This is a genomic window from Mesorhizobium captivum (genome assembly GCF_033977165.1).
Taxonomy (GTDB): domain Bacteria; phylum Pseudomonadota; class Alphaproteobacteria; order Rhizobiales; family Rhizobiaceae; genus Mesorhizobium; species Mesorhizobium captivum.
Genome location: NZ_JAVIJB010000012.1, coordinates 111241 through 160491, shown reverse-complemented (window position 1 = coordinate 160491; position 49251 = coordinate 111241). Strand labels below are relative to the sequence as shown.

Annotated in this window: 67 protein-coding genes and 1 pseudogene (1 of these 68 only partly in view); 42 read left to right on the top strand and 26 right to left on the bottom strand. The window is 63.5% G+C overall.

Annotated elements, in window-relative coordinates; translation table 11 throughout:
• Positions 1–256: 256 nt before the first annotated feature.
• Positions 257–1159, top strand: coding sequence for a S1C family serine protease (locus RFM40_RS13320; RefSeq protein WP_320226207.1), 903 nt, complete (start codon positions 257–259; stop codon positions 1157–1159).
• 9 nt (positions 1160–1168) lie between these two features.
• Positions 1169–2167, top strand: coding sequence for a LysR family transcriptional regulator (locus tag RFM40_RS13315; protein ID WP_320277653.1), 999 nt, complete (start codon positions 1169–1171; stop codon positions 2165–2167).
• On the opposite strand, the gene RFM40_RS13310 is transcribed toward RFM40_RS13315, so the two are convergent.
• Positions 2118–2846, bottom strand: coding sequence for an SDR family oxidoreductase (locus RFM40_RS13310; RefSeq protein ID WP_320226209.1), 729 nt, complete (start codon positions 2844–2846; stop codon positions 2118–2120). The two genes, RFM40_RS13315 and RFM40_RS13310, sit on opposite strands and share 50 nt — an antisense overlap.
• A 320-nt stretch (positions 2847–3166) precedes the next feature.
• On the opposite strand from RFM40_RS13310, the gene RFM40_RS13305 reads away from it, so the two are divergent.
• From RFM40_RS13305 to RFM40_RS13260, 10 genes are all read left to right on the top strand, one after another.
• Complete coding sequence (locus RFM40_RS13305) at positions 3167–3763, top strand: YdeI/OmpD-associated family protein (protein ID WP_320277652.1); 597 nt, start codon at positions 3167–3169, stop codon at positions 3761–3763.
• Positions 3764–3856: 93 nt separating this feature from the next.
• The gene (locus RFM40_RS13300) at positions 3857–4564 is read left to right on the top strand and encodes an SDR family NAD(P)-dependent oxidoreductase (RefSeq protein ID WP_320277651.1); all 708 of its coding nucleotides are present in this window, start codon (positions 3857–3859) and stop codon (positions 4562–4564) included.
• A gap of 153 nt (positions 4565–4717) precedes the next feature.
• Entirely contained in the window at positions 4718–5014 is a 297-nt protein-coding gene (locus RFM40_RS13295) for a type II toxin-antitoxin system HigB family toxin (protein WP_320226212.1), read from the top strand.
• Complete coding sequence (locus RFM40_RS13290) at positions 5014–5409, top strand: helix-turn-helix domain-containing protein (protein ID WP_320226213.1); 396 nt, start codon at positions 5014–5016, stop codon at positions 5407–5409. Before RFM40_RS13295 ends, RFM40_RS13290 begins: the two co-directional genes overlap by 1 nt.
• A 329-nt stretch (positions 5410–5738) precedes the next feature.
• Entirely contained in the window at positions 5739–6947 is a 1209-nt protein-coding gene (locus tag RFM40_RS13285) for an ABC transporter substrate-binding protein (protein ID WP_320226214.1), read from the top strand.
• A gap of 44 nt (positions 6948–6991) precedes the next feature.
• Entirely contained in the window at positions 6992–7744 is a 753-nt protein-coding gene (locus RFM40_RS13280) for an ABC transporter ATP-binding protein (RefSeq protein WP_320226369.1), read from the top strand.
• On the top strand, positions 7737–8441 hold the full coding sequence (locus tag RFM40_RS13275; RefSeq protein WP_320223158.1) for an ABC transporter ATP-binding protein: 705 nt from the start codon (positions 7737–7739) through the stop codon (positions 8439–8441). Before RFM40_RS13280 ends, RFM40_RS13275 begins: the two co-directional genes overlap by 8 nt.
• Before the next feature lie 7 nt (positions 8442–8448).
• Entirely contained in the window at positions 8449–9336 is an 888-nt protein-coding gene (locus tag RFM40_RS13270; protein WP_320226215.1) for a branched-chain amino acid ABC transporter permease, read from the top strand.
• 1 nt (position 9337) lies between these two features.
• Positions 9338–10312 (top strand): branched-chain amino acid ABC transporter permease, encoded by a 975-nt coding sequence (locus RFM40_RS13265; protein WP_320226216.1) that lies wholly within the window; start codon positions 9338–9340, stop codon positions 10310–10312.
• A 154-nt stretch (positions 10313–10466) separates the two neighbouring features.
• Entirely contained in the window at positions 10467–10796 is a 330-nt protein-coding gene (locus tag RFM40_RS13260) for a hypothetical protein (protein WP_320226217.1), read from the top strand.
• 206 nt (positions 10797–11002) lie between these two features.
• On the opposite strand, the gene RFM40_RS13255 is transcribed toward RFM40_RS13260, so the two are convergent.
• Complete coding sequence (locus tag RFM40_RS13255) at positions 11003–11695, bottom strand: winged helix-turn-helix transcriptional regulator (RefSeq protein WP_320226218.1); 693 nt, start codon at positions 11693–11695, stop codon at positions 11003–11005.
• Positions 11696–11869: 174 nt separating this feature from the next.
• Between RFM40_RS13255 and RFM40_RS13250 the strand changes: the two genes are divergently transcribed.
• Positions 11870–12196, top strand: a complete 327-nt coding sequence (locus RFM40_RS13250; RefSeq protein WP_320226219.1) for a DUF1330 domain-containing protein — start codon at positions 11870–11872, stop codon at positions 12194–12196.
• A 109-nt stretch (positions 12197–12305) separates the two neighbouring features.
• A complete protein-coding gene (locus RFM40_RS13245; RefSeq protein ID WP_320276503.1) occupies positions 12306–12842 on the top strand; it encodes a hypothetical protein in 537 nt (178 codons plus the stop codon).
• A gap of 49 nt (positions 12843–12891) precedes the next feature.
• On the opposite strand, the gene RFM40_RS13240 is transcribed toward RFM40_RS13245, so the two are convergent.
• The gene (locus tag RFM40_RS13240; protein ID WP_320226221.1) at positions 12892–13365 is read right to left on the bottom strand and encodes an Lrp/AsnC family transcriptional regulator; all 474 of its coding nucleotides are present in this window, start codon (positions 13363–13365) and stop codon (positions 12892–12894) included.
• 102 nt (positions 13366–13467) lie between these two features.
• Between RFM40_RS13240 and RFM40_RS13235 the strand changes: the two genes are divergently transcribed.
• The 7 genes and pseudogenes from RFM40_RS13235 (at position 13468) to RFM40_RS13205 (ending at position 21012) form a co-directional block, all read left to right on the top strand.
• Positions 13468–14667 (top strand): diaminopropionate ammonia-lyase, encoded by a 1200-nt coding sequence (locus tag RFM40_RS13235; protein WP_320277650.1) that lies wholly within the window; start codon positions 13468–13470, stop codon positions 14665–14667.
• Positions 14664–15897, top strand: a pseudogene (locus RFM40_RS13230) (allantoate amidohydrolase). Before RFM40_RS13235 ends, RFM40_RS13230 begins: the two are co-directional and overlap by 4 nt.
• Positions 15898–15917: 20 nt before the next feature.
• Positions 15918–17072, top strand: a complete 1155-nt coding sequence (locus RFM40_RS13225; protein WP_320226224.1) for a M20 aminoacylase family protein — start codon at positions 15918–15920, stop codon at positions 17070–17072.
• 73 nt (positions 17073–17145) lie between these two features.
• Entirely contained in the window at positions 17146–19266 is a 2121-nt protein-coding gene (locus RFM40_RS13220; protein ID WP_320226225.1) for an EAL domain-containing protein, read from the top strand.
• An 88-nt stretch (positions 19267–19354) separates the two neighbouring features.
• Entirely contained in the window at positions 19355–19726 is a 372-nt protein-coding gene (locus tag RFM40_RS13215; protein ID WP_320226226.1) for a hypothetical protein, read from the top strand.
• A 218-nt stretch (positions 19727–19944) separates the two neighbouring features.
• Positions 19945–20490, top strand: a complete 546-nt coding sequence (locus tag RFM40_RS13210; RefSeq protein ID WP_320226227.1) for a hypothetical protein — start codon at positions 19945–19947, stop codon at positions 20488–20490.
• Positions 20491–20502: 12 nt separating this feature from the next.
• Positions 20503–21012, top strand: coding sequence for a hypothetical protein (locus tag RFM40_RS13205; protein ID WP_320226228.1), 510 nt, complete (start codon positions 20503–20505; stop codon positions 21010–21012).
• A gap of 183 nt (positions 21013–21195) precedes the next feature.
• Here RFM40_RS13205 and RFM40_RS13200 read toward each other — a convergent pair whose 3' ends face one another.
• Both RFM40_RS13200 and RFM40_RS13195 read right to left on the bottom strand, forming a co-directional pair.
• Positions 21196–21405: a hypothetical protein gene (locus RFM40_RS13200; RefSeq protein ID WP_320223144.1), complete on the bottom strand. Its 210-nt coding sequence runs from the start codon at positions 21403–21405 to the stop codon at positions 21196–21198.
• A 1-nt stretch (position 21406) separates the two neighbouring features.
• Entirely contained in the window at positions 21407–21916 is a 510-nt protein-coding gene (locus RFM40_RS13195) for a hypothetical protein (RefSeq protein ID WP_320276494.1), read from the bottom strand.
• Between the two features lie 444 nt (positions 21917–22360).
• On the opposite strand from RFM40_RS13195, the gene RFM40_RS13190 reads away from it, so the two are divergent.
• Complete coding sequence (locus RFM40_RS13190) at positions 22361–22594, top strand: hypothetical protein (protein WP_320226230.1); 234 nt, start codon at positions 22361–22363, stop codon at positions 22592–22594.
• A 28-nt stretch (positions 22595–22622) separates the two neighbouring features.
• On the opposite strand, the gene RFM40_RS13185 is transcribed toward RFM40_RS13190, so the two are convergent.
• Positions 22623–23516, bottom strand: a complete 894-nt coding sequence (locus RFM40_RS13185) for an alpha/beta fold hydrolase (RefSeq protein WP_320226231.1) — start codon at positions 23514–23516, stop codon at positions 22623–22625.
• 368 nt (positions 23517–23884) lie between these two features.
• Here RFM40_RS13185 and RFM40_RS13180 point away from each other — a divergent pair, with 368 nt between their 5' ends.
• The gene (locus RFM40_RS13180; RefSeq protein WP_126100744.1) at positions 23885–24604 is read left to right on the top strand and encodes a Crp/Fnr family transcriptional regulator; all 720 of its coding nucleotides are present in this window, start codon (positions 23885–23887) and stop codon (positions 24602–24604) included.
• Between the two features lie 91 nt (positions 24605–24695).
• On the opposite strand, the gene RFM40_RS13175 is transcribed toward RFM40_RS13180, so the two are convergent.
• Genes RFM40_RS13175 through RFM40_RS13165 form a run of 3 tightly spaced genes read right to left on the bottom strand, consistent with a single transcriptional unit; the run spans position 24696 to position 25368 of the window.
• Entirely contained in the window at positions 24696–24998 is a 303-nt protein-coding gene (locus RFM40_RS13175; protein WP_320226233.1) for a DUF982 domain-containing protein, read from the bottom strand.
• A gap of 6 nt (positions 24999–25004) precedes the next feature.
• Positions 25005–25172 carry a hypothetical protein gene (locus tag RFM40_RS13170; RefSeq protein WP_320277649.1) on the bottom strand — a complete coding sequence of 56 codons (168 nt, stop codon included), beginning with the start codon at positions 25170–25172 and terminating at the stop codon, positions 25005–25007.
• Between the two features lie 19 nt (positions 25173–25191).
• Positions 25192–25368 (bottom strand): hypothetical protein, encoded by a 177-nt coding sequence (locus tag RFM40_RS13165; RefSeq protein ID WP_320226235.1) that lies wholly within the window; start codon positions 25366–25368, stop codon positions 25192–25194.
• Between the two features lie 169 nt (positions 25369–25537).
• Between RFM40_RS13165 and RFM40_RS13160 the strand changes: the two genes are divergently transcribed.
• From RFM40_RS13160 to RFM40_RS13145, 4 genes are all read left to right on the top strand, one after another.
• Positions 25538–26521, top strand: coding sequence for an SDR family oxidoreductase (locus RFM40_RS13160; RefSeq protein WP_320226236.1), 984 nt, complete (start codon positions 25538–25540; stop codon positions 26519–26521).
• 17 nt (positions 26522–26538) lie between these two features.
• Positions 26539–26859 carry a hypothetical protein gene (locus tag RFM40_RS13155; RefSeq protein WP_320226237.1) on the top strand — a complete coding sequence of 107 codons (321 nt, stop codon included), beginning with the start codon at positions 26539–26541 and terminating at the stop codon, positions 26857–26859.
• A 406-nt stretch (positions 26860–27265) separates the two neighbouring features.
• Entirely contained in the window at positions 27266–28267 is a 1002-nt protein-coding gene (locus tag RFM40_RS13150) for a YihY/virulence factor BrkB family protein (RefSeq protein WP_320226238.1), read from the top strand.
• Positions 28268–28520: 253 nt separating this feature from the next.
• Positions 28521–28772, top strand: a complete 252-nt coding sequence (locus RFM40_RS13145) for a hypothetical protein (protein WP_320226239.1) — start codon at positions 28521–28523, stop codon at positions 28770–28772.
• Here RFM40_RS13145 and RFM40_RS13140 read toward each other — a convergent pair.
• From RFM40_RS13140 to RFM40_RS13130, 3 genes are all read right to left on the bottom strand, one after another.
• Positions 28729–29151 carry a low affinity iron permease family protein gene (locus tag RFM40_RS13140; RefSeq protein ID WP_320226240.1) on the bottom strand — a complete coding sequence of 141 codons (423 nt, stop codon included), beginning with the start codon at positions 29149–29151 and terminating at the stop codon, positions 28729–28731. The genes RFM40_RS13145 and RFM40_RS13140 overlap by 44 nt on opposite strands.
• A gap of 101 nt (positions 29152–29252) precedes the next feature.
• A complete protein-coding gene (locus tag RFM40_RS13135) occupies positions 29253–29765 on the bottom strand; it encodes a YciE/YciF ferroxidase family protein (RefSeq protein WP_320226241.1) in 513 nt (170 codons plus the stop codon).
• Positions 29766–30035: 270 nt separating this feature from the next.
• On the bottom strand, positions 30036–30257 hold the full coding sequence (locus RFM40_RS13130) for a hypothetical protein (protein ID WP_320226242.1): 222 nt from the start codon (positions 30255–30257) through the stop codon (positions 30036–30038).
• Between the two features lie 539 nt (positions 30258–30796).
• On the opposite strand from RFM40_RS13130, the gene RFM40_RS13125 reads away from it, so the two are divergent.
• Positions 30797–30994 carry a hypothetical protein gene (locus RFM40_RS13125; RefSeq protein ID WP_320275332.1) on the top strand — a complete coding sequence of 66 codons (198 nt, stop codon included), beginning with the start codon at positions 30797–30799 and terminating at the stop codon, positions 30992–30994.
• 457 nt (positions 30995–31451) lie between these two features.
• On the opposite strand, the gene RFM40_RS13120 is transcribed toward RFM40_RS13125, so the two are convergent.
• On the bottom strand, positions 31452–31655 hold the full coding sequence (locus tag RFM40_RS13120) for a CsbD family protein (RefSeq protein WP_292356153.1): 204 nt from the start codon (positions 31653–31655) through the stop codon (positions 31452–31454).
• A gap of 146 nt (positions 31656–31801) precedes the next feature.
• Between RFM40_RS13120 and RFM40_RS13115 the strand changes: the two genes are divergently transcribed.
• Together RFM40_RS13115 and RFM40_RS13110 are read left to right on the top strand one after the other, a co-directional pair.
• Positions 31802–32854 (top strand): sensor histidine kinase, encoded by a 1053-nt coding sequence (locus RFM40_RS13115; RefSeq protein ID WP_320226243.1) that lies wholly within the window; start codon positions 31802–31804, stop codon positions 32852–32854.
• Positions 32855–33007: 153 nt separating this feature from the next.
• Positions 33008–33367 carry an SPW repeat protein gene (locus RFM40_RS13110; RefSeq protein WP_320223133.1) on the top strand — a complete coding sequence of 120 codons (360 nt, stop codon included), beginning with the start codon at positions 33008–33010 and terminating at the stop codon, positions 33365–33367.
• 329 nt (positions 33368–33696) lie between these two features.
• Here the strand turns inward: RFM40_RS13110 and RFM40_RS13105 are convergent, their stop codons facing one another.
• Both RFM40_RS13105 and RFM40_RS13100 read right to left on the bottom strand, forming a co-directional pair.
• Positions 33697–34050, bottom strand: coding sequence for a BrnA antitoxin family protein (locus tag RFM40_RS13105; protein ID WP_320226244.1), 354 nt, complete (start codon positions 34048–34050; stop codon positions 33697–33699).
• Positions 33960–34295: a BrnT family toxin gene (locus RFM40_RS13100; RefSeq protein ID WP_320277648.1), complete on the bottom strand. Its 336-nt coding sequence runs from the start codon at positions 34293–34295 to the stop codon at positions 33960–33962. The genes RFM40_RS13105 and RFM40_RS13100 overlap by 91 nt, the downstream gene beginning before the upstream one ends.
• A gap of 322 nt (positions 34296–34617) precedes the next feature.
• On the opposite strand from RFM40_RS13100, the gene RFM40_RS13095 reads away from it, so the two are divergent.
• The 3 genes from RFM40_RS13095 to RFM40_RS13085 are packed head-to-tail and all read left to right on the top strand — an operon-like array spanning position 34618 to position 37101.
• Positions 34618–35058: a hypothetical protein gene (locus RFM40_RS13095; RefSeq protein ID WP_320277647.1), complete on the top strand. Its 441-nt coding sequence runs from the start codon at positions 34618–34620 to the stop codon at positions 35056–35058.
• Positions 35042–35932 carry an HTTM domain-containing protein gene (locus RFM40_RS13090; RefSeq protein ID WP_320277646.1) on the top strand — a complete coding sequence of 297 codons (891 nt, stop codon included), beginning with the start codon at positions 35042–35044 and terminating at the stop codon, positions 35930–35932. Before RFM40_RS13095 ends, RFM40_RS13090 begins: the two co-directional genes overlap by 17 nt.
• Positions 35929–37101: an SdrD B-like domain-containing protein gene (locus RFM40_RS13085; RefSeq protein ID WP_320277645.1), complete on the top strand. Its 1173-nt coding sequence runs from the start codon at positions 35929–35931 to the stop codon at positions 37099–37101. Before RFM40_RS13090 ends, RFM40_RS13085 begins: the two co-directional genes overlap by 4 nt.
• A gap of 11 nt (positions 37102–37112) precedes the next feature.
• On the opposite strand, the gene RFM40_RS13080 is transcribed toward RFM40_RS13085, so the two are convergent.
• Together RFM40_RS13080 and RFM40_RS13075 are read right to left on the bottom strand one after the other, a co-directional pair.
• On the bottom strand, positions 37113–37673 hold the full coding sequence (locus RFM40_RS13080; protein WP_320277644.1) for a hypothetical protein: 561 nt from the start codon (positions 37671–37673) through the stop codon (positions 37113–37115).
• Between the two features lie 459 nt (positions 37674–38132).
• Entirely contained in the window at positions 38133–38603 is a 471-nt protein-coding gene (locus RFM40_RS13075) for an Lrp/AsnC family transcriptional regulator (RefSeq protein ID WP_320226251.1), read from the bottom strand.
• A gap of 139 nt (positions 38604–38742) precedes the next feature.
• Between RFM40_RS13075 and RFM40_RS13070 the strand changes: the two genes are divergently transcribed.
• Entirely contained in the window at positions 38743–39498 is a 756-nt protein-coding gene (locus tag RFM40_RS13070) for a tryptophan 2,3-dioxygenase family protein (RefSeq protein WP_320277643.1), read from the top strand.
• A gap of 281 nt (positions 39499–39779) precedes the next feature.
• Positions 39780–40199, top strand: a complete 420-nt coding sequence (locus RFM40_RS13065) for a DoxX family protein (RefSeq protein ID WP_320226253.1) — start codon at positions 39780–39782, stop codon at positions 40197–40199.
• Positions 40200–40411: 212 nt separating this feature from the next.
• On the opposite strand, the gene RFM40_RS13060 is transcribed toward RFM40_RS13065, so the two are convergent.
• The 4 genes from RFM40_RS13060 to RFM40_RS13045 all read right to left on the bottom strand — a co-directional run bounded on the left by RFM40_RS13060 (position 40412) and on the right by RFM40_RS13045 (position 42246).
• The gene (locus RFM40_RS13060) at positions 40412–40828 is read right to left on the bottom strand and encodes a hypothetical protein (RefSeq protein WP_320277642.1); all 417 of its coding nucleotides are present in this window, start codon (positions 40826–40828) and stop codon (positions 40412–40414) included.
• Between the two features lie 72 nt (positions 40829–40900).
• Positions 40901–41206, bottom strand: a complete 306-nt coding sequence (locus RFM40_RS13055) for a hypothetical protein (RefSeq protein ID WP_040975155.1) — start codon at positions 41204–41206, stop codon at positions 40901–40903.
• Positions 41207–41322: 116 nt separating this feature from the next.
• Positions 41323–41592, bottom strand: a complete 270-nt coding sequence (locus tag RFM40_RS13050) for a hypothetical protein (protein WP_320275323.1) — start codon at positions 41590–41592, stop codon at positions 41323–41325.
• A 201-nt stretch (positions 41593–41793) separates the two neighbouring features.
• Positions 41794–42246, bottom strand: a complete 453-nt coding sequence (locus RFM40_RS13045) for a hypothetical protein (protein WP_320275322.1) — start codon at positions 42244–42246, stop codon at positions 41794–41796.
• Positions 42247–42345: 99 nt separating this feature from the next.
• Here RFM40_RS13045 and RFM40_RS13040 point away from each other — a divergent pair, with 99 nt between their 5' ends.
• The 5 genes from RFM40_RS13040 (at position 42346) to msrA (ending at position 45617) form a co-directional block, all read left to right on the top strand.
• The gene (locus tag RFM40_RS13040) at positions 42346–42909 is read left to right on the top strand and encodes a terminase large subunit domain-containing protein (protein ID WP_320277641.1); all 564 of its coding nucleotides are present in this window, start codon (positions 42346–42348) and stop codon (positions 42907–42909) included.
• Positions 42910–43199: 290 nt separating this feature from the next.
• Positions 43200–44201: a bestrophin family protein gene (locus RFM40_RS13035; RefSeq protein WP_320277640.1), complete on the top strand. Its 1002-nt coding sequence runs from the start codon at positions 43200–43202 to the stop codon at positions 44199–44201.
• A gap of 201 nt (positions 44202–44402) precedes the next feature.
• Positions 44403–44540 (top strand): hypothetical protein, encoded by a 138-nt coding sequence (locus tag RFM40_RS13030; RefSeq protein ID WP_320277639.1) that lies wholly within the window; start codon positions 44403–44405, stop codon positions 44538–44540.
• Positions 44541–44552: 12 nt separating this feature from the next.
• Entirely contained in the window at positions 44553–44942 is a 390-nt protein-coding gene (locus tag RFM40_RS13025; RefSeq protein ID WP_320275309.1) for a hypothetical protein, read from the top strand.
• 156 nt (positions 44943–45098) lie between these two features.
• Complete coding sequence (gene msrA / locus RFM40_RS13020) at positions 45099–45617, top strand: peptide-methionine (S)-S-oxide reductase MsrA (protein ID WP_320277638.1); 519 nt, start codon at positions 45099–45101, stop codon at positions 45615–45617.
• A gap of 161 nt (positions 45618–45778) precedes the next feature.
• Here msrA and RFM40_RS13015 read toward each other — a convergent pair whose 3' ends face one another.
• Positions 45779–45973: a hypothetical protein gene (locus RFM40_RS13015; protein ID WP_095778310.1), complete on the bottom strand. Its 195-nt coding sequence runs from the start codon at positions 45971–45973 to the stop codon at positions 45779–45781.
• 167 nt (positions 45974–46140) lie between these two features.
• Between RFM40_RS13015 and RFM40_RS13010 the strand changes: the two genes are divergently transcribed.
• Positions 46141–46410: a hypothetical protein gene (locus tag RFM40_RS13010; protein ID WP_320277637.1), complete on the top strand. Its 270-nt coding sequence runs from the start codon at positions 46141–46143 to the stop codon at positions 46408–46410.
• Between the two features lie 59 nt (positions 46411–46469).
• Here the strand turns inward: RFM40_RS13010 and RFM40_RS13005 are convergent, their stop codons facing one another.
• The 4 genes from RFM40_RS13005 to RFM40_RS12990 form a co-directional block, all read right to left on the bottom strand.
• On the bottom strand, positions 46470–47015 hold the full coding sequence (locus tag RFM40_RS13005; RefSeq protein ID WP_320277636.1) for a PAS domain-containing protein: 546 nt from the start codon (positions 47013–47015) through the stop codon (positions 46470–46472).
• A 562-nt stretch (positions 47016–47577) separates the two neighbouring features.
• On the bottom strand, positions 47578–48030 hold the full coding sequence (locus RFM40_RS13000) for a GFA family protein (RefSeq protein WP_320277635.1): 453 nt from the start codon (positions 48028–48030) through the stop codon (positions 47578–47580).
• Between the two features lie 142 nt (positions 48031–48172).
• Positions 48173–48463 (bottom strand): hypothetical protein, encoded by a 291-nt coding sequence (locus RFM40_RS12995; RefSeq protein WP_320222599.1) that lies wholly within the window; start codon positions 48461–48463, stop codon positions 48173–48175.
• 50 nt (positions 48464–48513) lie between these two features.
• Positions 48514–48681 (bottom strand): Thivi_2564 family membrane protein, encoded by a 168-nt coding sequence (locus tag RFM40_RS12990; protein ID WP_126100709.1) that lies wholly within the window; start codon positions 48679–48681, stop codon positions 48514–48516.
• Positions 48682–49092: 411 nt separating this feature from the next.
• Between RFM40_RS12990 and RFM40_RS12985 the strand changes: the two genes are divergently transcribed.
• A protein-coding gene (locus tag RFM40_RS12985) for a DUF3309 family protein (RefSeq protein ID WP_320226273.1) crosses the window boundary here: on the top strand, positions 49093–49251 show its 5' portion. The gene runs 6 nt beyond the window's last position; 159 of the gene's 165 nt are visible here — the first part of the coding sequence; it begins with the start codon at positions 49093–49095; its stop codon lies off the right edge, out of view.

Sequence of the window (49251 nt, the reverse complement as noted above, 5' to 3'; positions counted from 1 at the left end):
CGACTTCGCTTCTTCACACTTGACCACACCACGAAGCAAATGTGTGCGCACGCTAGCCCCTTGTGGGTGAAGGTGGATCGGCGCGCGGCGCCGAGACGGATGAGGGGGTGCTCCAGCGGAGCGAGACGCTGGCGTTCCCTCATTCGTCGCCTTCGGCGACACCTTCTCCCACAAGAAGGGGAGAAGGGAACATGCCCTTGCACCACGCCCCTTTGGCCATACTTATAGAAAAAGACCCGCAATTCAGGATCGACCGATGACCATCGAAAAAGTCTCGCGCTCAGTCGTCGCCGTGCGCGCTACGGTTCCCGACGACGCCTTCACCGCCAACGCGCTGGGCACGCGCCGGGAGGGCAGCGGCGTCGTGATCCGCGACAACGGGCTGGTGCTCACCATCGGCTATCTCATCACCGAGGCCGAGGAGGTGTGGCTGACCGACCAGAACGGCCGCGTGGTCGCTGCCCATGCGCTGGCCTACGACCAGGAGACCGGCTTCGGCCTGGTGCAGGCGCTGTCGCCTCTCGGTCTGCCGGCGGTCAAGTTCGGCAATGCCAGGAAGGCCAATATCGGCGACGCCGTGACGCTCACCGACGGCATCGGCCAGCAGGTCGACGCCCACATCGTCACCAAGCAGGAATTCGCAGGCTATTGGGAATATCTCATCGACGAGGCGATCTTCACCGCGCCTGCGCACCCGTCCTGGGGTGGTGCCGCGCTGTTCGACGGCGACGGCAAGCTGCTTGGCGTCGGTTCGCTGCGCCTGCAGATGAGCCGCGCCGGCGAGGTCGCCGACATCAACATGATCGTGCCGATCGACCTTCTGACGCCGATCCTCGACGACCTTGTGAAGCGCGGCCAGGTGGCGAAGCCCGCGCGTCCGTGGCTCGGCGCCTTCTCGGCCGAGTCGAACGGCATGGTGGTGGTGATGAGCGTCGCCGAGGGCGGCCCGGCCGCGCAAGCGGGTCTGCGCCAGGGCGACATCATCTCCGACGTGCGCGACGGCGAGGTCGACGGTCTCGCCGACTTCTACCGCAAGCTCTGGCAGAACCCGGCCGGTGCGGAAATCCCTTTGCGCGTGGTGCGCGACGGCCGCGAGACCTGGCTCAGGGTAAAATCCGCCGACCGCAACTCCTTCCTCAAGAAGCCGCAGCTGCAGTAACGCCGCCCGATGCATCCAAGGCTGCTGAAGACATTTCTCGCGGTCGCGCGCACGCGAAACGTCACGCGCGCGGCGGCGGAGGTCAACCTCGCACAGTCGAGCGTCAGCGACCAGATCCAGGCGCTGGAGGCCGAGCTTGGCACCAGCCTGTTCACACGCTCGCGGCAGGGGCTGGAACTGACGCCGGCGGGCGAGGCGCTGAAGCCCTATGCCGAAGAGATACTGGCGCTCGCTGACGAGACCCGTGCTGCGGTCGATGCCGCCTCGTGTGAGACGGCCGGCACGCTGTCGATCGGCGCGCTGGAGACGATTGCTTCCGCAAAACTTGCGGGCTGGCTCGCCGATTTCCGCGCCGCCCACCCCGACATCGACATCAAGCTGAAGATCGCCGGCAGCGGCGAATTGCTGCGCAGGCTGGGAGAGGGCGAGATCGACGTCGCCTTCTGCTTCGACCGATCCGGCGCCGGCGAACCGGATGCGCGCTTCGCCAGGCGCGTCGTCGGGGCCGAGCCGCTGGTCCTGATCGCGCCGCCGGGCGAGAACCGCACGGATGTCGATCTGGCGGAGCTTGCCGAAAAACGCTTCGTCGCCACCGAAACCGGATGCGTCTACCGCGCCATGGTCGACAGGGCCTTCGCCGAGGCGGGTCTCGGCGGGCCGAAGCTCGCGGCCGAGGTCGGCAGCATCGACGTCATCGCCGGCCTGGTGGCGGCCGGCGCCGGGCTCGGCGTCGTGCCGCGCCTGGCGGTTGCAGCGGCACTCGATAGCGGCGAGGTCGCCGAAATCACCTGGCCGGGTCCCGTCCACTCGGCGGAGCTTGTCATGATCTGGCGCCGACGGCGCGTCCAGCCGCGGGCGCTGAAGCTGCTGCTTGCAGCGGTGATCTGGCGCCGACGGCGCGTCCAGCCGCGGGCGCTGAAGCTGCTGCTTGCAGCGGTAGGCGAGAATTTCGCGCGGGTCAGACCAGCCGCTGCCCGCCCTCGACATGCAGCGTCTCTCCCGTCGTAAAGCTGTTGCCGATCAGGAAGGCGAGGGCGTCGGCAATGTCCTGCGGCCGCCCGACGCGCCCCGCCGGCAGGCGCTTGGCCATGGCGGCGAGCGTCTCGTCCTTCTTCTCGCCGGCAACGAACTCCCAGATCGGCGTGTCGATCCAACCGGGCGAGACGGCATTGACGCGGATCGGCGCCAGTTCGATGGCCAAAGCTCGCACCAGCCCCTCGAGCGCCGCGTTAACCGCCGCGACCACCGAGCCGCGCGCCGCCGGCCGATAGGCTGCAATGCCGGAGACGAAGGTTAGCGAGCCGGCAGCCGACAGTTTCGGCGCGCCATGCTTGGCCAAGAGCAGCGGTCCGTAGAATTTGCTTTCCACCACGCGCTGTGCCGCCGAAAGCTCGATCTCGGGCAACAGCCGGTAGGCGCCTTCGATATCGGCGGCGGTGCTGACGATATGGTCGAGCCGGCCGATGCGCTCGAAAAGTGTGGCGACCTCATGCTCGCGGCTGATGTCGACCACTGCCGTCTCGAGTGAGGCCCGATGGCCGAGCTCATGGCGGGCCTTGCCCAACTTCGCTTCGCCGCGCCCGGCGATGACGACGCTTGCGCCTTGATCGAGACAACGCCTGGCAAGCGCCAGCCCCATGCCCGAGCTGCCGCCTGCGATCAGGATTTTTGTCTTGTCCATGTCCATGCCTTTCCTTTGCATGGACATGGATGTGGCAGGCCAGCGCACGAAACGGAAACGGAAGAAACCGATAGTGCCATCGGAGAATCCGATGATAGATGGGGCCGTGTCGATGATGCAGCCGATCTCCCCTCAAGGGGGGAGATGCCCGGCAGGGCAGAGGGGGGCTCGAAGGAACGCGGCCTTTCAGTCGAATCTCCATCGATTATAACAACGGCGGCGGCAACGCCTCGACAGGCTGGCGGGACAGCGCCCCCCTCTGGCCTGCCGGCCATCTCCCCCACGAGGGGGGAGATCGACAGCTTTAGCGTCGCGCAAGGAGGAACATGCCCCCGATCAAAGTCAATCCGGACAAGGTGCGGGAATTTCCCGACGCCGAAAGTTTCTACGCCTGGCTGGGCGACAACCACGCCAGCGAAAGCGAGGTCTGGATCAAGGTCCACAAGGTCGGCTCGGGGCTCGCCTCGATCACGCCGAAGGAAGCGATCGACGTCGTGCTCTGCTTCGGCTGGATCGACGCGGTGCGCAAGTCGTTCGACGAGAAAAGTTTCCTGCAGCGCTACACGCCGCGCGGTAAAAAGAGCATCTGGAGCAGGATCAACATCGACAATGTCGCCCGGCTGATCGAGGAGGACCGCATGACCAAGCATGGCCTCAAGCAGGTTGAGGCGGCGAAGGCCGACGGTCGCTGGGATCGCGCCTATGGCGGATCGAAGGAGATGACCATCCCGCCCGACCTGCAGGCGGCGATCGATGCCGAGCCGAAAGCGAAGGCGACGCTGGCAAAGCTCTCCGCCCAGAACCGCTTCGCGCTCGCCTTCCGCACCCACAACATGAAGACCGAAGCCGGGCGCAAGAAGAAGATCGAGAGCTTCGTGGAAATGCTGAAGCGCGGCGAGACGATCTATCCGCAGAAGAAGTGAGGGTAGGTCGGCGTACTTCGCGCTCTACGCAGCCTTCGACAATTGGAATGACTGGGGTGGGAAGAAACTCGACTTCGCAACAGGAGGCGCGCGATGACCAGCAAGGCAAATCACTCCGGCAAGGTCGCTCTCGTCACCGGCGGCAATCGTCGCATCGTGCTGGAGACAGGCCGCCTGCTTGCCGCGCTCGGCTTCACCGTGCTCATGGGCATACGCGACGTCGCCAAGGGGGAGGCAGCGGCGAAGAAGCTTGGCAGCAATGTCGAGGCCATCGCGCTGGATGTCACCTTGCCTGAAGGGCCAGCCGTTGCCGCAGCCGAGGTAGAGCGCCGTTTCCGTCGGCTCGACGTGTTCGTCAACAACGCCGCCATCCATTACGACCTATCCGCGCGGGCGCTGAGGCCCCACCGGACGGTGGGCCGCAAGGCTTTCGAGACCAATGTCGTCGGTGCCTGGCGGGTGGCGTTCGCCTTCGCGCCGCTGCTCAGCGCCTCCCGTCACGGCCGGCTTGTCGTCGTTTCCCCCGAGGGCGGTTCGCCGGCCTCGATGGACTCAGGCGCGCCGGCCTATTCGACCGGCAGGGCGACGCTCAATGCGCTCACCCGCATCCTGGCGGCCGAGCTGCGCGGCGCGGGCGTCTTGGTCAACGCCGTCAGCCCGGACTGGGTGGAGACTGACATGGCCAGGCCGAGCGGCCGCCCGGTCGCGCCAGGGGCCGCAGGCATCGTCTGGGCCGCGACCCTGCCGGATGATGGTCCGACCGGCGGCTTCTTCCGCGACGGCAAAAGATTGCCGTGGTGATGCGCGCCCTGACCTGGTGAGGTTGAACTACGATCGCTCGGTTGGATGGCGGGCGAAACTCGCAAAATTCTAAGAAGCTTCAAACATTCCAGAGTTTCCCGATTTGGGTAAATTCCCCTTGTTCCCATTTTGGGAAATGGCTATATGGGGTGCATGCAAATCGTCAGCAGGAAGACGCTCGTCACCTTTTGGACCAAGCACCCGCAATCCAAAACGCCGCTGACCGCTTGGTTCAACGCATCGAGCAAGGTTGAGTGGAAGGGACCCGCTGACATCAAGGAACAGTTCGGCGCGAATGTCGATTTCGTAGCTGACAACCGTGCGGTGTTCGACATTGCGGGCAATAAGTACCGGCTGATTGTGCATGTCAGCTACACGTTCAAGAGGGTGCTCATCAAGTTCGTCGGCACCCACGCCGAGTACGATAAGATAGACGCGGAGAAAGTGTGATGGACAACATTCGACCCATTAAGACCGAGGCCGATTACGATTGGGCGATTGCGGAGATCACTCGCTATTTTGACAAGGAGCCCGTTCCCGGCACGCCTGATGCTGATCGCTTCGATGTTCTCGCTGAACTCATTGAAGCATACGAGGCGAAACATTACCCCATCGCGGAAACCGACCCGGTGGACGCGATCACTGCTCATATGGAGATGGCGAATCTCACCCGACAGTCGCTGGTAAAGCTGCTCGGGTCGGCGTCGCGCGCATCTGAGATTCTAGCCCGCAAGCGAGCGCTTACGATGGATATGGCTTTCAAGCTCAATCGTGAGTGGCATATCCCAGCAGAAATCCTGATCGTCCCTTACCACTTGGCCGATCAGGGCAACAAACAAGGATAAGGAAGCCGCCGCTCGCGCCCCCGGGCCTCATCATGGCGCGACCGCCTCCTGGATCGTTTCATGGCAACGGATCGGTCCCGAGCGGCATTGCTGTGCGCGTGTTGTTGCCGTTTCCCATCCATCCGCCATGCTACGAAAATAGCATTCTCGGCCCGTGAAATGTGATGCTAGGCTCGCTCTCGCGCACCTAAGGCACGCGGTGGCGTGGTCTCGCGAGAAGAGGAGTGGCAGGCGGGACCGAGGCGCCAATCCACAATCCGGACGGAACTGTTGAACCATTGCGAGGCCCGCCGCGTTTCCCGTGGTTGGTCACAAGGGAGGAACCACCAGTGAAAGCATCCTATCTCGTCTCGGCCGCGCTCATTGCGGCATCCGCAATGCCGGCAGCGGCTGGCGAAATCTCCGACGGCAAGGTCAAGATCGGCATCCTCAACGACCAGTCGGGCGTCTATGCCGATTTCGGCGGCAAATGGTCGGTCGAAGCCGCCAAGATGGCGGTCGAGGATTTCGGCGGCAAGGTGCAGGGCGCCCCGATCGAGATCGTCAGCGCCGACCACCAGAACAAACCGGACATCGCCTCCAACATCGCGCGCCAGTGGTACGACACCGAGCAGGTCGACGCGATCATGGAGCTGACGACGTCTTCCGTCGCGCTGGCCGTCCAGGGGCTTTCCAAGGAAAAGAAGAAGATCGACATCGTCACCGGCGCCGCCTCCACCGACCTCACCGGCAAGCAGTGCTCGCCCTATGGCTTCCACTGGGCCTACGACACCCATTCGCAGGCCGTCGGCACCGGCGGCGCGCTGGTGCAGCAGGGCGGCGACAGCTGGTATTTCATCACGGTCGACTACGCCTTCGGCTATTCGCTGAAGGACCAGACCGCCAAGCTCGTCGAAGCGAGCGGCGGCAAGGTGCTGGGCGAGGTGCGCTATCCGCTGGGCTCCACCGACTATTCTTCCTTCCTGCTGCAGGCGCAGTCCTCCGGCGCCAAGATCATCGGCCTTGCCAATGCCGGCCTCGACACTTCGAACTCGATCAAACAGGCGGCCGAATTCGGCATCGTCGCCGGCGGTCAGCGTCTCGCCGCGCTCCTCTTCACGCTGGCCGAAGTGCACGGCCTCGGCCTGCAGGCGGCGCAAGGCGTGGTGCTGACGGAAGGCTATTACTGGGACCGCGATGACGTGAGCCGCGATTTCGCCACCCGCTTCTTCAAGCGCACCAACCGCATGCCCAACATGATCCAGGCCGGCACTTATTCGGCGGTGACGCAGTATCTGAAGGCCATCGACAAGGCCGGCACCGACGAGACCGAGGCGGTGGCCAAGCAACTGCATGAGATGCCGATCAACGACGTCTTCACTGTGAACGGCAAGGTGCAGGCCGACGGGTCGATGGTGCACGATATGTATCTCTACCAGGTCAAGAAGCCGGAAGAGAGCAAGAAGGACTGGGACTACTACACCTATCTGGCGACCATTCCGGGCGACAAGGCCTTCATGAAGGCCGAGGACAGCGGCTGCCCGCTCGTCACCAAGTGACGCCGGAAACTGCCACCGCCGTCCGGCCGGACGGCAGCAAAGAGATGCCGCGGGTGGTGCTTTCCGCCCGCGGCTTGCGGCGCGATTTCGCCGGTTTCGTCGCGGTGAAGGACGTCGATCTCGACGTCCATCACGCCAGGATCCATGCCGTCATCGGCCCGAACGGCGCCGGCAAGACCACCATCTTCAACCTGTTGACCAAATTCCTGCAGCCGACCAGCGGCAGAATAGAGCTGCTCGGCACCGACATCACCCGCACGCCGCCGGCGAAGGTGGCGCGCATGGGCCTTGTCCGCTCCTTCCAGATATCGGCGATCTTTCCGCATCTCAGCGTCCTCGACAATGTGCGCGTGGCGCTGCAGCGTCCCGGCGGGCTGGGCTACCAGTTCTGGCGCCCGGTCTCCGCGCTCGACCGGCTTACGCCCAGGGCGCGCGAGCTGCTTGCCATCGTCGGCCTCGATGATGTGACGCACCGGCTCGCCGGTGATCTCTCATACGGCCGCAAGCGCGTGCTGGAGATCGCCACCACGCTGGCGCTCGATCCGAAGGTGCTATTGCTCGACGAGCCGATGGCCGGCATGGGGCATGAGGATGTCGGCATGATCTCCGGCATCATCCGCTCGCTGGCAAAAGACCGTGCCGTGCTGATGGTCGAGCACAACCTCACCGTCGTTGCCGATCTTTGCGACTGGATCACCGTGATGCAGCGCGGCCAGGTGCTCGCCGCCGGCGATTACGCGACGGTCAGCCAGGACGAGCGCGTGCGCGTCGCTTACATGGGGACCGAGCATGAGTGAGCCGCTGCTAGCCGTGCGCGATCTCCATGCCTGGTATGGCGAGGGCCACGCGCTGCACGGCGTCAACCTCGAAGTCTCGCGCGGCGAGACGGTGACGCTGCTCGGCCGCAACGGCGTCGGCAAGACGACGACGCTGCGCGCCATCATGGGGCTGATTCGCAAGCGCACGGGGAGCGTCACCTTCAACGGCAAGGACCTGATCCGCCTGCCGCTGCACCGCGTCGCGCATCAGGGTATCGGCTTCGTGCCGGAGGAGCGCGGCATCTTTGCTACCCTCACCGTCGACGAGAACCTGATCCTGCCGCCAGTGGTGGCCAAGGGCGGCATGAGCGTGGAGGAGATATTCGAGCTCTTTCCGAACCTCAAGGAGCGCCGCAACAGCCAGGGCACAAAACTTTCTGGCGGCGAGCAGCAGATGCTGGCGATCGCCCGCATCCTGCGGACGGGCGTCGAGATGCTTTTGCTTGACGAGCCGACGGAAGGGCTGGCGCCCGTCATCGTCCAGCGCATCGGCGAGCTGCTGGCGGCGCTGAAGAAGCGCGGCATGACGATCCTTTTGGTCGAGCAGAATTTCCGCTTCGCCGCCCGCATTGCCGACCGCTTCTACCTGATGGACCACGGCAAGGTGGTGGAGGGTTTCGCGGTGGGCGCGCTTTCCGCGCACACCGAGAAACTGCACGAAGTGCTGGGGGTATGATGGCGAAATGACGATGATCTTCGGCATCCCCATCCAGGCCTTGCTCGGGCAGCTTCTGGTGGGTCTCATCAACGGCTCCTTCTATGCGATGCTCAGCCTCGGGCTGGCCGTCATCTTCGGGCTGCTCCGCATCATCAATTTCGCCCATGGCGCGCTCTATATGCTCGGCGCCTTCATCGGCTATCTGCTGCTGGTCCATCTCGGCATCGGCTATTGGCTGGCGCTGATCATCGTGCCTTTGGCCGTCGGCCTGTTCGGCATGGTGGTCGAGCGTCTCGCGCTGTCGCGGCTCTACCGCCTCGATCCGCTCTACGGCCTGCTCTTCACCTTCGGCCTGGCATTGGTGATCGAAGGCGTATTCCGCTACTACTACGGCGTCTCCGGCAATCCTTACGCCGTGCCGGCGCTGCTCGCCGGCGGCACCAATCTCGGCTTCATGTTCCTGCCCAACTATCGCGGCTGGGTGGTGCTGGCCTCGCTGATCGTGTGCATCGGCACCTGGCTCTTGATCGAGAAGACCAGGCTCGGCTCGTATCTCCGCGCCGCGACCGAGAACCCGGAACTCGTGCAGGCCTTCGGCGTCAACGTGCCATTGCTGCTCACGCTCACTTACGGGCTGGGCGCCGCTCTTGCCGGCCTCGCCGGCATCCTCGCCGCGCCCGTCTACCAGGTCAGCCCGCTGATGGGCTCGGACCTGATCATCGTCGTCTTCGCCGTCGTCGTGGTCGGCGGCATGGGATCGATCCTGGGCGCCATCGTCACCGGCTACATGCTCGGCCTCGCCGAGGGCCTGACCAAGGTCTTCTATCCGGAGGCCTCGAACCTCGTCGTCTTCGTCATCATGGCGATCGTGCTGCTGCTCAGGCCCGCCGGCCTGTTCGGAAGGGACGCCTGAGATGAGCGAGGCGACCCTTCACCAAGAGCGTGCAGCGGCCTCCGCGCGGCTGGAAAGGGGGTTGGTGGCGCTGGGCATACTGGCGCTCGTCGCGGCCCCGTTCCTCATCTACCCGATCTTCGTCATGAAGATGCTGTGCTTCGCGCTGTTCGCCTGCGCCTTCAACCTGCTGCTCGGCTACACCGGCCTGCTCTCTTTCGGCCATGCCGCCTTCTTCGGCGGCGCCGCCTATTTCTGCGCCTATGCGGTGAAGGCCTGGGGCTGGCCGCCCGAGGCCGGCATCCTGCTCGGCACCGTGGGTGCTGCGGCAATGGGCCTTGTCGTGGGCTTCCTCGCCATCCGCCGGCAGGGCATCTATTTTGCCATGATCACGCTGGCGATGGCACAGATGTTCTATTTCTTCTGCGTGCAGGCGCCCTTCACCGAGGGCGAGGACGGCATCCAGGGCGTTGCGCGTGGAACGCTTCTCGGAATCGTCGATTTGAACGTGCCGATGAACATGTACTTCTTCGTGCTGGCGATCTTCCTGATCGGCGTCTTTGCCATCTGGCGCATCGTCAACTCGCCCTTCGGCATGATCCTGCGCTCAATAAGAGAGAACGAAAACCGCGCCATTTCGCTGGGCTATTCCGTCGGCCGCTACAAGCTCGCCGCCTTCGTCATGTCGGCCGCCCTTGCCGGCCTTGCCGGCGCGCTGAAGGCGATCGTCTTCCAGTTCGCCACGCTCACCGACGTCACCTGGCAGATGTCGGGCGAGGTGATCCTGATGACGCTGCTCGGCGGCATCGGCACCATGGTCGGCCCGGTGGTCGGCGCCGGCCTCGTCGTCGGCCTGGAAAACACGCTCGCGACGTCCGGCTTCCCGGTGACCATCGCCACCGGCCTGATCTTCATGGTCTGCGTGCTGATCTTCCGGCGCGGGATTGTCGGGGAGGTGTATGCAAAGTGGCTGGGGCGGGAGCGCGGCGAGGGATGAGTTTGGCGGTTGGCGAAAGAACCGGCGACATCTGATCTCCCCCCTTGTGGGGGAGATGGCCGGCAGGCCAGAGGGGGGCGCTGTCCCGCCGGCTTGTCAATTACCGTGACCGCGCGGCGTTGGACATTTTTGCCCGTCATGTTAATTCAGTCAGATGTTTTTCCTGATCATCTCCTTTGTATTAGTCGCCATCTTGTATGGTCTTGAACGGCTCTATTTCGCGAAAAAATTTGGATTGTTTGCCGCTATTTTCTGGCTGTTTGTGTTTCAAGCCAGCGTGTTATTCGGCGGTGAAATCATCCTCGAAAATCACCTAGCCCAATCATTGCCCAATTGGGTTACAACGCTTGGCTATGCGATTGGGGCATTCGCCTTCCTGACGATTGGCATGACGCCAATCGCTGCCGTCGTAGCCGCATTAGGATTCGGATCTGTGATCGCAGCGAACCGGTTCTTGAGAAAGCTAGGGGAAAATTCAAACTGACCCGCTACCGGCTGCGCATCGGCAGGCATCTGCTGCGCGATGCGCCAAAAACAGAAAAGCTGGCAATCCTTCGCGCCCCCCTCTGGCCTGCCGGCCATCTCCCCCACAAGGGGGGAGATTGGCACCTCCGACGGCGCGCCCGAAGCCGCGCTTAGCGGCGTCGATCAACTCGGCCCGCTCGTTTCCGACGCTTGTCGTCGACAGCGCTACGCCGCACGCTTCGGCTCCACCGCGAACGGGCTGAGGCCGAGCCAGGTCTGCATCTTCTTGCCGATGGCCCTGTCGCCGGTCAGTGCGATCTTCGCGCCGGCCTTCTCGACGGTGACCAGCCCCATCCAGATCGCGGTCATCGTGTGGAGGTCGGTCGAGACGTAGAGATCGACCTCGAAGCCCGGATCGTACCAGCACAGATCGACCTCGCCATGCTTCTCGACGACCAGCCACCACGAACGCTTCGACGCCGGGAGATCCTGATACAGAAACTGTATCACGGTTCGTCCTTCGGGCAGTGGCGAGGGGTTCAGGTTGCGCCGCATGTCCCACATCAGGAGCGACGGATCGAGGTTCTTTAGCGACAGTCGGGACTCGACCCATTTCTGTCCCCAAAAACCCATCGCCTCGACCACGGGACGCAAATCGCGGCCCGCCTCGGTCAGCCGATAGTCGAAGATGCCCTTCTCGCCGGGGACTTCCTTGCGCTCCACGATCCCCGCCAGCTCAAGTTCCTTCAGCCGTTGCGACAGAAGGGTCGGCGACATCTTCGGCACGCCGCGGCGCAGGTCGTTGAAGCGGGTCGAACCTGCCACCAATTCGCGCATCAGCACCATCGTCCAGCGGGTGCACAGCACCTCGGCGGCCATCGATAGCGGGCAGAACTGCTTGTATCCGTGCTGAGCCATGATCGGTGTCCCTTCTCGAAACCGGCCGAACATTAGCCCTTCATGAATGACGCGGCGAGTACAGAAACTGTACCGGCCCAGTACAGATCGCGGACTGGTTGTCGGCCGCCCAGTCATGCGAGCCCTTGGCAGGATGCACGGGATATCCCATGCGCCGCAACCAGGAGACGACCCGTGACCGCTTACCTTATCGCAGACATCAAGGTGAAAGATCCGAAATGGATACCCGACTACGCCGCTTCGGTGCACGACCTCGTTCACAAGCATGGCGGCAGATATCTGGCACGCAGCGGCAACGTGAAGACGCTCGAGGGCAAGCCGCTCGATACGACGCTGATCGCGCTGATGGCGTTTCCGTCGGAAGCAGCGGCTCGCGCCTTCACCAATGATCCGGCCTACGCACCCTTCGTGTCGGCCCGTCAGGGCGGCAGCGACAGCCGTTTCCAGCTGATCGACAACACCGATGTGGCCGGAACGATTTCGTATCTGCCGAGGGGATGAGCGGCTGCATCGAATCCGGGATCATCAAGCACAACCAGCCGCGGCGCTTGCCTGTCGCGCCGCCGTATTTTCGGCGGCCGGCCAGCCGGGCTTTTTCAGGAAGAACGAAATGAACATGACATCAAACTTTTGGAACAGGCTTCTCATGGCCGCGGCCGCGCTGTCGGCCTGCACAACCCTTGCGCAGGCGCATCAGGACGCGGCTGCCTCCGTGTCCGGCGCCAGCCCACTGGCTGACAAGGTACGGGCGGCCAACAGTCGGTTTGTCGACGTCAAGGCCGCAACGGCCGAGGGCTATGCGCCAATTCCCTGCGCCAGCGGCATCACCGGCGGCGCCATGGGCATCCACTACGTCAACGGCCAGTATCTGAAGGACGGCAAGATCGATATCGCCCGTCCCGAAGCGGTCATGTACGAGCCGATGGCCGACGGCACACTGAGGCTGGTGGCGGTCGAATACATCGCCTCGAAGGGGCCGGCGTCGCTCGACGGCCAGCTGTTCAACTTTAACAGCGCGCCCAACCGCTACGGTCTGGGCGAGTTCTACGAACTGCATGTCTGGGCCTGGAAGGGCAACCCGACCGGCACCTTCGCCGACATGAATCCGAAAGTGTCGTGCGAACACGCGATGGCGCCGAGTCAGTAGGAATTGAAGCCAGGTGGCGCCATGCCGCCTGGCGTTCGATCGGATACACTCACCCCACCGGCACCTCCAGCCCCACCTTCACCCGGTCCATCGCGACGAAGGTGCGGAACCTTTTGACGTTGTTGTTCTCGAAGAACAGTTTTCGGGTCAGCGCTTCATACTCGGCCATCGTCGCCACGGTGACGACCAGGATGAAGTCGGCCTCGCCGGTGACGTAGTAGCATTGCTGCACCTCCGGCACCGCCGCGAAGCCGCGCTTGGCGGCGTCGATCAGCTCGGCGCGCTCGCTCTCGACTTCGACCTCGACGAAGATGATGATCGGATGGCCGACCTTGGCTGGGTCGACCAGCGCCACATTGGCGCGGATGACACCACGTTCCTCCATGCGCTTGATCCGCCGCTGCATGGCCGGCGCCGACAGGTTCACCGCTTCGCCGATCGCGCGCTGCGGCGTGGTGTTGTCCTTCTGCAGGATGGCGAGGATCGCGCGGTCGAAGGCGTCGAGGTTGGACAAGGTTGGCATTTGGCGGCATCCGGATGAAACAAACTTGCAATCAGATGGCCGAAACAGAGCGCATTTCTCGCTCGCTCCGCAATAGAGTTCAGTGCCTCGGAGGAAAACGCCATGCTGCTCAACCAATGTCCCGAACACAACCAGCCGCTGGTGGCGGCCGATGCCGCAGCCCTCGGCATAGCCGGCGTCGAGCAAGCCGAGCACTATCTCAAAGCGCGTGACGGCCACGCCGCGACGCCTATGCGCGCGTTGCCGGAACTGGCCGGCGAACTCGGCATCGGCTCGCTGCACGTCAAGGACGAGGGCAAGCGTCTTGGCCTCAGCAGCTTCAAGGCGCTGGGCGGCGCCTATGCCGTCATGCGGCTGGTGCTGGAAGAGGCCGGCAAGCGGCTAGGCCGCGCCGTCGATGTCGGCGAGATCGGCGATGCAAGCGTGCGCGCGATCGCGGCGCAGATGACATTTTGCTGCGCAACGGATGGCAATCATGGCCGCTCGGTGGCGCAGGGCGCCGGCCTGGTCGGCGCGCGCTCGGTGGTCTTCGTTCATGCCGGCGTAAGCCGCGAGCGCGTTGCCGCCATCGCCCGCTTCGGCGCCGAGATGGTCAGGGTCGAGGGCGGCTACGATCATTCGGTGCGCGAGGCCGCCCGCGTCGCCGCCGAGCGCGGCTGGACGGTGGTCTCCGACACCTCCTGGCCGGGCTACGAACGCATTCCCGGCCTGGTCATGCAGGGTTACACGGTGGTCGTGCGCGAGGCGTTGCGGCATATGCCCGAGCCGCCCACCCACGTCTTCCTGCAGGCCGGCGTCGGCGGCTTTGCCGCCGCGATTGCCGGCCATCTGGCGATCCTGTTCGGCGCGCAGCGGCCGAAGGTCATCGTGGTCGAGCCCGCGCGGGCGGCGTGCATCTACGCCAGCGCCGAGGCCGGGCGCCCGGTAAAAATCCCGCATGGGCAACCGACCGTCATGGCGATGCTCGAATGCCATGAGCCGTCGCTGGTCGCCTGGCGCGTGCTGTCGCGCCTCGGCGATGCCTTCATGACGGTGGACGAAGAGGATGCGGTCGCGGTGATGAACCGGCTGGCGCGCCCCGCCGGCAACGACCCGGCGATCGTCTCCGGCGAGAGCGGCGGGGCAGGGCTTGCCGGGCTGATCCGCGCCGCCGGAGACAAGGGCATGCGGGGAGCCCTTGGCCTCGGCTCCAACTCCCGCGTGCTGATCATCAACTCCGAGGGCGCGACCGACCCCGGCCGCTATGCCGAACTGGTCGGCATGGCACCTGAAGACGTCGCGCGGGCACGGCAGCCGGCATGAGCAATCTGACGATCAGTGCCGACCGCCTCGCCGGCCGCATCGAGGAGCTTGGCCGCCTCGGCCGCGATGAGCAGGGCCGCCTGGTCCGCGTCGCGACTTCGGACATGGATCGGCTCGGCCGCGACCGTTTCGTCGGCTGGCTGCAGGAAGCAGGGCTCGACGTCGCCGTCGACCGCATCGGCAACATTTTCGGCATCTGGCAGGACGATACCAATGCCGGCCAGCCGCCGGTCATGCTCGGCTCGCATATCGACACGGTGATCGACGCCGGCATCTATGACGGCTGCTATGGCGTGCTTGCCGGTCTCGAAGCGATCGAGAGCCTGAAGGAGGCCGGCTTCGCGCCGGCGCGGCCGATCGTGGTCGCGGCCTTCACCAATGAGGAAGGCGTGCGCTATGCGCCCGACATGATGGGCTCGCTGGTCTTTGCCGGCGGCCGGGATCTCGAAGAAGCGCTGGCCGCGATCGGCACCGACGGTTCGGTGCTGGGCAAGGAGTTGGAGCGTATCGGTTACGCCGGTCAGCATCAGCCCGGCTTCCTCAAGCCGTATGCCTATGTCGAGTTGCATGTCGAGCAGGGGCCGGTGCTGGAGCGCGAGGGTATCGCCATCGGCGCGGTCGAGAACCTGCAGGGCATTTCCTGGCAGCGCATCGTGATCGACGGCGTCGCCAACCATGCCGGCACCACGCCGATGTCGATGCGCCAGGATGCCGGCGTTGCCGCTGCACGGGTGATCAGCTTCCTCGCGGACCGCGCCGGCGCCTCGCCGACGCCAACGGTCGCCACTGTCGGCACCATCGCTTTCGAGCCAAACGCCATCAACGTCATTCCGTCGCGGGCGACCTTCACCATCGACCTTCGCGATCCCGACGAAATGCATCTTCGCGAAGAGGAAATGGCGCTCGCCGCCTTCATCGACGAACTTGCCGCAAGCGCCGGCGTTACCGTCCATGCCGAGAGCCTGGCGCGCTTCGAGCCGGTGACCTTCGATGCCCGCATCGTCTCGCTGATCGAGGAAGGCGCCAGAGCCGCCGGCCTTTCCTGCCGGCGCATGACCTCTGGCGCCGGGCATGATGCGCAGATGATTGCGCGTCGCGCCGTCTGCGATGATCTTCGTGCCGAGCCGGGGCGGCATCAGCCACAACCCGGCCGAGTTCACCGCCGCCGTCCACCTCGCCGCCGGCGCCAACATCCTGCTCGGCGTCGCCGCCAGGCTGGCGGCCGACTGATCGGAAGAGGGGGAATGCAGATGACCGACCTCAAGGAGCTTCACCGCGAGATGACGGCATGGCGGCGCGATCTCCACGCCCATCCCGAATTCGGCTTCGAGGAAAAGCGCACCGCCGCTTTCGTGGCGGAAAAACTGCGCGCATTCGGGCTGGAGGTGGCGGAGGGCATCGGCGGCACCGGCGTCGTCGGCACGCTGACCAGGGGCAGCGGCAACCGCGCAATCGCGCTGCGCGCCGACATGGATGCACTGCGCATCGCCGAGCAGGGGACGGCTGCCTACCGCTCGCAAACGCCGGGCACCATGCATGCCTGTGGCCATGACGGCCACACCACTATGCTGCTCGGCGCCGCCAAGCTGCTCGCCGATGAAGGCGGCTTCGACGGCACGGTGCGCTTCATCTTCCAGCCGGCCGAGGAATGGGGCAGGGGCGCGCTCGCCATGCTCGAGGACGGCCTCATCGAGCGTTTCCCCTTCGAGGAGATTTTTGGCCTGCACAACATGCCGGGCCTGCCCATCGGCCATTTCGAGACCCGCGCCGGTCCGGTCATGTCGGCCGAGGACAATTTCGAGATCGTGCTGAAAGGCCTTGGCGGCCACGCGGCGCGGCCGCATGCCGGGCGGGAGACGTTGGTTGCCGCCTGCGCGCTGGTCCTCAACCTGCAGACCATCGTCTCGCGGCGCTTGAGCCCCGCCGATATCGGCGTCGTCTCGGTCACCGAACTCATCACCGACGGCACCCGCAACGCGCTGCCCGGGCTCACCCGCATCCTCGGCGACTGCCGCAGCTTCCGGCCTGAGGTGAGCGTTGCGATCGAGAAGGAAATGCGCCGCATTGCCGAGGGTACGGCGCAGGCCTATAACGTAGCAGCGCAAGTCACTTACGCGCGCGAGTTCGTGCCCTTGATCAACGACGCGGCGCTTGTCGACGAGGCGCTTGCGGCGGCCCGAGACGTGCTGGCCGAGGACGCCGTTGGCGTCGCGGCGGAGCCGATGACGGCCTCGGAGGATTTCGCCCGCTTCCTGAACGAGGTGCCCGGCTGCTTCGTCTTCATGGGCAACGGCAACTCCGCGCCGCTGCACAACCCGTCCTATGACTTCAACGACGAAGGCCTGCTCCACGGCGCGCGCTTCCATGCGGCGGTGGTGAGGAGAAGGCTGGCGGTAGGCGGTTAGCAATCTCCCTAGTAACCCTTTCTTCTCAGCTTTCATGCAGTATTGCCCGAACGGCGGGCAGGCAAACCAGGGCATGGCGGACGGCAATAAACGCAATGGCAAGTTCTGGGCGCAGGCGCTCGATCGCGCCCAACTCGGCCTTTGGGACTGGAACCTCGCGACCGGCGATTGCTATTATTCGCCGACCTGGTCGAGGATGCTGGGCTACGCCGAGGGCGAGCTCGCCAACACCTCCGATCTCTGGCTGCAGCTCACCCATCCCGACGACCGCGAAAGGGCGCAGCAAAGCGGCGACCGCCACATCGCCGGCCTGACCCCATCCATCGAGACGGAGCTGCGCCTGAAGCACAAGGACGGCCACTGGGTCTGGGTGCTCGACCGCGGCGGCATCGTCGAGCGCGACGCCGGGGGCACGCCGCTGCGCCTGATGGGCGTGCAGACTGACATCACCAGGCAGAAAGAGGCCGAGACCGCGCTGGATGAGGTCAATGTCCGCTTCCGCCTCGCGCTCGCCGCCAGCGGCACCGGCATCTGGCACCATGATATCGGCACCAACAAGAGCTATTGGGACGCCCGCACCCGCGAGATCTTCGGTCTGGTCAGCGACACCGACGAGGTGATGGCCGACCTCTGGCACACTTATCTCCACCCGGACGACAAGGAGGCCACCGAGCGGGCGCATTGGCAGCCGCTCGGCACGAACAGCGTAATCGCCAGCCAGTACCGCATCGTCCGGCGCGACGGCGTGGTCCGACACGTCGAGTCGCTGGTGCGCTTCATCGCCGCCGCCGGCTCGGCCGGCCAGATCCTCGGCACCGTGCGCGACATCACCGACGAGAAGAAGCGCGCCGAGGAGCTCGCCCATGCCGCCCACCACGATGCCTTGACCGGACTGTTGAATCGTTCGGCCTTCGACCGGCTGCTGGCCGAAAACATCGGCGCGGCCGGGCGGCTGCCGCTTGCCGTGTTCTATGTCGACCTCGACTACTTCAAGGCGCTGAACGACTATGCCGGCCATGCCGCGGGCGATGTCGCGCTGAAGAGCGTCGCCGCGGGCATTCGCGCCAGCCTGCCGCCTTCGGCGCATGCCGCGCGCCTCGGCGGCGACGAGTTCGCGCTGCTGGTGCCCAACTGCAACGACGCCTGCGCCGAACGGCTCGCCCGTGCCGTGCTGGCCGCCGTGCGCAACGCCGATCTTGGTTCCACAGTGGCGTCCCGCAGGTTGGCGGCCAGCGTCGGCATCGCCTTCGTCCGCGATCCCAAGATGACCGTGGCCGACGCGCTGGCCTGCGCCGACGACGCCTGCTACGCGGCCAAGGCTGGCGGGCGCGACCGTTTCGCGGTGTTCGCGCCCGAAACGGCTTCCGGGGCCGGCGGCCTCAATGCCGCCCGGCTCGCCGCCAAGCTGGTCGACGCGATGGAGGACAGCCGGCTGAAGCTGTTCGGTCAGGAGATCCATCGCTTGGGCAGGCCCTGGGAAGAGAGCCGCCACGTCGAGGTGCTGGCGAGGCTCGAAGGCCGCAACGGCAAGCTCATTCCGCCAGGTGAGTTCATACCGGTGGCCGAACGTTTCGGACTCGCCGCCCGGCTCGACCGCTGGATCATCCGCACTGCGCTCATCCGCCACGGCAAGGCGATGCTTTCCGGCGCCATCTCGCTCGGCTTCAACCTGTCGGCGCAGACGCTCTCCGATCCGCAGCTCTGGGGTTTCGTCGACGCGGCAATCGCCGAGAGCGGCGCGCCGCCCTCGGCAGTCGGCTTCGAGATCACCGAAACCGCCGCCGTCACAAATTTCGACGCGGCGGAAGAATTCGTGCGCAAGGCCAGGCTGCGCCATTGCCGCGTCAGCCTCGACGATTTCGGCGCCGGCATGAGCTCCTTCGAATATCTCAGGCGCTTCCCCATCGACGCCATCAAGATCGACGGCTCCTTCGTCGAGCACATCGCCGACAGCCGCTTCGACCGCGAGATCGTCTCGGCGATCACCGGCATCGCCCGCTCGATGGGCTGCGCGGTCGTCGCCGAGAAGATCGAGGAAAAGAGCGCGCTGGAGATACTCATTGGCATGGGCGTCGCCTATGGCCAGGGTTATTTCCTGCACCGGCCGGAGCCGCTGGAGGCAATCGTGGCAAGGGCGGCCGGCCAGCCGGTGCTGCTTGAAAGGCCGCAGTTCCGGCTGAGCGGTATAAAATAAGCAACTGCTAAAATTGAATCCGCTGATTTAAGGGCGCCGTAATCCGGCAGGGCAATGGTGCTCCATCGACAATAGGATCGGGGCGACCATGAAGAAACTTCCCTTGCTGGCGGCAACGGCGATCGGCCTGTTCGGCATCCTGGCGACGGGGCAAAGCTTTGCGGGCTCGGACCATGGCGGCCAGGTGACGGCGGCCCTGCCGGACGACAATGACGACCAGGGCGCCGCCGCCGGCGATGACGGCGACCGCGATGTCGCCGAAAATGACGAGACCGGCCGCAAGGGCGAGGGTGTCGGTTCGGGCTCGCATCAGGACGACCAGGGCGATGACGAGGACGGCGAGGGCGGCGATCACGATCACGACGGCGGGGACAGCGCAGGTCATGACGGTGGCGACAGCGGCAGCCATGATGGCGGGGACGGCGGAGACGGCGGCAGCCATGACGGTGGCGACGACTGATCGGCGGCGCCTGAACAGCGATCTCCCTTCGGCGGGCTGGGCGCCGCCCGCCGGCCCGTCGGTCGAGCGCATAGTGGCCGCGCTGCCGTCCTAGGGGATTCTTAAGATATAAGCGGCTATCACCTTGCCGAACCGATTTCGTTCCGCTCGAGACATGATGTCTTGGCTCGACTATCCGGCGCCCATCCGATGGTGGACGGGTTCCGTTGAGGCCAGCAATGTCTCCACTGTCCGCGCTGAACAACGCCGTCCTGATCCTGCAGCCGCAACTTTCGACATCGGCGGCCGCATCGGTGGGAGACAGTCTTGTCGCGAGCATCAATCGCGTCCATGCCGGTGCCGGCGCGGGCTCGCCGCTGACGCAGGCGCAGGCCAGGATCACCGAGTCCATGTTCAGCGTGAACAACCTCGACGCCACGCAAATGAAGGCTCGGCTGTTCGAGCGCGTCGGCAAGGAATTCGGCATCGATCAGGACGATTACGATTCCCTGTCCTCCTACGGCTCGGCTATCAAGACCGCGCTCGACGACCTGAAGCAGAAATCCTCCAGCATTGCCGAGATCGAGAAGAAGCTGGGACTGGATGAGCTCGGCATTTCGCTCGATACGCTGGTCAATGCGATCGTCGATCCAAATGGCAGCGATGGCGACAGGCTGGATGCCGCGCTGGAGAAGAAAGCCGGCGACCGCGGCAGCAGGGGCGAGGGGAAGGCCGCTTCGCATACCCCGACGCAGCCGGGCGAGATCGGTCTTTACGGCGGCTGAGCGAGACGAGCGATGTCTTCACCTCCCGTGCTGAACAACACCGCTTTGCCGATCCTGCAGCAACAGCGCCCGCCGGCGGCGGCCAGATCGGCCGCGGACAGCCCCGCCGGGTCCGTCGCCGGCTCGCCCCCGTCGCAGGCCGGGAATTCTCAATCCATCTTCAGCGTGAGCAACCTCAACGTCACGGCAACGAAAGTCCGGTTGATGGAGCGCGCCGGCAAGGAGTTCGGCATCGACCAGGCCGACTATGAATCCGTGTTTTCCTACGGTTCGGCGGTCAAGAACGCGGTCGAGGCGTTGAAACAGCTATCCCCCTCGGCGATCGCCGGGATCGAAAGGCAGCTTGGCCTGGACCAGCTCGGCATTTCGCTCGATACGCTGGTCAATGCGATCATCGATCCGCAAGGCAGCGACGGCGACCGGCTCGGCGCCGCGCTGGAGAAGCAGGTGGGCGATGATGGCAAGGATGAGGGGAATGCCGCTTCGATCCGGCCGGACGAGATTGGTCTTTACGGCGGCTGAGGTCGCGTTCCGTCATACCCCCCCTCTGCCCCGCCGACGTCTGTTGTTGCCGCAAACACCCCGCCGAGGCTTACGCCGATCACCATAGTCGGTTGGGCCAGCCGTGGATTTCTTCTTCTCCTTGGCGGTTGACGGCGGACGCGCCGCCGCGCTTTTCAGATGCGGCTATGCCGCCGGAGCCACTCAGCCCTCGGCCTTCATGGTGCGTGCGATCTCGAGCAGCTTGTCGCGATCGTGCCCGTGCTCGCGGATCAACTCGCGCGCCTGCTTCGGCGAGAGATCGGTATTCTCCGCCAGGAATCGCACGTCCGGATCCTCGCCGCCCTTGGTCGGCAAGTTGCCCGAGGGCGGTGCGTTGGCTGCACCCGGGCGATGCGGGATTTTGCTGTTCATCTTAGGCCTCCTTTGATGTCCGCCCGGCCGTATTCGGCCGGCGGCGTGCGGCCTTCTTGCGGCGCAGCACCTCATCGGTTCCGACGATGTTCTTCGAGCCGCCGGTGATGGCGGTCGAAACGACCGCCGGCGGATCGCTCGCCGGGAAACTGTCCTCCAGACCGGACTGCAGCTGCTCCTCCAGCGTCTCCGGAATCTCCGAGCGCCCTGCCGTGCGCCGGTCGTCGATCTCTTCCAGATCGTGCTTGGCATCGGGATGTTCGCGCACATTGCGCAGCGTCGACACAATGAGCTCGACCGCGAACTCCTTCATCGCCTCGCCATCCGGCGCGGCGATGACGGTTTCCTCGACAAGGCGCACGAGCGACGTCTCGAGCTTGTCCAGTTCCCGCATGCCCTGGCAGCCCGCCAGCCTTTGGATCAGCGAATGGATCAGCAGCGGAGCAAAGATCGAATAGGCATGCATGCGTGCCTCGTCGACGCGCTCGGGGTGAAGTGTGTGCACGGACATCGGTGCCTCCGTTGAACCTGGCGGCGGCGGGCCACCGCGTGCTTTTTTGAGGAACCGGGAGAAGGGGAAGAAGTTCCAATTGCGGAGGGAGGAGCGCCGGAGCGGTCACGCAATTTCGGACGGAGACGACCGTTGCGCACTTTTTCTTCAGGGCGGCGCCCGCATTGCTTTCGGGTGTGCCGAACCGCTTGGGCGCTTCATGCCCGGGGCCACGGTCCGAACTGCCCCTACGACTGAAGTCCAAGCGGCCCGCGCATTGGGCCGGCGGCGGCAACCAAAGCAGAAGCTTCGAGTTGGTGGGCGGTCGTCGGTGGACCCCCCTCCATCGTCGACATTTTGGGTGCCCGCTTTTTCCGCGCAAAGGGCGGGCACCCAATACCGTCGGAACCCAAAAACCATCCGAATAGGAAGCCGCGTTGCCGGTTTCGGAAGCGAGACGACGTTTTGACCTTTATTTCTGCCAAGTCCAAATCGCGAGAAGCTGAAAGCCATCCCGCAAACGACAACCATCTCTCCGCTCTGGCCGATGTCTCGATCCTCGAATTCATCATTGACGATGACGACGTCGCCGACATTGCCAGGCGCGCCGAGCGCCTGGGCAATGCCGTGGTGATCGTGATGGCGCTCTGCCTGATCGTTGCGCCGGCGATCTATCTCACCCTGGCCTACGGCTTATAGCGGCCGGTCACCCATTCAGGCATCGCAACTATTTCGCCTGGAAAAAGGCGCGCAGCGCCGCTGCCGTCTCGGCCGACGCCTCCTCGGGGAAGAAATGCCCGCCGGGCATCGCTCCGCCGCTGACATTGCCGGCCCACTCCTGCCATAGCGCCAGCGGCCCGCCTTCTTGCGCGTACCACTCGGCCAGCGCGCCGTGCCCGCTCCATAGCGCCAGCACCGGGCAGGCGATGCGCCGGCCCGCTGCCCGGTCCGCATGGTCATGCTCGCGGTCGAGCGTCGCTGCCGCACGATATTCCTCGCAGATGGCGTGCGCATGAGCCGGATCGCGCAAGGCATCGGCATAAGCCTGCCGGACCTCGGCCGGAAAGGCGGCAGGCGAGGAGCCCCAGCTTTCCAGCGCATTGTCGACGATCGCGTCCGCGGCTGCCGCCATGATCGTCTCCGGCAGCGGCTCGGGCTGCGCAAGCAGCGACCATGGCCAGTAGCCGAGCGCCAGCCTTGCGTCGGCCCGGTCCCAGGCATCGGCGGTGGCGATGATGTCGAGCACAGCAAGTTTCTCGACGCGGTCGGGATGGTCGAGCGCCAGCCGATAGGCGACGCGCCCGCCACGATCGTGCCCGGCAACCATGAAACGGGAAAAGCCGAGCTTCGTCATCAGCGCCGCAAGGTCGGCAGCCATGGCGCGCTTGGCATAGGGCGCGTGATCCGGACTGGACGGCGGGCAGGAGCTTTTCCCGTAGCCGCGCAGGTCGGCGCAGACGACGCTAAAGCGATCGGCGAGCTTCGGCGCCACGTCGCGCCACATCAGATGCGTCTCGGGAAAGCCGTGCAGCAGCAGCAGCGCCGGCCCGCTGCTGGCACGGCGGATGAAAATCCGTGCCTCGCCCGTCTCGAACTCGGCGATTTCGAAATCGTCGAACATGTTTTTTGCCTCCGGCAGGCGGAACGGCGGAGGCCGGGGATGGTTGCTATGACCGCACGCGGAAAGGGTTTCGCTCGGCCGACGCCTTGCGATGTTCGAACCGGCCGGAATCGAGTGTAAGGGACGCCTCGAACATCTGGTTTCTTTTTTCGTTCCGCACTTTGACGGTGATCTTGAGATGATCGCCGCCCGGTATTTCGTCGCGCGCGACATCGTACATTCACGACCGCGGTCACTGTCCAAGAGGCTGATTCTGAAGGGAAATCCGCCTGCGTCGGCTCAGTTGTTGCTACTGTCATGACCGGTCGTCTGCAACCGGCCCGATCCTCCAACGTTAGCTTTTGCGAATGGAGGACAGAAGAGCCAGAATGCTGGAATCCCTGTTTCTCAACCTTGGCCAGCACGATGCCCTTTCGGACGAAGAGAAGGGCTTGTTGAGCGGCGCAATGTCGGTCGAGAAATATTTCGTCACCGGCGAGGATATCGTCCAGGAAGGGTCGAGGCCGACCTCCAGCACGCTCATCGTGGACGGGCTCGCCGCACGCTACAAGGTACTCGAGGACGGCGGGCGGCAGTTCACCTCGCTGCAGGTCGCCGGCGATTTCGTCGACCTCCATGCCTTTCTTCTGAAGACCATGGACCATGGCATCATCGCGCTCTCGCCCTGTCATGTGGTGGCGGCCGACCACGGCAAGCTGCGTGCAATAACCGAGCAGGCGCCGCATCTGACCAGGCTGTTGTGGCTGGACACGCTTGTCGACGGCGCCATCCACCGCGAGTGGATCGTGGCCATGGGGCGCCGCTCCAAGACCTCGCATTTGGCGCATCTCATCTGCGAGTTGTTCGTCAGGCTTCAGGTCGTGAAGAAGACCCATGGCATGAGCTTCCATCTGCCGCTGTCGCAGGCTGTGCTCGCCGATGTGCTCGGACTCTCGGTCGTGCACATGAACAGGGTCATCGGAACGCTGCGGCGCATGAACGTGATCAGCTGGGTCAACCACATGGTCGCGATCCTCGACTGGGAGCGTCTCGTCGCGATCGCGGAATTCGACCCGACCTATCTCAGCATGAACAACGAGCCGAGGTGAGGGCGCACTTCAGAGCATTCCAGGAAAAGTGTCTAACGGTTGGGCTCGGTGACTTCGCCGTAGCCTCCGTCCGGAATTGCGTCAAAACAAACTAGCCTGGCGGCTTCTTGCGGTCGCGGGACGAAATCTGGTCGAGCATGGAGAGCGCGGCGCTGGGATCGACCGGTTTCAAGAGGCCCTGTTGCGCGGCCGCCTTCTTGAAGGCGGCGAAAGCAACAGCCGGCCGGCAGATGCCCGCAATGGCGTCGTCCACCAGCCGCGACGCCGCGAGATAGTCCGGCGCCTCCTTGTTTTTCCAGCTTCCCTCCAGCGCCTTCCTTGCGTCGGCGATCGATGAAACCACCATCGAGCCGCCGTTGATGAAGCGGATGGTGAGCGGCAGGAATCGGCTCATTCCTCGTCACCACCCAAGCCATTCATGAACCCGCCAGGCGAGGCCGACGAATGGCGCCGCGGTCAGCACCGCCGCCGTCAGGATGAAAACGGGGTTGTTTGTCCAAAATGATTTCATGTTGCCACCACCAGAATTGGGATCGCCATAAACGAAGATGCCGCCGGCGGGTTGCATCCGATCGACCAGGGGCGAGCTACACATTGCTCGCTGGCCGGATGGGCGGCGCCGGCAGGTGGGGCGGGCGCGGACACACCCTCAGTGGCACGTCGGCGAGCGAGGCCCGGATCGGCCTGAGAGGGGCGGTCGGCGCGGCGGCAGGCTGGCGCACAAATGCCGCCGACAGCTTGCCGATCAGATTTCGAAAGTCCATGGAACTCTCCTCCTGCAGAGTCCCCCAAAACAACGATCGACTAGCAACTATGGCGATCGCCCGCATTTAACTTTGATGTAGTGCGCGTCTTGGCTGCGCGGCCGAGGCCGACCCGACAAAAGCCAACCTTTTCCACCGGCATGCGTTGTCTATCGAGAAGGAGATGGCGATGCCGACCGATACTCGAACGAAGTCCGACAGCGCGCAGACGGCGAGCCGGCAGCGCAGCGTGCAGCGCAAGGTCGACGCCACCGATCGCGCAAAGCCCAACGGCAAATCGCACGGCCCCATGCAGGCCGGCGCGCGCGAATATCCGGTGCCGCCGTTCCCGAAGCAGCACCATGCGAAGCCCGGCGAGGAATGGGCGATCGTGCCGGCGCCGCTCTACGACGCGCCGTTCTGGCAGGGCTCGGGCAAGCTGGCAGGCAAGGTCGCGCTGATCACCGGCGGCGATTCCGGCATCGGCCGCGCCGTTGCTGTGCTCTTCGCACGCGAAGGCGCCGATGTAGCCATCGTCTATCTCAGCGAGGATCGCGACGCCAAAGCGACGAAAGCAGCGGTAGAGGCCGAAGGCAGGCGCTGCGTCACGCTTCGCGGCGATGTTTCCAAACGGACCTTCTGCCGCAAGGCGGTGGAACAGACAGTGAAGGCGTTGGGCAAGCTGGACGTGCTTGTCAACAACGCCGCCTTCCAGGTGCATTCAGCCGATTTCGTCGACCTCACCGAGCAGCATTTCGATACCACATTGAAGACCAACCTTTATGGCTATTTCCATATGGCGCAGGAAGCGGTGCCGCACATGAAGCCGGGCTCGGCGATCATCAACACGGGCTCCGTCACCGGCATAGAGGGCTCGAAGGATCTGGTCGATTATTCGATGACCAAAGGCGGCATCCACGCCTTCACCCGGGCGCTCTCCGGCAACCTGATCGGCAAGGGCATCCGCGTCAACGCGGTGGCGCCGGGTCCGGTATGGACGCCGCTCAACCCGTCGGAAAAGCAGGCCGAGGACGTCGCGCAATTCGGCGCCAAGACGCCGATGAAGCGGCCCGCCCAGCCTGAGGAGATCGCGCCGGCCTATGTGTTTTTAGCCTCGCCGCAATGCTCCAGCTACATCACCGGCGAGATCCTGCCGATCATCGGGGGTTACTAACCCATGAGGAGGATCCCATGCAGAAAGCTCTTCTCACAGTGGCCGTCGTCCTGATGTCGGCGCTGTCGGCGGCGGCGCAGACGGCCGATCAACCGATGGACCAGCAGCTCATCCCCGACCTGCAGCAACTAGGGGACTGCCAGGCCAAGCCCGACACCAAGGACCCTGACCAGAAGCAGCAGGCCGACACGGCCGAACTGTCGGAAAAGCTCGACAATTGCAACGGCGTGCTGAAGCCGCCGCCCACCGGCGACAAGAACGCCACCGTTCCGCCGGCCGACAACAGCCAGATGCCGATAATCAAGCCCGGCGAGCTGCCGCCGCAGACGCCAAAATAGAACATGGGGATCGGCCCGGTTTGAAACCTTTCGGGGGCCGGCAAGTTAACGTCTGGTAGTCCCGGACACCCGAACTACCTCCCACAATTGCCGCCCCGGTTTCTCCCATCCGGGGCGGTTTTTTGCTACCTACGCAGGCTCGACATGCTCCGCCGTATTGCCCGATCTGCGCGGTCCGGAAGCGCGGAACCATCAGGCTCTTGCCGAATTGACCTCGGCGGGCCGCGTCAGCCGGACCTGGTGGCAAAGGGAACAGGGTGGTTTTTCCGGCTTCATACCCTGGCCAACGAAAAGGCAGTCGAGCTCTTGTCCCACCCGGCCCGCTCTAATTCGGGCGTGGGCAACGCATGGCAGAACGTCCAGTATCCGAACCTGCGTCTCCTGTCCGAGATAGACGGTGAGAGATATGCAGCGCTGGTTCCAGGAAGCCTGGGTTCTGCTGAAGGAGAGCGTTGCCGGGTACCTCAACGACAACGCCCTGAGCCATGGCGCGGCGATGGCCTTCTATGCCACGACCTCGCTGGCGCCGATCCTTCTGATCGTCGTGGCGATCGCGGGTATCGTCATCGGCAACGACGCCGCCCAGCTCGCGCTCTCGGCCGAGTTCTCGGGCGTGATGGGACCGCAGAGCGCCGATCTGCTCAAGGCGACGATCGAGACCGCCGCGCATCGCAGGTCCAGCACGCTGGCGACCATCGTCGGTCTGATCGCGCTCCTTGTCACCGCCTCCGGCGTCTTCGGCGAGATGCAGCAGTCGTTGAACGAGATCTGGAAGGTGAAGCCCAACGGCCTCTCGCTGTCACGCCTGGTTCGGGCGAGGGCTGCGAGCCTCGGCCTTGTAGCAGCCCTTGGTTTCATGCTTCTGGTGTCGCTCGCCGCGAGCACGGCGATCTCGGCCCTGAGCGAGTTGATCAACGAGCGCCTGCCATTCGGCGAGTTGATCGTCAGCGCCGTCAACACCATCGTCTCCTTCGTGCTGATCGCGCTGCTCTTCGCGGCGATCTACAAGGTCCTTCCTGACCGCAGGCTCAAATGGCGCGACGTCGCCATCGGTTCAGTGGTCACCGCGCTGCTCTTCACAATCGGCAAGTCGCTGATCGGCTGGTACATCGGCACCAGCGCCATCGCGACGTCCTACGGTGCTGCCGGCGCGCTGATAGTCGTGCTGCTGTGGGTCTACTATTCGGCCCAGATATTCCTCTTCGGCGCCGAGGTCACCCGCGCCTATTCGGTGCGGAGCGGCAGCCGGCCCGACCTCGCGCCCGTGGTGGCGGCGGCCGCCAACAATACGGAGAGATCAGCCGGTTCATCCAAGCCAGGCGTGTCGGATGGCGAGGTCGCCATATGGATCGTTTTCAGCAGCCTAATCACACTGCTGGTCTCGCAGGTCTGGCGGCGGAGGGGCTGAAGAACCCGTCCCCGCCACATAACTTGAGGCCATCGTCCTTAAGACGAGGCATTCTTCGTTCGGGGCTGAGCCCTTGGGGACGTGCAATGGCGATCCGGCCATCCTGGCGCGCCGTTGGAACAATTAGCCGCTACTGAAGTTCCATCTCCGCAGTGTCCCTCCAAGGTAGCTGCCGACCGGAGGCCACACATCCGGTCGGGCCTGCGCTCTGCAAAAGGCGCAGGCCTCGGCGCCGGGGGGTGACAGGGACTCCATGCATCGACCGCTTTACTTCCTTGCCGAGTTTTTCTCCAAGCCGCCGGGATTTTATGCCCTGCTGACGGCTGCGCTGATTTGCGCCGCTTTCGCCAGCGCTGCTCTCGGCACCTACATCGTATCGATCTCGGCACTGGCGCTCACCGGCGTCGTGCTTATCCAGAATGCTCGCGACACGGCCGCCATGCAGGCCAAGCTCAATGAAATCATTGTTGCGCTGACGCCGCCCGCAACGAGGTTGTCGGCCTAGAGCATGAAGCGCCGGAGGACATAAACGAGGAGCTGGAGAACATCGAAACGCGCGCCTTCGACGTGGCTGGCGCGAGCGCTTCCGAGCCCATGTCCGAGAGCAAGGCGGCCGTCCGGAATTCCCGTGAAGACAAACGGCTAGGGTAGGGGATGGCCGCCCCGTCGCGGTTCTGCGTGTTCTGGATCAGGAATGCCATCAGGAAGGTGATGATCGTGGTGCCGGTGTTGATGATGAGCTGCCAGGTCTCCGAGTAGTCGAACACCGGCCCGGTTCCTCCCCAGACCAGAACCGATGCCAGGCACAGAGCGAATGCGAAGGCCCAAGGCTTGCCGGCGGCGTGCGCGACGGCCTCCGCCACCTGATTAAATGCCTTTTCCATATGACGATCTCAATTGCGGGGTGCGAGCCCTGGGACGTGGGTCCCAAGGCTCCGGGGGAAGACGGGATCGAGGGACGATCCTGTCTTCCGCTAGCGCTGTTTCATGCAGCCTCGGCCGCTACGTTGACGGCGGATTCGGCGAGCTCGGTAAGCGCCGCGTCCGTCTCCTTTTCTTCACCCAGCGTCCTGTCGAAAAGGTTGACGGCCTCGGTCAGGCCGAGTTCGGACGCCCATGTCCGAAGCGTGCCGTAGCGAGAGATCTCATAGTGCTCGACCGCCTGCGCCGCCGCCAGCAGGCCGGCGTCGAGGGACGGCGAGCCCTTGTACTCCTCCATGATCTCTGCGCCTTCCTCGGTGATGCCGATGATCGCAGCGCAGGTCTTGCCGACGGGCTTCTTGTTGATCACCTCGAACACTTCCTCGAGGCGCGCGACATGCTCCTCCGTCTGGACGCGATGCTTCTCGAAGGCAGCCTTCAGCGCGTCGTCCTGCGCTGCCTTGGCCATCTTAGGCAATGTCGCCAGAATTTTCTTCTCGGCGAAATAAATGTCCTTCAGCGTGTCGTGGAAAAGTTCATTCAGGCCTTTTTTCGAGGCTGTTTTCGTGGTCGCCATGTCTCGGATCTCCTGGTGGGTTGGTCAGCCTCAACTCGACCCGAAACGACTTGTTCCTAAAAGAATTTCAGCCATGAGACGGCCGAAAACCATCATTTGTTATTGACTATTATCGACCGTCATTTTCGGCGCTCGGGGGTGCTGAAGTCTGGTGCGTCTGGGGGAAGGAATACCGCTGAGGTCAGAAGGCACTCGCGCCAGGCCGGATGTTCTGCCGGCGCTCCGGCCCACCTCCTGCATCACAGTCGACCGCGACCCCTCCCGCCGATGTCAGTCCGTGGGTTCTGCATCGGTGCTGGCGGGATCGATCTTTGCGAGGCGAGCCCTGGCCTCGGCGACACGCTGTTGCGCTGATCTTATCCTGCTGCAAAGCGCGAGATTGATTCCAACTCCGCAGTTCTCTTCCAGCATCTTGTTGGCACGTTCGAGGACAAGCTCCGCTCGGTTAAGGCGTTGCCTTGCCCTGCCCAATTCCAAGGTCAGATAATCCATTCTTACCGCGCCATCGGTTGCGGTCCCTTCGAGTGGAAAACCGTTGCTGATCGCATTGGTTCCGGGCGCGGGCTCGCAGCCTCCGGCTACTCCGAGGCGCGAATACGGAGCGGCTTCATTGGCTGCCTTGCTGACAAGCGGTTTTGCGAGTCATGTGGGGGTCAGCGGTTTTCGCGATCGTTGGGGCGGTCTCGCCCGTTCTTTCGGGCGAGATTCTCCAGCAGGACTCGAACCTTCTCGGGTAGCCGCTGCTCCACCCGGAAGAAAGGCCATGCGCGCAAATGGCGCCGGAGCGCCTCACTGGAAAACTGGCGTCTCAGCAACCGAGCCAGGGCCTCGATACGACGTTGATCTTGGGCCATTGGTGTGCATGTCCTGTCAACGCGAAACAGACAGCTCATGAAGATGTTCCGGCGCGCGAGTGTGAATTGCCGCGCTTGCCGTTGCTGGCGCTTCGGGACTGGAGTTGTGTAAGCCATTGAAACCTTGTTCAGCCGAACGCGTTGCCTCACGTATCAATCGCGGGAGGAACCTTCACGATGCTGAAGACAGGGCCAGGTCGGGAGCACGCCTATGACCCGGTCGAATTCGCACAAAAGCACGGCCTCACCCTGAGGCAGGCCGAAATCGTGATCCACGCCAATGAGCCGTCCAAACACAAATGCTTGGCGGCTCCGATCTTTCTCCAGGCAATGAAGGAACTCGCGAAGAATCGCGAAAATCGCTCGCCTGGCTAACCCGGCGAATCCGTGCCGGCCTTTCAGGAAGCGAGCCTCGCGCAGCAGCGAAGGGCCTACGATGTTAGATCGGCGCGGCTGCCCGCCTAGCGCTTCCGCTTTCCGCCGTCCGGTGACTTGAGTTCCGGTGCCACCTGCGCCTCGCGCATTAGCCGCAGTGCTTCGTCAGGCGTGAGACCGCACCTGCGGGCAAAATGAACGGCCTCAGCAGCCTCCGACCGGGAGGCTGTCGCTATGGCGGACAAGGCCGATTTCGATTTCTTCTTAGCCATCGGTTCAGCGTGCTATGAATCACTTAGTCAGCTAATATAGAAGCATTGTTCTGAAATGCAAATTTTTGGACTTTGATGCACTGCTCGGAGCGCAACATTCGCTTAAGATCAATATATCGATTGCGAGTTGGAAAAGGAGCAATGTCGCGCGACAGCGCTCCTTTTTCGGCGGTGGACGAGGAAGCCTACCAGCCCTGGCGGGCGTACCACTCGTCTATGTCGCGGCGGACGCGATCCTTCTCGATGCCGTAGCGTTCCTGAATCTTGCCTTCGAGCTGGTCGCGCTTGCCGGCGATGCGGTCGAGGTCGTCGTCGGTGAGCTTGCCCCACTGTTCCTTGACTTTGCCCTTGACCTGCTTCCAGTTCCCTTCGACGCGGTTCCAATCCATGATAGTCCTCCTGATTGAACACGAATGCCAAACGGTCACGCAGCGCGGATGTTCCAGTGAGGCGCCGCTATCCACTTCTGCTTAGGCGCTTGCCTTGGTCCCCAGCCGCGCTAGCTAATGCCGATGGCGATATCCGGGGCGAATCAGTGAAATCCGGGGGCGGGAAATCAGCAGATACCATTGCCAATGCGCGGCTGGCGGCCATCGTCGATTCCTCCTTCGACGCGATCATCGGCAAGGACCTGCACAGCATCATCACCGACTGGAACCGCGCGGCCGAACGCTTGTTCGGCTACGGCGCGGAGGAAGCCATCGGCCGATCGATGCTGCTGCTCATACCCGAGCATCTGCATGACGAAGAGGCCGACATTATCGGCCGCATCCGCCGAGGCGAAGGCATTGCGAGCTTTGACACGATGCGAAAGCGCAAGGATGGCTCGCTGATTGCTGTCTCAGTCACGGTTTCGCCGATCAGGAACTCTTCCGGCGATATTGTCGGCGCGTCCACGATCGCCCGCGACATCACCGCCGCCAAGGAGAGCGAGCGCCGCATCCGGCTCCTGATGCGCGAGGTCAACCACCGCGTGAAGAACCAGTTCGCGGTGATCCTGTCGATGGTGAGGGAAACCAACAAGCGCTCGGCCAATCCCGGCGAATTCGAGGACATGATCCGCGCGCGCATCATGGCGCTGTCGCGCTCGCACGATCTTCTGGTCACTTCGGAGTGGGCGGGAGCCAGCCTCTTCGACCTCATCCAGGAACATCTGAAACCGTTCGGCCATGAGGAGCGCATCTCGCTCTCCGGTCCCTTGCTGACGCTACAGTCGAATGCCGTGCAGAATCTCGGCATGGCCTTCCACGAGCTCGGCACCAACTCGTCAAAATATGGCGCGCTGGCGGGCGAGGGCGGGCATGTCGAGATCACCTGGACGGTCGAGACCGGTCCGGAGGCGCGGCGCCTGTTTCACCTGGTCTGGCAGGAGACGTCGAATGCCGATGCCGGCATTGGCGAGCCAGATGAGACCATGCGCAAGGGCTTCGGCACGGTGGTGCTGCAGCGGGTGGCACCGCAATCGCTCAGCGGCTCCTCCAGCCTCGAGCGCTCGCCCGGTGCGTTGAAATGGTCGCTGACGGCGCCGCTCGAGGCGATCGTCATACCGCAGCTTGGCGCCGAGACCGAAGGGGACTTCAGCGTCTGAAGGCCGTTTTCAGCCCTCCAGGCATCTTCAACCGGGGAACGACGCCTGGCCGCGGCCTCCTTGCAGGTCCGTAAAAGAGTATTACATCAATTAATTAAGCGTGCGGTGTTCACGCTTGTGCAGTTGCTTCGGTCAAGCTCCATGGAGGTTGTCATGCCAAGCAAACTGATGGAAGGAAGAAAGAGCCAGGACTGGATCAATCTGGTCCTCGCGATCTGCCTGTTCATCTCACCCTGGGTCATCGGATTCACTGCGGCAATGGTGCCCGCGTGGAACGCCTGGATTGTCGGCGTTGCGCTCGGCGCGCTGGCGCTCGCGACGCTTTCGGTGTTCGCCGAATGGGAAGAATGGGTAAATGTCGTTCTCGGGCTCTGGCTGATCGTGTCGCCCTGGCTGCTGGGATTTGCAGCCGACAGGAACGTGATGCTCACGCACGTCGTCCTCGGCGTGCTTGTGGTCGCGGCATCGGCCTGGGCCGTCTGGGACTTCCGTCACCCCCACGCGCATGCGTGAGCGGTGATTGAACGGGGGCCCGCCGCGCGAGCGGCGAGCTCCTGGAACTGAGCGAAGACATATCGGGGCATGGGGCTGAACGGCGGTTGCGGCTTCACGCAATTGCTGCAAGCGGATACCTTTTCGTGCATTCTTGGGAATGGCCTCGATGCTTCACCCCGACACCCCCGCCAAATGCTGCTCCTATTGCGGCGGCCGCGACCATGATTTCGAGGAGTGCCCGAAGCGCAAGGCCGATGCCGAGAAGGAACGGAAGGCGGAGCAAAGATCCGAGCGGCCGATGGCAAGCATCAGCGGGCTGAACGAAGCGTCATTGAGTTGCGGCGGGCCTAGCGAGCGGAGCGCCCTAGCTTTGCCGCCTTGCGCAGATCGTCATTCATGCGCGTCTGCCAACCGGGTCCCTGGGCACGGTAGGCGCTGAGCACGTCGGGATCGAGCTTCAGAGAGACAGCTACTTTTTTGATTTCCGCGCGCGGCCGTCCAGGTTTGCGGCGCGGCAATGCTTCCGCAGGCTGCGCATCCGGGTCGGCCAACGCCGCGGCTCTGATTGCCGTGTCCTCCTCGTCCGATATACGTGAAAGGGCAGCCCGGGCTATGGCCAAAGCCTCTTCACGGGTGCGCGCCGGCGCCTTTGCGTTGCGGCGCACCACGGCAGAGCGGGAATGGTCAGAGGTTTTCGACATAGCTGACAATCTCCTTCTTCGTTGCCCGACGGAGCGAAATTACCCGGATCGCTTCGCCACGCTCGACATAGACCATCACATAGATTGACGATGCCCGTGGCGACCAGGCGCTCTTCGCCATAGTTCTCGCTATCGTCGACAGCGATGATAGCGTTTGCAAAGTCGAATTCCAGAGCGAGCTCGAAATCGATGCCGTGTTTGGCTTTGTTGCTCCTGGCCTTCGCGGCATTCCATTCGAAATGCATCGCCCCCACCTGTTTCGACAATAAGTGTATATACGGAAAATGCTTCAGCTATGCAATATTCGTATATACGAAAATTCCCAAACGTCCGTGCCCCCGAAATCCCTTAGCGTATGGCCGTGACCATGATTTCGAGGAGTGCCCGAAGCGCAAGGCTCGGGCCGAGAGGGAAAAGGCAGCGCAAGGGGGCGAGCCGGCTGCTCGCGCGGAGCTTGGCCTGAACTGACTTCCGAACACTGGCAGCCATGGCGTCGAGCCCTGACTTTTTCTGGGATGGTCGAAGAACGGCGTTGAACCCGTCTATAGTCGGCACGTGGGTACGCGGGTGGCGGATGTCGTCTTAGCCAGAATCAGCGCGGAGCCTGCCGGACGGGTGTCGGCAGGGCGCTTGCGGTTTTTCGCATTCATGGCGATCGCCGCGTTCATGATCGCCGGTCCGGCCGCTGAGCAGGTCTTCGGGGTAAGAACGGCGTTGCTGCGCTCCTGGACCATGTTCCGTGCGATTGGGCTCAACGTGATCGACGCTTCCTTCGAGGTCCGCCGCCCCGACGGCGCGCTTTTCCCGCTCGACCGGTTCAAGATGCTCGGCGCTCCTCGCAACGGCAGGCTAAAGCGGATCGAAAGCCGCGACGAGCTGGCTTCCGTCATCAAGCGGCTCTGTACGGCCGCCGGGCAGGGCGCCGACATCCGTGTCCGCGCACGGCAGGCCACGCGCAGTGGCTGGCAGACCGTCCACACCGATGCCGAAAATGCCTGCGCCGGCTGACGCCATCGCTGAATGGCGTCCGGTGCGCGCCATTGCGGCACGGTTCGTCGACTGGGCGGTCGGTACCGAGGGCTCGTCGCGTTCGTCCGCGTTGGTCCGCATCGGCCTGGCAATGCTGTTCTGGTCGCGTTGGGCGGGCGAGTTGCTGCTCTATAGGGACCAATCGCCGAACGGTCTGTTTCTGGCAGTCAACTTCTTCGTCGCCACGGCGCTGCTCTTCGTCGGCTATCATAGCCGCATCGCCGCTGTCTGGACGGGCTCGGTCGGGCTGGCGATGTACTACTATTTCGGCCACCAGCTTGGTCGCGAGCCCTGGACCCACCATCATACCTATTTGCTTGCCATCGCCGCGCTTCTGATCGCGCTCACCCCCTGCGGCCTCTCCTATTCGCTGGACCGCTACCTGGCGGTGATGCGCGCCGAACGCACGGGCCTTCCGCCGCCAGCGGAGCGCGGCAATCTGTGGGGGCTGCGGCTGATCGTGGTGCAGCTCTCGGTGCTCTATTTCTTCGCCGCCTTCGACAAGACGAACTACGCCGTTCTCAGCGGCGCGCGGATCGAGCAGATATTCCTCTGGTATTACGCGGGCTCTGACTATCCAGCCGGCCTTGCCTGGCTCGCCACGATCGTGTCTCTCGCCGTGGTCGCGCTCGAATATTGTCTTGCCTTCGGCCTGCCGTTTCGTCGGACAAGGCGCTATCTGGTCCTGCCGGGCCTGGTCTTTCACGCCATCATCTATGTGACGCTGCCGGTCTATACGTTCAGCGCCACCATGGCGTTGCTCTATCTTGCCTATTTCGATGCGGATGCCGTCGACAAGGTCATCGCGCGACTCCAGGGGATCGGATTGGCCGCCAGAGAGGGAATTTCGTGACGCGCGGTTTGTTCTTTTCGGGCGCCCTCGTCGTCGCGCCGGCGATCGGTTTGGCCATGTTCTGCGACGCGGCGCGTGCCGGCGGTGCGAAGGACTATTATCCCAAGCGCGCATGGGGCTCCTTCAACGGTGGCCAGATGAACACGTCGATCCTCGTGTTCCGCGACCTCAACAGGAACGGGGTCTACGACCTCGGCGATAGGCCGATGCCGCATGTGGCGGTCGAACTCGGCAAGCCGAATGGCGACACCGTGATGAGGTGGACCAATGCCGGCGGCTTTGCCAATTTCCGGATGTCGGTTACCCAGCGCGATCTCGAGGTTGTCGATCCCGGACATTACTCGCTCCGGGTCGTGCCTCCGCCAGGCTGGTCCATCACCACCGGGAACGCGTCGCAGGAAAGCGACTATGTTGTTTCACCTGGCTCGCCAGGCGACATGATCGCATGCGCTACGACGCACCCGGTCGGGCTTGCGCCAGATCTGACGATCAGCGGCGCGGTCGCCGCCGGGTCGCGCATTTCCTTCACCGGGCCGGACGGAGTCACTGCCGCTGCCAAGGTTGAGCCGGATGGATGGTTCAGCGCACCCGCGACGCCCGGCGAGTGGCTGGTCGACGTTTCGGCCGACGGGGCGACGCAGCGGCGGAAAATTGTGGTCGGCGGCGCGCCGGTTGTTCTCTCCGCGTTTTCGGGCAAAGGCGGACCTGCCGAGGAGCCGCTGCCCGAACAGCATGTCGTCGGCTTCGACGACCTGCTGACGACGTCGGGCGTGTTCGAAATTCCATCCGGCTATGGCGGGCTCAACTGGTACAATCTCGTTGCCATGCACCAGCGCTTCACTGACGGCCCGGGCTACGTCAACACGACCATGTCGGGCGAATTCATCGCCTACAACAGCTCGGGGCACCCTGCGCAGGCGTTCAGCGACAAGCCGTTCGATTTCGAGGGCGCCTATTTCGGCGCCGGCTGGAACGACGCGGAGGGCGAGACGCTTGTTCTCAAGGCCTGGCGGGGCGACCAGCCCGCATATGAGGATCAGGTTGTGCTGTCCGCGAGCGGTCCGGTCTACTTCGCGGCCGACTACATGCGCATCACGCGGCTCGAGATCCGGACACAGCATCACTGGCAGGCCGCGATCGACGATTTCGCTTACCGCACCGGTCCGTAGCCCGACGCGCTTTAGGGTCGGGCCGCGTCAGCAAGACGATCTCTGGGAGATTCCGCAGGAACGGGCGCCGTCCGAATGGGTGGTGTTGTGATGGCTGGAGCCGCCGCCATTGCCGCCGGAACCGCCGTTCCCGCCTGAGCCTCCGTTCCCTCCGTCCCCGCCATTTCCACCGGCGCCGCCGTTGCCGCCATTGCCGCCGGATCCACCGTTACCACCGGATCCTCCGTTCCCGCCGTTTCCATTGGCACCGCCATTGCCGCCGTTTCCACCAGCGCCATTGCCGCCGTTCCCGCCGGCGCCGCCATTCCCGCCATTTCCACCGGCACCGCCATTGCCGCCATTTCCACCGGCACCGCCATTGCCGCCATTTCCACCGGCGCCACCATTGCCGCCGTTTCCCCCGGCGCCGCCATTGCCACCATTGCCGCCATTGCCGCCGTTGCCGCCAGCGTCGCCACCATTGCCGCCGTTTCCCCCGGCGCCGCCATTGCCACCGTTGCCGCCAGCGTCGCCACCATTGCCGCCGTTGCCACCGGCACCGCCATTGCCGCCATTCCCCCCGTTGCCGCCATTTCCGCCTGCGGCTTGGACCAGAAGAATGCGCTTGCCCTTTTGCATTTGGGCTACGGGATCTATCGACCGGTCGAACCCGTCCCGCAGCTCCGGCAAGACCGACGCCGCGCGAGTTGCTGTGGCCGTCGACACCAGCATGGTCGACGCGAGCAGCGCTGCCGCCAGAATACTCCCGAGCCGTGGCAAGGAACGACGCGCGATACCGGCATCCGCCATTAATGCGAAAAACCGCAAGCGTCCTGCCGACCCGGCAGGCTCCGCAGTGATCCTGGTTGAGACGATATCTGCCACCCGCGTACCCCCGCCTCGACTATAGACCGGTTCAACGCCTGATCTTCGACCATCCCAGAAAAAGTCAGGGCTCGACGCCGCGCCTGTGCGGCCGGCCTCTGCGGCTCGATCGGAGATCGGGCCTCCTGCTGCTCCGCCAACGTCTCACATCGTTTGGTGCGCGCGCCTCATCCCCTCAACGCATGCGACGCCGCGTCGGCAAACGAGATGTCGCCCTTGATCTCGCGCATCGCCATCGAGGTGACGGTGCGGCGCACGCCGGGCAGCCGGCTGAGCTCGACGCGCAGCATCCGGTCCAGCGCCCGCATGTCGACGGTGACGATCTGCAACAGATAGTCGGCCTCGCCGGTGGTTGCGTAGCAGCGGCGGATCAGCGGGTGCCTCTTCACCGCCGCCTCGAAAGCGTCCGAGACCTCGAAGTCGATCGACACCTGGATGAAGGCCTCGATGCCGAAGCCGATCGCGGCAGGATCGATGCGGGTGGAGTAGCCGCGGATGACGCCGGCGTCTTCCAGTGCCTTGACCCGCTTCCAGCACGGCGTCTTGCTCAGGCCCACCTCCTCGGCGAGATTGCCGAAGGAGACGCGCGCGTCGCGTTCGAGGGCGGCAACAATTCTGCGGTCAACGCTATCCAGCATTTTCTGTTCTCCAAGAATCCTGGAAAGACGATGGTTCGTCCTTCAGTTTCGGTAAATTGGATAACAGAAAGGAACAATGTTCAAGACGGAAGCGCTATCCTTGGCCAGATCGAACCATGCCCGCGCGAGGAGATGAGTCATGGACAAATCGGATTATCATGCCCGCATCGAGGCGCCTGAGATGCGCGACTATGGCGTTTACCTGAAAGTCGACGAGTTGCTTGCCTGCCAGAAGCCGCTCGCCGAGATGGTCAATGCCGATGAGCTGCAGTTTCAGATCGTGCACCAGGTCGAGGAGCTGTGGATGAAGCTCATCGCCTACACGCTGGTCGACGTGCTCGACTATCTGGAGAGAGAGGATACCCACCGCGTCGTCACCCTGATGGGGCGCGTGCACCGGCTGGTGCGGCTGATGACGGCGCAGCTCGACCTTCTGGAAACCATGTCTCCCAAGGAATACCAGCAGATCCGCCTCGAGCTCGGCAATGGCAGCGGCCAGGAATCGCCGGGCTTCAAGCTGATCCTGCGCCTGCCGCCGGACCTGTGGCGGGCATTCAGGCACGCCTATCTCGACGGACGCGGGCTTTCCGTCGAGGACATCTACGACGCCCACTACGACCATGGCGACGCTTACGTGGTGGCCGAAGCGCTGATCGAGTTCGACGAGCTGTTCCAGAAATTCCGCGCCAACCACCTCTATCTCATCCACCGCTCGATCGGACTCGGCGCGAAGTCGCTGAAGGGCCGGCCGGTGGAAATTTTGGAGGGCGGCGCCCGCCACCGCTTCTTCCCCGAGCTATGGGACATACGCTGCGACATGACCGACCGCTGGGGCGCCGCCTACGGCACCGTGCGGGATTCGATCAGCCATCCGCCGCAGGCGAAGGCGGGCTGAGTCTGGTTCCTCGCCCCGCGCGAAGCGGGGGGAGAGGTGGCGCGGCGAAGCCGCGACGGAGAGGGGTCTTCGTAAAGCGCGAGTCCTGCAGCCAGGCGTGCTGCCATTCTGCCATCGCCGGCGCTGTCCCCCTCTCCGGCCGCTGCGCGGCCACCTCTCCCCCGCCTGAGGCGGGGGCGAGGAAAACCGGGCGCTTCAAACAATTTTTCCCACCCCTGTCGGAACCATCACCCTTCGCCCGTCCTTGAGGCACATCAACCACTTCAACCAGGAGGGACAACGTGGAAACGCAATCGACCTGGCAGACCGCCGCCATTCTCATCGCTCGCCTGATCTTCGCCGCCATGTTCGCAATGGGGGTGGCGTTCAAGTTCATGGATATGGGCGCCACTGCCGGCTACATCGCCGCCGCCGGCTTCCCGTTCCCGCTGTTTCTGGCCTGGTGCGCGGCGATCCTCGAAACGCTGCTGGTGATCGCCTTCCTCACTGGCGCGTTGTTGACGCCGGCGGCACTGATCGGCGCGGTCTATGTCATCTTCCTCGCCTTTGCGTTCCACGGCCCCTCGCACTGGGCCTCGAACCAGGCCGAGTTCGGTGCCTTCATGTCGCATTTCCCGTTCGCCGCCGGCCTGCTCTTCGCCGCCGTCCATGGACCGGGCAGCGTGCTTGCAGTCCGACAAGGCTGGCCGGGCAAGGCGTGAGCTACGATATCAGGCGGGCTATAAACGCTGACCGGCTCCTGTCCCAGCGCAGAGAAGGCACAGCCGCCTTCGAACCGATGGTTGCAATTTGGGTAGCCGTAGAAGCGATGGGCGCATTCAGGACAAGGGCTTGCCCGCACTCGCGCCGCTGAAGTATGTGCTGCGGCATTCGTCGCACGTTTCCGTCGACCGATCCCGTCATCGGCTCAACGCTACCGGAACACGTCTGCCACGGCAGTGAGGCGATATCGCCGTAATACCAGGAAGCCGGTCACGCCAGTGAGGAAGGGAACAACTGCCCCGCCATATACCCAAGGCTTGGCTGCTTCGATATCTCCGCCCCAATAGGTATTGACCAACAGAAGGGTCGCATTGAAAACCACAAAGGAAAGAACAAACTCTCCCACAAAAATACCGCTTAGAACCATAAATCGCGGCTTGAACCGGGTTGCCGGGGATGAAAAGGCAACGATAAAGGAAACCACAAAGCCGAGAACGAATGGAGCGGCGGGGTTTCGACCGACGGTGACTTTGAAGACGTAAACCTGGGAAAGCGCAAACAGGCCAATCAGAGTAGCCGCGGCGAGGGCGGCGATATTGATCAGTAGCCACTTCAACCAGTAATTCATTTGTCCCCCAAGAGTTTCCTACCTCAAGATAGGCTGGATTCTCTGGTGGGCGCTAGATCCTTCCAATTTAACTCACATCTGATCGTTGTAGGGTTCCTTCATCTGGCCGACCATGCGCGCCAGCTTGGAGAAGGACGGCATGTCCGCTTCCGGCTGGCACTGGTTGGCGAGTTCGAGCAGCCGGATGGGGAAGTTGACGGCATCGCGGCTCGACGCCGACATACCCTCGGACCGGTCCTCACCGGTCTCGACCGCCTCGGCCTTGCGCAGCGCGATGTCGATCTCCTCGACCGTCAGCACCCCTTTGCGCACCAGCACATGGTTGATTGCCGCGACGGCCATCAGCAGGCCCTCGAGTTGCAGATTGGCGACGTTCATAGCGCTTCCTCCCATTGACCTCGCCTGAAAAACGCGCGAGCGGCGTTTCCGATCCGGGAAGGCTTGCCCAAAGCGCGTCGCGCGGAAGCGCGCTGCGCACTTTTTGGCGACATGCATTACGTCTCCATCAGGCGCTGGCCATATTCGCTCCAGAGCTGCTTGACCTCGCGGCTGCCGAGCGGCGGCGTCGTGCGGTCGCCGTAGGAGATGGCGACGGCGCTCAAGTCGTACTGGCCGTCGGCCTCGGCGATGAAGCGGATGGCTTCGCCGAGCGGCCTCGAGTGGAAAACGGGATCCGCCTGGCCCCGGCCCAGGCTGCGAACGCCCGAAATGCTTGCTGGCACATGCCGCATCCGAAAGACGGATGCCATGGCAGGTTTGTCCATGCCCGCTCTCCGCGATTCCTATGGATGAATGATTCCATAAGGTCATGCTAATGACCAGCCTGTACAAAAAGGCCAGGCTGGAACCTGGCCTTTTCTGTCAGGTCCGTGAGGCAGCGGCGAGACGGCAAGCCGTCTCGCGCCTGCCCGGCCTTTCCTGCTAGGTCTGTGAAGCAGCGACGAGACGGCAAGCCGTCTCGCGCCCTAGCGTTGCCAGCGGCGGAACCAGTCGGGGTCCGGCTGCGAGCTTCTGGCGATAGTGAGGCCCATCAGCACGCCAAACAGCCCGCCGATCGCAACCGCGGTTGAGATCGTGCCGGGGTTCTGCTGCACCGTTTCGGACACGCTATGCGCCTGGGTACGCAGTTGCTTGGCCGCGCGCGAGGCGCGGTGGGATGCCCCGCTGTACAGGCTGGAGGCGCGGTCGGTCGCGCTTTGATACCAGCCATGAGCCGCTTCCTCGGCCTGGTCGGAGAGCATCCGGTTGAGCCGGCTCACCTCGCGCTTCAGTTCCGCGATCTGCTTCTTCATCTCCGCCTCGGAGGCGTTGGAAGACCGCGCGCTGCGGCGCGACGCGCTTCTGCTGCGCGCGGCGCTCGTCGTGCCCTTGCCGTTGCCACTCGCCCGAGTTGCGGTGCCTATGTCATTGTCTGCCATTGGTTTTCTCCTTTTTCTTCCTGCAACGGTCTGGGCGGCTCCTGGTTCCCGCAAGCCGCCAAAGGCAAGGGCCGCGGAGCGGACTCCCGGCCCTTTTTGGTGCAACGAAACTCAAATGCTACTTGCAAGACCAGGGCAGGGGGCGCCGAATGGGCCATGCACCTGACCGGCCGCTATCCCGACTGGTGGACGGGCAAGGTGTTCGACACGCCGGTCCGGCTCTGGGCGGCCGGCGTCACCGGCGAAGGCACGCGCGACAACCCGCAGCGTGTGCTGGTCGGCCCGCCGCAGCAGCAGGCGGAATGGGGCACCGGCATGATCCCGGCCGATGCGATTGCCGAGACCGTGATGGGCCGCAATGTTCCTGGCGCGATTGACAGCGTCGTCGTGCGCTGGGGCGGTGGCGGCGACGTGCAGGCGGGCGAAAGCGTGCTGTCCTTCAAGAGTTACGAAAAAGGCCGCGAGAAATGGCAGGGCGAGACGCTGCACGGCGTCTGGTTCGACGAGGAACCGCCGCTCGATATCTATTCGGAAGGCCTGACCCGCACCAACGCCACGGGCGGCATCACCATCGTCACCTTCACGCCGCTCTTGGGCATGTCGGATGTTGTGCTGCGGTTTTTGAGCGCGGCGGAGGTGGAGAGAATTGGCAAGGGTGAGTGACGGCCGATCTCCCCCCTTGTGGGGGAGATGCCCGGCAGGGCAGAGGGGGGCGCTGTCCCGCCAGCCTCTCGAGGTAGCCTATCGCACCCTCAACCCTGATGCGAATGGCTTAGAGTAGAAAGGTCGCATTCCTTCGCGCCCCCCTCTGTCCTGCCGGACATCTCCCCCACGAGGGGGGAGATCGGCTACTTCGCCGACGGCGCCTCTGGCACGCTGTCAAAACGATATTCACCCCTTATGGTGGGCTCGAACGCTTTGGCGTGATTTGCGTGCCGTGAGGGATTTCAGGAATGTATGTAGGCCGTTCCTATAAATTGTTGGACTTCGCGCTGTGGACGCGGCGTAGCGTCATCTACATGGTCGTGGTGAGCGGATTGGCGATCACCGCCTACCGCCTTCCTGCCATCGTGGGCTTCTCGGTGCCATGGTCGATCGTGCTCGTGCTTGGCACCACGGTGTCGCTCGTTACCGGCTTCAAGAATGCGCAGGTGTTCACCCGCAGCAACGAGGCCCTGCAGGCCTTTTCGCAGATAACCGCGAGCAGCCGGATGTGGTCCAGCCTGTGCAGGAGCTTCACGGATACCGCGACCGCCAGGCAGCTCATCCACCGCCATCTCGCCTGGCTGACGGCGCTGCGGTTTTCGCTGCGGCGGCCGATGCCGTGGGAATCCCAGGCGAAAGTAGTCAATATCGAGTACCGGCGGCGCCGCTATCACGTCCAGGAGGACAAAAGCTCGCTTGGCGACGAACTGCGCGAACTGCTGGGGGAGGAAGCCGAGAGCGTGCTGAAATCGCCACAGCCGGCGATAGTCCTTCTCGACATGCAATTGGCCGAGGTCAACGGCTTGCTGAAGAGCACCAGCATCCCGACGCAGGTCTATCCAGAGCTTATGAAACTCATACGCGACTTCCATGACCAGCAGGCGCGCTGCGATCGCATCAAGAACAATCCCTATCCCCGGCAATATGCGATCATCAGCTCGATCTTCATGATCATCTTCTGCACCTTGCTGCCGTTTGGGATTGTCCCGGTCTTTGCGGATATGGCCAAGTTAGGGGGCGTGCTCGGCCCAATCGCGATCTGGCTGACAATTCCGTTCAGCGCGCTTCTGGGATGGGTCTACATGTCGCTCGACCTGGTCGGCGAGAGCAGCGCCAATCCCTTCGAGGGCGGCGCCAACGATGTGCCCATCTCGCAGATCTGCCGAGACATCGAGATCGAGTTGCGACGAGGACTGGGCGAGACCAGCCTGCCGGCGCCATTGGCGCCGGTAAATGATATCGCGACGTGAACGGGCGCGAAGTTCCTCGCCCCGCGCGAAGCGGGGGGAGAGGTGGCCGCGCAGCGGCCGGAGAGGGGCCTTCGTAGGGCGATAGGCTCGACGAATGGCCTCCCGCTCTTTCATAAATAGCCGGCGCTGCCCCCGCTCCGCCGCGGCTTCGCCGCGCCACCTCTCCCCCACGTACGTGGGGGAGAGGAACTGGAGCTTGCCATGTCCCGACACGTCACCTTCATGACCATCGACGACGCGGAGCACTACACGCCAGAGCAACGTGCCGAGATCATCGCCGCCTCGGACATCGTATTCGAGGTGGTGGTGAGGCGGTTCAAGCCCGATCCGGATGAATAAGGACGGCCCGGCATGGGCGCCGCCGATTCCAGAACCCAGTCGTGGGACATCGAACCGTCGGCAAGAGTTTCTGAAACCTCCGTGAACCAATTTGTCCCGCCATGCGACGCATCGGTGCGAATGAACACCACGCACCATGGAGATTTTCCGATGACTGCAATCCTGCGCAATGCACTTCTTGCCGCCGTCGCCGTATCAGCTTTGGGCGGATCCGCGATGGCTGGCCAGCAGATCTATGAATGCGACAACACGCCGACCAACAAGCTCTGGGCCGGCCGCTGCTGCGGCGTCGGCGACGCCAATTGCCTGGGTGGTGAAAGCCACGGACATGACAGGGGCAACCCCGGCCGAGGTGACAACGGCGGGAGCAACAACGGCCGAGGCGACAAGGGCCCCAAGTGAGGCTGACCAGGCATCCGATGCCCGCCGGTTGCCCAACCGGCGAGCATCGGCGCAGACCAAGCCCGCGCTTCGTTACCTCACCTTATCCGGCGCTTGAGCGGCTGGACGAAGCAGGCCACAATCCCCACCTATGGAGAAATCCAAAGGAGGTTTGACATGGCTTCTTCCGAACGCGCAGTCCTTGCCGGCGGCTGCTTCTGGGGTATGCAGGATCTGATCCGCCGTTTCTCGGGCGTGATCTCCACCCGCGTCGGCTACAGCGGCGGCGATGTGCCGAACGCGACCTATCGCAATCACGGCACCCATGCCGAGGCGATCGAGATCGTCTTCGATCCGACCAAGACCAGTTTCCGCACGTTGCTCGAGTTCTTCTTCCAGATCCATGACCCGACGACCAGAAACCGCCAGGGCAACGATGTCGGCATGAGCTACCGCTCGGCGATCTTCTACACCAGCGACGAGCAGAAGCGGGTGGCCGAGGACACCATCGCCGATGTCGAGGCATCGGGCCTTTGGCCGGGCAAGGTCGTCACCGAGCTCGCTCCGGCCGGCGCCTTCTGGGAGGCCGAGCCCGAGCATCAGGATTATCTGGAGCGCTACCCCAACGGCTATACCTGCCATTTCGTCCGCCCGGGCTGGAAGCTTCCCGTCCGCGAAAAGGCCGCCGCATCATAAAAAATAGCGGCTACGCAGTAGCCTCTTGCCTATGGTCATGCCCGCTGTGCCGAAAGGCATGGCGGGCTTTTTTGCGTTCCGGGTTCCCGGCCGCCATGCCGAAAGGCATTGTGGCCTTTATGTTTTGGGCTCGAAGCCAGCAGGTGATGTGCCGACGACGATCAGCCCTTGGCCCGGCGGTTCTCGTTCTCGTGGCTGCCGATCCAATGGGCGCGGATACGGTCGCTGGCTTCGAGATAGGCCATGTCGATGAGATAGGTCAGAAGCTTTTCGCCATCGGCCTCAGCTTTCTGGCGAAGCTCCCGCAAGATCCCCTGCGCAAATTGCAGGTTTTCCATTTTGCTAGGCTGGTCCATCGGTGCCCCCAAAGTCTGCATGGGAAGTTTGGCTCACTATACTTGTACGAAGGTTGTGGTCTGACTCACGGTTAAGCTGTACCAGGTTGCACCCGCGCCCGATCAACGAAGCTGTTGGACATTGCGCGAAAATGTCAATATTTTACGCCCCCAATCGGACAGCGACCATGCACGAAGACGAGGGCAGCACTCCTGACAAGCTGCAAGCTATGCTTGACGTGATTGCCAGGAGCGAACCCTCCAGCGGGAGCGGTGAGGCCGATGTCGGCAGGCTGAAGGCCGACGCCGCCAAGGCGGCGAATGTGCTGATCGAATTCTACGGCGACGCTGCTCTCGAACGCGCCAGGCTTATCGAGCGCCGCTCGCCCCAGTCGAATTTCGCGCGCTTGGTAACGGCCGAAGTCGGCAAGCGCGGCAGGCTCCCGCCCAGAAGCTAGCCCGGAAGTTGGCCAAGAAATTGGCCCAGCAACTGGCCCCGAAACCGGCAAGGATCGCCTCAAGAGGATTTGCGCCTCCTCGATTTCTCGCCAAGCCTCTGCTGGATCTCTTCCTGGATATTGTCCAGGAGGTAGGACAGCATCTCGTGTCCGATCGACTGCGCGATTTCCTTGGCCTGCTCGACATGGTTGTGCATCTCGCGAAGCGAGTGCTCCTCGGATGCGGCATCCTGGGTCAGGTCGACGAACCAGCCGGGATAGAGCGCCGCCTCGCCCATGCCATCGACATAGCATTGGCCAACGGCCAGGATCTTGCGCAGCCCCATCTTTTCCGAACGGACCTTGTAGACTTCGCGGAAGCCTGACCTGCGCTCTATGGCCTTGCGGATCGCCAGCCGAACCCTCGGTTGGTCCTCCCGCTCAATGCTTTGCATCCACCTTTCCAGCGGCGCACCATGCGAGAATTCCTCGAGCGTCAGATCGAAATAGGCGGACAGATTGGCGTCGCCATAGACGCGATCGCGCTTGATGTCCCAGGTCCAAAACCCGTCGATCGGTGGATACCGCATATGCACGTTGCGGCTGTGTTCAGGCGCCGACGTCATGAAAACCGCCCCGTTCGGTTTCAAGATTCGCCAATACTATGTCGCAAAATTATAAAGAAACAAAGGTAGCCTTTTGTACAAGGTCGGAGATCATAGGTCTGCTGCTGCTCGCATAGTTCGGTGGCATAGTTGGTGTGATCAGAAATATGAACGATGAAAAAATTTCTCTTGCCGAAACAATTTTCACTTCGCTGCCGCAAGGGAAGCTTGGTACTTCACGCGATAAGCAGAAACCTTTGAATTCGAAACAACCTCAAAGGTTGTATTCGCCTGGATGCGCGGCCATGGCTGGACATTCTATCGATCTTGCAAGGCCGGCGCGGCAATGCTGGTGTGTTGCCTGAGCCGCGCCGGCCGAAGCGGCCTCCAAAAGGGTCGCCGCGCCGAAAATGCTAATGGTCCTTGCCGCGCCGGCAAACCGACCACTGGTTGAAAGTGGCCGAATTTCAAGAAGAAGATAGGGCGCTGTGGCCTATGGCTCGACGATTTCCGGGCATATTGCCGGCTCGTTGGGACCGAAGCGTTCTTGGTATAGGACTTAAGCCCTGCTGCTGCCAAGAATTTAGGCTGACCTCCGATACGGCCCCCGCCCCGCTTCCGGTTCGCCATCATCGGCCGCCGAATCGTCGACCGTCTTGTCATGCTCGAACTGGCGTGCTTCGGGCAGGGAATGCAACCAATGCTCGCGTCGGCCGATCCACAGTTCGTAGCTGGGCTCCAGCCCTTCGGTCGGCGCGACGTCCAGGCCGCCGATCATCACCTCGACCTCTTCCTCGCCGACCGTCGGCAAGCGGCTGCCGCAAGTCGGGCAGAAGCTTCGCCGGCCATAGGTATTGGTGATGCCCGTGCTTTCGAAAGCCTGGCGCGGCCACACGGCAAAGGCCTGGTAGGCCGATCCGCTGGTTTTGCGGCAGTCCTTGCAATGACAAAGCCCCACCCTCAGCGGCTCGCCGGTCACCCGGAACTGGACGCCGCCGCACAGGCAACTGCCGCTGCGTATGATATCGTCGGACATGGCCGTTCCTCCTCGTCTTTCGACGCAGACCAAAATCCCGCGAGCCGATATCCCAAATGTCTTGGTATCGCTCGGGCCGTTCCGGCTACAATCCGTACGATGGCATGACGGTTCCCAACTTGTCTGCAAGGCGCGGCGATTCTCAATTTGGGAAACTGAAGACCGGCTCCTCGCAGCGGTAGACGCGGCACGGACCGTCGCGGGTCGGAACCGCGACCGACATCGGGACTTCGGGCCAGTCGCATTCATTGCCGTACTGGCGCACGAAACGATCATAGGTATTGGGCCCGGTGGTCAACACCGCGGCGTGCCGGCTTTGAATCAGCGCCTGCGTACCGGCACAGGTCATGGCACGCGTGTCGGGCCGCGCGTCGGCGGCGCCAGCAGTCAACAATATCGTGCCGGCAACAAGGGCGATCGGCAGACTTTTCATGGGGCACCGGCTGGCAGTCGTGGCTTTTCGGCGACGAATATGGATCGCCGCTAGAAAACCGCAAGGTATCTGAGCAGCGAGACAATGCCGATGATGATGACGACAATCTGGGCGATCTGCCTTGTGCGGCCGTCGAGCGGCAGGCGCTGGATAAGATAAAGCACCAGGATCACCACCAGAAAGGTGATCAAGATGCCGATGAGAATCGATAAGCCCATTTGCCTGCCTCTTCTGGCCCCAAGTCTTCTAGCCACAAGTCTTCTGGCCCAAGTCGGGCTGCCTTCAACGTTACTGGCAAGGAAAGGTTCCGGATGTCTCGGATCGGGGCAAAGCTGGTATTGCGGAACGCGAGAGGGCGCCGTGCGTTGTTTAGCATCTTCGAATGCTGCGGGATGGAAGATGAAAGACGTTTTCAGCACCGCCGCGATCATTGCATCGATCGCTGTCGCCGTCGCGCTCATGTTGATGGCTCCCAAGGGCCTCGAGGCCAATTCGGTGCCCATCGAAACGTCTGATCAAACCGGTCCGCAGTAGAAAAGAATCCGGAGGAGTCCGGCGGAACATCCACGTCGCCTGAGGAGTTCATTTCCTCATGACAGGCGCGGATCAGGCGGAGAGAGGAAAAGGTCATGGGCCTCGGCACAATTCTCGTCATCATTCTTATTCTGGCATTGCTCGGCGGCTTTAGCGGCTTGGGCGGTGGGCCTTTCTACGGCACCGGTTATTATGGCGGCGGCGGTCTGGGGCTGCTCCTGATCATCGTGCTCATTCTGGTGCTGCTCGGACGG

Bases quoted from the DNA above. Each gene is read 5' to 3' on its own strand.
- RFM40_RS13320 (WP_320226207.1), top strand. From the start codon at position 257: ATGACCATCGAAAAAGTCTCGCGCTCAGTCGTCGCCGTGCGCGCTACG.
- RFM40_RS13315 (WP_320277653.1), top strand. From the start codon at position 1,169: ATGCATCCAAGGCTGCTGAAGACATTTCTCGCGGTCGCGCGCACGCGA.
- RFM40_RS13310 (WP_320226209.1), bottom strand. From the start codon at position 2,846: ATGGACATGGACAAGACAAAAATCCTGATCGCAGGCGGCAGCTCGGGC.
- RFM40_RS13305 (WP_320277652.1), top strand. From the start codon at position 3,167: ATGCCCCCGATCAAAGTCAATCCGGACAAGGTGCGGGAATTTCCCGAC.
- RFM40_RS13300 (WP_320277651.1), top strand. From the start codon at position 3,857: ATGACCAGCAAGGCAAATCACTCCGGCAAGGTCGCTCTCGTCACCGGC.
- RFM40_RS13295 (WP_320226212.1), top strand. From the start codon at position 4,718: ATGCAAATCGTCAGCAGGAAGACGCTCGTCACCTTTTGGACCAAGCAC.
- RFM40_RS13290 (WP_320226213.1), top strand. From the start codon at position 5,014: ATGGACAACATTCGACCCATTAAGACCGAGGCCGATTACGATTGGGCG.
- RFM40_RS13280 (WP_320226369.1), top strand. From the start codon at position 6,992: ATGCCGCGGGTGGTGCTTTCCGCCCGCGGCTTGCGGCGCGATTTCGCC.
- RFM40_RS13275 (WP_320223158.1), top strand. From the start codon at position 7,737: ATGAGTGAGCCGCTGCTAGCCGTGCGCGATCTCCATGCCTGGTATGGC.
- RFM40_RS13270 (WP_320226215.1), top strand. From the start codon at position 8,449: ATGACGATGATCTTCGGCATCCCCATCCAGGCCTTGCTCGGGCAGCTT.
- RFM40_RS13265 (WP_320226216.1), top strand. From the start codon at position 9,338: ATGAGCGAGGCGACCCTTCACCAAGAGCGTGCAGCGGCCTCCGCGCGG.
- RFM40_RS13260 (WP_320226217.1), top strand. From the start codon at position 10,467: ATGTTTTTCCTGATCATCTCCTTTGTATTAGTCGCCATCTTGTATGGT.
- RFM40_RS13255 (WP_320226218.1), bottom strand. From the start codon at position 11,695: ATGGCTCAGCACGGATACAAGCAGTTCTGCCCGCTATCGATGGCCGCC.
- RFM40_RS13245 (WP_320276503.1), top strand. From the start codon at position 12,306: ATGAACATGACATCAAACTTTTGGAACAGGCTTCTCATGGCCGCGGCC.
- RFM40_RS13240 (WP_320226221.1), bottom strand. From the start codon at position 13,365: ATGCCAACCTTGTCCAACCTCGACGCCTTCGACCGCGCGATCCTCGCC.
- RFM40_RS13235 (WP_320277650.1), top strand. From the start codon at position 13,468: ATGCTGCTCAACCAATGTCCCGAACACAACCAGCCGCTGGTGGCGGCC.
- RFM40_RS13225 (WP_320226224.1), top strand. From the start codon at position 15,918: ATGACCGACCTCAAGGAGCTTCACCGCGAGATGACGGCATGGCGGCGC.
- RFM40_RS13220 (WP_320226225.1), top strand. From the start codon at position 17,146: ATGGCGGACGGCAATAAACGCAATGGCAAGTTCTGGGCGCAGGCGCTC.
- RFM40_RS13215 (WP_320226226.1), top strand. From the start codon at position 19,355: ATGAAGAAACTTCCCTTGCTGGCGGCAACGGCGATCGGCCTGTTCGGC.
- RFM40_RS13210 (WP_320226227.1), top strand. From the start codon at position 19,945: ATGTCTCCACTGTCCGCGCTGAACAACGCCGTCCTGATCCTGCAGCCG.
- RFM40_RS13205 (WP_320226228.1), top strand. From the start codon at position 20,503: ATGTCTTCACCTCCCGTGCTGAACAACACCGCTTTGCCGATCCTGCAG.
- RFM40_RS13200 (WP_320223144.1), bottom strand. From the start codon at position 21,405: ATGAACAGCAAAATCCCGCATCGCCCGGGTGCAGCCAACGCACCGCCC.
- RFM40_RS13195 (WP_320276494.1), bottom strand. From the start codon at position 21,916: ATGTCCGTGCACACACTTCACCCCGAGCGCGTCGACGAGGCACGCATG.
- RFM40_RS13185 (WP_320226231.1), bottom strand. From the start codon at position 23,516: ATGTTCGACGATTTCGAAATCGCCGAGTTCGAGACGGGCGAGGCACGG.
- RFM40_RS13180 (WP_126100744.1), top strand. From the start codon at position 23,885: ATGCTGGAATCCCTGTTTCTCAACCTTGGCCAGCACGATGCCCTTTCG.
- RFM40_RS13175 (WP_320226233.1), bottom strand. From the start codon at position 24,998: ATGAGCCGATTCCTGCCGCTCACCATCCGCTTCATCAACGGCGGCTCG.
- RFM40_RS13170 (WP_320277649.1), bottom strand. From the start codon at position 25,172: ATGCAACCCGCCGGCGGCATCTTCGTTTATGGCGATCCCAATTCTGGT.
- RFM40_RS13165 (WP_320226235.1), bottom strand. From the start codon at position 25,368: ATGGACTTTCGAAATCTGATCGGCAAGCTGTCGGCGGCATTTGTGCGC.
- RFM40_RS13160 (WP_320226236.1), top strand. From the start codon at position 25,538: ATGCCGACCGATACTCGAACGAAGTCCGACAGCGCGCAGACGGCGAGC.
- RFM40_RS13155 (WP_320226237.1), top strand. From the start codon at position 26,539: ATGCAGAAAGCTCTTCTCACAGTGGCCGTCGTCCTGATGTCGGCGCTG.
- RFM40_RS13150 (WP_320226238.1), top strand. From the start codon at position 27,266: ATGCAGCGCTGGTTCCAGGAAGCCTGGGTTCTGCTGAAGGAGAGCGTT.
- RFM40_RS13145 (WP_320226239.1), top strand. From the start codon at position 28,521: ATGCATCGACCGCTTTACTTCCTTGCCGAGTTTTTCTCCAAGCCGCCG.
- RFM40_RS13140 (WP_320226240.1), bottom strand. From the start codon at position 29,151: ATGGAAAAGGCATTTAATCAGGTGGCGGAGGCCGTCGCGCACGCCGCC.
- RFM40_RS13135 (WP_320226241.1), bottom strand. From the start codon at position 29,765: ATGGCGACCACGAAAACAGCCTCGAAAAAAGGCCTGAATGAACTTTTC.
- RFM40_RS13130 (WP_320226242.1), bottom strand. From the start codon at position 30,257: ATGGATTATCTGACCTTGGAATTGGGCAGGGCAAGGCAACGCCTTAAC.
- RFM40_RS13125 (WP_320275332.1), top strand. From the start codon at position 30,797: ATGCTGAAGACAGGGCCAGGTCGGGAGCACGCCTATGACCCGGTCGAA.
- RFM40_RS13120 (WP_292356153.1), bottom strand. From the start codon at position 31,655: ATGGATTGGAACCGCGTCGAAGGGAACTGGAAGCAGGTCAAGGGCAAA.
- RFM40_RS13110 (WP_320223133.1), top strand. From the start codon at position 33,008: ATGCCAAGCAAACTGATGGAAGGAAGAAAGAGCCAGGACTGGATCAAT.
- RFM40_RS13105 (WP_320226244.1), bottom strand. From the start codon at position 34,050: ATGTCGAAAACCTCTGACCATTCCCGCTCTGCCGTGGTGCGCCGCAAC.
- RFM40_RS13100 (WP_320277648.1), bottom strand. From the start codon at position 34,295: ATGCATTTCGAATGGAATGCCGCGAAGGCCAGGAGCAACAAAGCCAAA.
- RFM40_RS13090 (WP_320277646.1), top strand. From the start codon at position 35,042: ATGCCTGCGCCGGCTGACGCCATCGCTGAATGGCGTCCGGTGCGCGCC.
- RFM40_RS13080 (WP_320277644.1), bottom strand. From the start codon at position 37,673: ATGGCGGCAACGGGGGGAATGGCGGCAATGGCGGTGCCGGTGGCAACG.
- RFM40_RS13075 (WP_320226251.1), bottom strand. From the start codon at position 38,603: ATGCTGGATAGCGTTGACCGCAGAATTGTTGCCGCCCTCGAACGCGAC.
- RFM40_RS13070 (WP_320277643.1), top strand. From the start codon at position 38,743: ATGGACAAATCGGATTATCATGCCCGCATCGAGGCGCCTGAGATGCGC.
- RFM40_RS13060 (WP_320277642.1), bottom strand. From the start codon at position 40,828: ATGAATTACTGGTTGAAGTGGCTACTGATCAATATCGCCGCCCTCGCC.
- RFM40_RS13055 (WP_040975155.1), bottom strand. From the start codon at position 41,206: ATGAACGTCGCCAATCTGCAACTCGAGGGCCTGCTGATGGCCGTCGCG.
- RFM40_RS13050 (WP_320275323.1), bottom strand. From the start codon at position 41,592: ATGGACAAACCTGCCATGGCATCCGTCTTTCGGATGCGGCATGTGCCA.
- RFM40_RS13045 (WP_320275322.1), bottom strand. From the start codon at position 42,246: ATGGCAGACAATGACATAGGCACCGCAACTCGGGCGAGTGGCAACGGC.
- RFM40_RS13035 (WP_320277640.1), top strand. From the start codon at position 43,200: ATGTATGTAGGCCGTTCCTATAAATTGTTGGACTTCGCGCTGTGGACG.
- RFM40_RS13030 (WP_320277639.1), top strand. From the start codon at position 44,403: ATGTCCCGACACGTCACCTTCATGACCATCGACGACGCGGAGCACTAC.
- RFM40_RS13025 (WP_320275309.1), top strand. From the start codon at position 44,553: ATGGGCGCCGCCGATTCCAGAACCCAGTCGTGGGACATCGAACCGTCG.
- msrA (WP_320277638.1), top strand. From the start codon at position 45,099: ATGGCTTCTTCCGAACGCGCAGTCCTTGCCGGCGGCTGCTTCTGGGGT.
- RFM40_RS13015 (WP_095778310.1), bottom strand. From the start codon at position 45,973: ATGGACCAGCCTAGCAAAATGGAAAACCTGCAATTTGCGCAGGGGATC.
- RFM40_RS13010 (WP_320277637.1), top strand. From the start codon at position 46,141: ATGCACGAAGACGAGGGCAGCACTCCTGACAAGCTGCAAGCTATGCTT.
- RFM40_RS13005 (WP_320277636.1), bottom strand. From the start codon at position 47,015: ATGACGTCGGCGCCTGAACACAGCCGCAACGTGCATATGCGGTATCCA.
- RFM40_RS13000 (WP_320277635.1), bottom strand. From the start codon at position 48,030: ATGTCCGACGATATCATACGCAGCGGCAGTTGCCTGTGCGGCGGCGTC.
- RFM40_RS12995 (WP_320222599.1), bottom strand. From the start codon at position 48,463: ATGAAAAGTCTGCCGATCGCCCTTGTTGCCGGCACGATATTGTTGACT.
- RFM40_RS12990 (WP_126100709.1), bottom strand. From the start codon at position 48,681: ATGGGCTTATCGATTCTCATCGGCATCTTGATCACCTTTCTGGTGGTG.